At 40.7% G+C, this 57671-nt stretch carries 56 protein-coding genes and 3 pseudogenes (1 of these 59 running past the window's edge); 17 read left to right on the top strand and 42 right to left on the bottom strand.

The genetic code is table 11. The annotated features are described in order from the left end of the window. The 4 genes from KUG37_RS08755 to sbmA form a co-directional block, all read right to left on the bottom strand. Positions 1-756, bottom strand: partial view of a M13 family metallopeptidase gene (locus KUG37_RS08755; protein ID WP_216935610.1) — the 5' portion only. The gene continues 1296 nt to the left of window position 1, outside the view; only the first 756 of its 2052 coding nucleotides appear in the window; its start codon is at positions 754-756; the stop codon falls past the left edge of the window. A 192-nt stretch (positions 757-948) separates the two neighbouring features. Continuing rightward, positions 949-2955 carry a M13 family metallopeptidase gene (locus KUG37_RS08750; RefSeq protein ID WP_367947474.1) on the bottom strand — a complete coding sequence of 669 codons (2007 nt, stop codon included), beginning with the start codon at positions 2953-2955 and terminating at the stop codon, positions 949-951. Positions 2956-3413: 458 nt separating this feature from the next. After that, positions 3414-4379: a hypothetical protein gene (locus tag KUG37_RS08745; protein ID WP_216935607.1), complete on the bottom strand. Its 966-nt coding sequence runs from the start codon at positions 4377-4379 to the stop codon at positions 3414-3416. Positions 4380-5068: 689 nt separating this feature from the next. Further along, a complete protein-coding gene (gene sbmA, locus KUG37_RS08740) occupies positions 5069-6262 on the bottom strand; it encodes a peptide antibiotic transporter SbmA (RefSeq protein WP_216935605.1) in 1194 nt (397 codons plus the stop codon). 498 nt (positions 6263-6760) lie between these two features. Between sbmA and KUG37_RS08735 the strand changes: the two genes are divergently transcribed. The 3 genes from KUG37_RS08735 (at position 6761) to KUG37_RS08725 (ending at position 10268) form a co-directional block, all read left to right on the top strand. Continuing rightward, a complete protein-coding gene (locus KUG37_RS08735; RefSeq protein WP_064095723.1) occupies positions 6761-6955 on the top strand; it encodes a hypothetical protein in 195 nt (64 codons plus the stop codon). Positions 6956-7993: 1038 nt separating this feature from the next. Further along, positions 7994-8878 carry a trehalose-phosphatase gene (gene otsB / locus KUG37_RS08730; RefSeq protein WP_216935603.1) on the top strand — a complete coding sequence of 295 codons (885 nt, stop codon included), beginning with the start codon at positions 7994-7996 and terminating at the stop codon, positions 8876-8878. Continuing rightward, a complete protein-coding gene (locus tag KUG37_RS08725; protein ID WP_216935601.1) occupies positions 8835-10268 on the top strand; it encodes a trehalose-6-phosphate synthase in 1434 nt (477 codons plus the stop codon). The genes otsB and KUG37_RS08725 overlap by 44 nt, the downstream gene beginning before the upstream one ends. Before the next feature lie 26 nt (positions 10269-10294). On the opposite strand, the gene KUG37_RS08720 is transcribed toward KUG37_RS08725, so the two are convergent. The 7 genes from KUG37_RS08720 to katE form a co-directional block, all read right to left on the bottom strand. Further along, a complete protein-coding gene (locus KUG37_RS08720; RefSeq protein ID WP_216935598.1) occupies positions 10295-11542 on the bottom strand; it encodes an MFS transporter in 1248 nt (415 codons plus the stop codon). A gap of 197 nt (positions 11543-11739) precedes the next feature. Continuing rightward, positions 11740-12462 carry a glycosyltransferase family 2 protein gene (locus tag KUG37_RS08715; protein ID WP_216935596.1) on the bottom strand — a complete coding sequence of 241 codons (723 nt, stop codon included), beginning with the start codon at positions 12460-12462 and terminating at the stop codon, positions 11740-11742. Beyond that, complete coding sequence (locus tag KUG37_RS08710; RefSeq protein ID WP_216935594.1) at positions 12459-13073, bottom strand: class I SAM-dependent methyltransferase; 615 nt, start codon at positions 13071-13073, stop codon at positions 12459-12461. Before KUG37_RS08710 ends, KUG37_RS08715 begins: the two co-directional genes overlap by 4 nt. Then, positions 13063-13848 (bottom strand): PIG-L deacetylase family protein, encoded by a 786-nt coding sequence (locus KUG37_RS08705; protein WP_216935593.1) that lies wholly within the window; start codon positions 13846-13848, stop codon positions 13063-13065. Before KUG37_RS08705 ends, KUG37_RS08710 begins: the two co-directional genes overlap by 11 nt. Beyond that, positions 13836-14819 carry an acyl-CoA dehydrogenase family protein gene (locus KUG37_RS08700; protein WP_216935592.1) on the bottom strand — a complete coding sequence of 328 codons (984 nt, stop codon included), beginning with the start codon at positions 14817-14819 and terminating at the stop codon, positions 13836-13838. The genes KUG37_RS08705 and KUG37_RS08700 overlap by 13 nt, the downstream gene beginning before the upstream one ends. Before the next feature lie 51 nt (positions 14820-14870). Then, positions 14871-15056 (bottom strand): hypothetical protein, encoded by a 186-nt coding sequence (locus tag KUG37_RS08695; RefSeq protein WP_216935591.1) that lies wholly within the window; start codon positions 15054-15056, stop codon positions 14871-14873. A gap of 94 nt (positions 15057-15150) precedes the next feature. After that, positions 15151-17352 (bottom strand): catalase HPII, encoded by a 2202-nt coding sequence (gene katE, locus KUG37_RS08690; RefSeq protein WP_216935590.1) that lies wholly within the window; start codon positions 17350-17352, stop codon positions 15151-15153. Between the two features lie 684 nt (positions 17353-18036). Between katE and KUG37_RS08685 the strand changes: the two genes are divergently transcribed. Beyond that, a complete protein-coding gene (locus KUG37_RS08685; protein ID WP_216935589.1) occupies positions 18037-18546 on the top strand; it encodes a Dps family protein in 510 nt (169 codons plus the stop codon). Positions 18547-18779: 233 nt separating this feature from the next. Here the strand turns inward: KUG37_RS08685 and KUG37_RS08680 are convergent, their stop codons facing one another. The 7 genes from KUG37_RS08680 to KUG37_RS08650 form a co-directional block, all read right to left on the bottom strand. Further along, a complete protein-coding gene (locus KUG37_RS08680; protein WP_216935588.1) occupies positions 18780-19655 on the bottom strand; it encodes an MBL fold metallo-hydrolase in 876 nt (291 codons plus the stop codon). After that, positions 19652-20074, bottom strand: coding sequence for a YeeE/YedE family protein (locus KUG37_RS08675; RefSeq protein ID WP_216935586.1), 423 nt, complete (start codon positions 20072-20074; stop codon positions 19652-19654). The genes KUG37_RS08680 and KUG37_RS08675 overlap by 4 nt, the downstream gene beginning before the upstream one ends. A gap of 1 nt (position 20075) precedes the next feature. Further along, a complete protein-coding gene (locus KUG37_RS08670) occupies positions 20076-20492 on the bottom strand; it encodes a YeeE/YedE family protein (RefSeq protein ID WP_216935616.1) in 417 nt (138 codons plus the stop codon). A 106-nt stretch (positions 20493-20598) separates the two neighbouring features. Further along, positions 20599-20961 carry a YidH family protein gene (locus KUG37_RS08665; RefSeq protein WP_216935584.1) on the bottom strand — a complete coding sequence of 121 codons (363 nt, stop codon included), beginning with the start codon at positions 20959-20961 and terminating at the stop codon, positions 20599-20601. A gap of 21 nt (positions 20962-20982) precedes the next feature. Further along, positions 20983-21699, bottom strand: a complete 717-nt coding sequence (locus KUG37_RS08660; protein ID WP_216935582.1) for an ABC transporter ATP-binding protein — start codon at positions 21697-21699, stop codon at positions 20983-20985. Continuing rightward, positions 21692-22915 (bottom strand): ABC transporter permease, encoded by a 1224-nt coding sequence (locus tag KUG37_RS08655; RefSeq protein WP_216940373.1) that lies wholly within the window; start codon positions 22913-22915, stop codon positions 21692-21694. The genes KUG37_RS08660 and KUG37_RS08655 overlap by 8 nt, the downstream gene beginning before the upstream one ends. After that, positions 22912-24141 (bottom strand): efflux RND transporter periplasmic adaptor subunit, encoded by a 1230-nt coding sequence (locus KUG37_RS08650; protein WP_216940372.1) that lies wholly within the window; start codon positions 24139-24141, stop codon positions 22912-22914. The genes KUG37_RS08655 and KUG37_RS08650 overlap by 4 nt, the downstream gene beginning before the upstream one ends. Before the next feature lie 684 nt (positions 24142-24825). Here KUG37_RS08650 and KUG37_RS08645 point away from each other — a divergent pair. Further along, positions 24826-26574: pseudogene (locus KUG37_RS08645) on the top strand (tannase/feruloyl esterase family alpha/beta hydrolase). 120 nt (positions 26575-26694) lie between these two features. Here the strand turns inward: KUG37_RS08645 and KUG37_RS08640 are convergent. The 3 genes from KUG37_RS08640 to KUG37_RS08630 form a co-directional block, all read right to left on the bottom strand. Further along, positions 26695-27189, bottom strand: a complete 495-nt coding sequence (locus KUG37_RS08640; protein WP_216940371.1) for a flavin reductase — start codon at positions 27187-27189, stop codon at positions 26695-26697. A 99-nt stretch (positions 27190-27288) separates the two neighbouring features. After that, positions 27289-28332 (bottom strand): methionine synthase, encoded by a 1044-nt coding sequence (locus KUG37_RS08635; protein ID WP_216940369.1) that lies wholly within the window; start codon positions 28330-28332, stop codon positions 27289-27291. A 40-nt stretch (positions 28333-28372) separates the two neighbouring features. Next, positions 28373-29371: a putative oxygenase MesX gene (locus KUG37_RS08630; protein WP_216935573.1), complete on the bottom strand. Its 999-nt coding sequence runs from the start codon at positions 29369-29371 to the stop codon at positions 28373-28375. 260 nt (positions 29372-29631) lie between these two features. On the opposite strand from KUG37_RS08630, the gene KUG37_RS08625 reads away from it, so the two are divergent. Both KUG37_RS08625 and KUG37_RS08620 read left to right on the top strand, forming a co-directional pair. Then, a complete protein-coding gene (locus KUG37_RS08625) occupies positions 29632-30624 on the top strand; it encodes an FUSC family protein (RefSeq protein ID WP_216940367.1) in 993 nt (330 codons plus the stop codon). Positions 30625-30975: 351 nt separating this feature from the next. Further along, positions 30976-31767 carry a phytanoyl-CoA dioxygenase family protein gene (locus tag KUG37_RS08620; protein WP_216935569.1) on the top strand — a complete coding sequence of 264 codons (792 nt, stop codon included), beginning with the start codon at positions 30976-30978 and terminating at the stop codon, positions 31765-31767. Positions 31768-31897: 130 nt separating this feature from the next. Here KUG37_RS08620 and KUG37_RS08615 read toward each other — a convergent pair whose 3' ends face one another. Continuing rightward, positions 31898-33013: an S-(hydroxymethyl)glutathione dehydrogenase/class III alcohol dehydrogenase gene (locus KUG37_RS08615; protein ID WP_216935567.1), complete on the bottom strand. Its 1116-nt coding sequence runs from the start codon at positions 33011-33013 to the stop codon at positions 31898-31900. Between the two features lie 313 nt (positions 33014-33326). On the opposite strand from KUG37_RS08615, the gene KUG37_RS08610 reads away from it, so the two are divergent. From KUG37_RS08610 to KUG37_RS08600, 3 genes are all read left to right on the top strand, one after another. Further along, on the top strand, positions 33327-34601 hold the full coding sequence (locus tag KUG37_RS08610) for an NAD(P)/FAD-dependent oxidoreductase (protein ID WP_216935565.1): 1275 nt from the start codon (positions 33327-33329) through the stop codon (positions 34599-34601). A gap of 99 nt (positions 34602-34700) precedes the next feature. Beyond that, positions 34701-35708: a TauD/TfdA family dioxygenase gene (locus KUG37_RS08605; RefSeq protein ID WP_216935563.1), complete on the top strand. Its 1008-nt coding sequence runs from the start codon at positions 34701-34703 to the stop codon at positions 35706-35708. Between the two features lie 140 nt (positions 35709-35848). Further along, positions 35849-36235, top strand: coding sequence for a VOC family protein (locus tag KUG37_RS08600; RefSeq protein WP_216935562.1), 387 nt, complete (start codon positions 35849-35851; stop codon positions 36233-36235). A gap of 109 nt (positions 36236-36344) precedes the next feature. Here the strand turns inward: KUG37_RS08600 and arsH are convergent, their stop codons facing one another. From arsH to KUG37_RS08585, 3 genes are read right to left on the bottom strand one after another with little or no spacing between them, the layout of a single operon-like run. Beyond that, positions 36345-37049 (bottom strand): arsenical resistance protein ArsH, encoded by a 705-nt coding sequence (gene arsH / locus KUG37_RS08595; RefSeq protein ID WP_216935559.1) that lies wholly within the window; start codon positions 37047-37049, stop codon positions 36345-36347. 5 nt (positions 37050-37054) lie between these two features. Continuing rightward, a complete protein-coding gene (gene arsB / locus KUG37_RS08590) occupies positions 37055-38095 on the bottom strand; it encodes an ACR3 family arsenite efflux transporter (RefSeq protein WP_216935557.1) in 1041 nt (346 codons plus the stop codon). A gap of 4 nt (positions 38096-38099) precedes the next feature. Next, complete coding sequence (locus tag KUG37_RS08585) at positions 38100-38414, bottom strand: metalloregulator ArsR/SmtB family transcription factor (protein ID WP_216935555.1); 315 nt, start codon at positions 38412-38414, stop codon at positions 38100-38102. An 82-nt stretch (positions 38415-38496) separates the two neighbouring features. Between KUG37_RS08585 and arsC the strand changes: the two genes are divergently transcribed. The 4 genes from arsC to KUG37_RS08565 all read left to right on the top strand — a co-directional run bounded on the left by arsC (position 38497) and on the right by KUG37_RS08565 (position 40231). After that, the gene (arsC, locus tag KUG37_RS08580; protein WP_216935547.1) at positions 38497-38925 is read left to right on the top strand and encodes an arsenate reductase (glutaredoxin); all 429 of its coding nucleotides are present in this window, start codon (positions 38497-38499) and stop codon (positions 38923-38925) included. Positions 38926-39104: 179 nt separating this feature from the next. Further along, positions 39105-39386 (top strand): IS1 family transposase, encoded by a 282-nt coding sequence (locus KUG37_RS08575; protein ID WP_216935546.1) that lies wholly within the window; start codon positions 39105-39107, stop codon positions 39384-39386. A gap of 48 nt (positions 39387-39434) precedes the next feature. Then, complete coding sequence (locus KUG37_RS14890) at positions 39435-39842, top strand: IS1 family transposase (protein WP_216935613.1); 408 nt, start codon at positions 39435-39437, stop codon at positions 39840-39842. 110 nt (positions 39843-39952) lie between these two features. After that, entirely contained in the window at positions 39953-40231 is a 279-nt protein-coding gene (locus tag KUG37_RS08565; protein ID WP_216935545.1) for a hypothetical protein, read from the top strand. 114 nt (positions 40232-40345) lie between these two features. Here the strand turns inward: KUG37_RS08565 and KUG37_RS08560 are convergent, their stop codons facing one another. From KUG37_RS08560 to KUG37_RS08540, 5 genes are all read right to left on the bottom strand, one after another. Continuing rightward, positions 40346-40543 carry a hypothetical protein gene (locus tag KUG37_RS08560; RefSeq protein WP_216935544.1) on the bottom strand — a complete coding sequence of 66 codons (198 nt, stop codon included), beginning with the start codon at positions 40541-40543 and terminating at the stop codon, positions 40346-40348. Between the two features lie 69 nt (positions 40544-40612). After that, positions 40613-40840: a hypothetical protein gene (locus KUG37_RS08555; protein WP_216935543.1), complete on the bottom strand. Its 228-nt coding sequence runs from the start codon at positions 40838-40840 to the stop codon at positions 40613-40615. Positions 40841-40952: 112 nt separating this feature from the next. Then, complete coding sequence (locus KUG37_RS08550) at positions 40953-41168, bottom strand: cold-shock protein (protein WP_004649268.1); 216 nt, start codon at positions 41166-41168, stop codon at positions 40953-40955. Between the two features lie 736 nt (positions 41169-41904). Continuing rightward, entirely contained in the window at positions 41905-43077 is a 1173-nt protein-coding gene (locus tag KUG37_RS08545; RefSeq protein WP_216935542.1) for a hypothetical protein, read from the bottom strand. A 53-nt stretch (positions 43078-43130) separates the two neighbouring features. Then, entirely contained in the window at positions 43131-43979 is an 849-nt protein-coding gene (locus tag KUG37_RS08540; protein ID WP_216935540.1) for an ABC transporter substrate-binding protein, read from the bottom strand. A 163-nt stretch (positions 43980-44142) separates the two neighbouring features. Between KUG37_RS08540 and KUG37_RS08535 the strand changes: the two genes are divergently transcribed. Then, the gene (locus KUG37_RS08535) at positions 44143-44868 is read left to right on the top strand and encodes a class II aldolase and adducin N-terminal domain-containing protein (protein ID WP_216935538.1); all 726 of its coding nucleotides are present in this window, start codon (positions 44143-44145) and stop codon (positions 44866-44868) included. A 62-nt stretch (positions 44869-44930) separates the two neighbouring features. Here KUG37_RS08535 and KUG37_RS08530 read toward each other — a convergent pair whose 3' ends face one another. From KUG37_RS08530 to KUG37_RS08480, 11 genes are all read right to left on the bottom strand, one after another. Next, positions 44931-45800: a phytanoyl-CoA dioxygenase family protein gene (locus KUG37_RS08530; RefSeq protein ID WP_216935536.1), complete on the bottom strand. Its 870-nt coding sequence runs from the start codon at positions 45798-45800 to the stop codon at positions 44931-44933. 29 nt (positions 45801-45829) lie between these two features. Beyond that, positions 45830-46672: an ABC transporter substrate-binding protein gene (locus KUG37_RS08525; RefSeq protein WP_216935534.1), complete on the bottom strand. Its 843-nt coding sequence runs from the start codon at positions 46670-46672 to the stop codon at positions 45830-45832. 179 nt (positions 46673-46851) lie between these two features. After that, the gene (locus KUG37_RS08520; protein ID WP_216935531.1) at positions 46852-48363 is read right to left on the bottom strand and encodes an amino acid ABC transporter permease/ATP-binding protein; all 1512 of its coding nucleotides are present in this window, start codon (positions 48361-48363) and stop codon (positions 46852-46854) included. Positions 48364-48606: 243 nt separating this feature from the next. Beyond that, a complete protein-coding gene (gene argE, locus KUG37_RS08515) occupies positions 48607-49740 on the bottom strand; it encodes an acetylornithine deacetylase (RefSeq protein WP_216935529.1) in 1134 nt (377 codons plus the stop codon). Further along, positions 49737-50723, bottom strand: a complete 987-nt coding sequence (locus KUG37_RS08510) for a LysR family transcriptional regulator (RefSeq protein WP_216935527.1) — start codon at positions 50721-50723, stop codon at positions 49737-49739. The genes argE and KUG37_RS08510 overlap by 4 nt, the downstream gene beginning before the upstream one ends. A gap of 32 nt (positions 50724-50755) precedes the next feature. After that, a complete protein-coding gene (locus tag KUG37_RS08505) occupies positions 50756-51427 on the bottom strand; it encodes a DUF1028 domain-containing protein (protein WP_216935525.1) in 672 nt (223 codons plus the stop codon). Positions 51428-51449: 22 nt separating this feature from the next. After that, positions 51450-51863 carry a RidA family protein gene (locus KUG37_RS08500; RefSeq protein ID WP_152874085.1) on the bottom strand — a complete coding sequence of 138 codons (414 nt, stop codon included), beginning with the start codon at positions 51861-51863 and terminating at the stop codon, positions 51450-51452. 113 nt (positions 51864-51976) lie between these two features. Continuing rightward, positions 51977-52243 carry a hypothetical protein gene (locus tag KUG37_RS08495; protein WP_216935523.1) on the bottom strand — a complete coding sequence of 89 codons (267 nt, stop codon included), beginning with the start codon at positions 52241-52243 and terminating at the stop codon, positions 51977-51979. A gap of 445 nt (positions 52244-52688) precedes the next feature. Beyond that, positions 52689-53636, bottom strand: coding sequence for an aldo/keto reductase (locus KUG37_RS08490; RefSeq protein ID WP_216935521.1), 948 nt, complete (start codon positions 53634-53636; stop codon positions 52689-52691). Positions 53637-53757: 121 nt separating this feature from the next. Further along, positions 53758-54084, bottom strand: coding sequence for a chaperone modulator CbpM (locus KUG37_RS08485; RefSeq protein ID WP_216935518.1), 327 nt, complete (start codon positions 54082-54084; stop codon positions 53758-53760). Between the two features lie 11 nt (positions 54085-54095). Then, positions 54096-55013, bottom strand: a complete 918-nt coding sequence (locus KUG37_RS08480) for a DnaJ C-terminal domain-containing protein (protein WP_216935516.1) — start codon at positions 55011-55013, stop codon at positions 54096-54098. A 327-nt stretch (positions 55014-55340) separates the two neighbouring features. Between KUG37_RS08480 and KUG37_RS14735 the strand changes: the two are divergent. Next, positions 55341-55496: pseudogene (locus tag KUG37_RS14735) on the top strand (site-specific integrase); the annotation flags it as partial. Between the two features lie 167 nt (positions 55497-55663). Here the strand turns inward: KUG37_RS14735 and KUG37_RS08470 are convergent. Continuing rightward, positions 55664-56101 (bottom strand): annotated as a pseudogene (locus KUG37_RS08470) (Fic family protein); the annotation flags it as partial. Between the two features lie 421 nt (positions 56102-56522). On the opposite strand from KUG37_RS08470, the gene KUG37_RS08465 reads away from it, so the two are divergent. Then, a complete protein-coding gene (locus KUG37_RS08465; RefSeq protein WP_216935514.1) occupies positions 56523-57497 on the top strand; it encodes a metal-dependent hydrolase in 975 nt (324 codons plus the stop codon). Positions 57498-57671: the final 174 nt, after the last annotated feature.

Here is a 57671-nt window from a genome sequence, read left to right as displayed (position 1 = left end):
TTTTTCTATATCGCGATTTTGCACGCTGTCCCATTGCACTTTGGCAATGTCGGTTTCTAACTGCAAAATTGTCTGCGCATGTGTGCTTGCTTCAGCTTCTGTTTCACCAGAAAGCATAAGCAGTTTTTCGATATATTTCACATACGCTTCACGCGCTATTTTTAATTTTTCATCGTCTTTTAAATAGTAGTCACGATCAGGTAAGCCTAAACCGCTTTGTCCCACCATTACCGTCATTTGATCGGACTTTTTCAAGTCTTGCATCACACCAAAATCAAAAGGTGTGGTGACTTGATTTTTCGCAAATTCCGCGACCAACAACGTAAAGTCTTTTGAGGTTTTCATAGCTGCAATTTTGGCTAAATCTGCTTTAAGTGGCATTAAGCCTTTAGTATCTAAGGTCTTAGTGTCCATAAAGCTGGCATATAGGCTACCGACTTTTTGTTCATTGGTTCCATAAGCGGATTTTGTTTTGGCCAGGTCTTCGACAATGGCATGCAACTGCTGAGTCGAATTTTCACGCAACTGGGTAAATGCACCCCAGTTTGGCATGTCAGATGGAATATCTTCGTGTTCTAACCAGTGCCCGTTCACATGTTGATAGAAGTCCTGTTGTGGAGCGATTTTTTTATCAAAGTATTGCTGGTTTACACCTGAGCTTAATTGTTGCGCCACACCAGTTTGATCTGAAGCATAATTTGCAGTTGAAACCAATAATAAAGCACTGACCAGTGTTGTTTTTAGAAAAATTTTCAAAGCTGACTATCCTTGCGCTTCACTGCGCAGTTTAATTTAAATATGTATGTTGATTTTATGATCAGACCCTTAAGTCCTTATACGATAAGCAGCATATATGCCAATCTCTGAAAAAACGCTTGGCTCTACATAATACTCTTTTACAGAAAAACAGGGCTGTTTTTTAAGACTCACGGCCCCGCTTTTTAACCGCTACCAGATAGATACCCGTTTTTCTGGTGGCAAATACATTTTGTCCCCTTCTTTAATTTCGAAAGCATCATAGAAGCTCTGTTGATTACGGACGCTACCATTACTCCTCACAGATGCAGGGGCATGGCTTGCAAGATTCAGGCTATTTAACAGGTATTCAGGATTAGTTTTGCTCCGCCATGTCTGTGCCCAGCCCATATAAAAGCGTTGATCTCCGCTAAAACCGTCAATGACCGGGGCAGGCTGACCTTTAAGCGACAATCTGTAAGCCATATGTGCAATCCCCAGCCCCAAGTTATCTGCAATATTTTCACTTCTATTCAATTCAGAATTCACTTTATGTCCTGGCAATGCTTCATATTGCTTATATTGCTCTACCAAAGCCTTGGTTCGTTCATTAAATTTTTTACGGTCGTGCTCATTCCACTTATCCTCCCCCTTACCTTTTGCATCAAACTGACTACCTTTGTCGTCAAAACCATGACTAATTTCATGCGCGATCACCGCCCCGATGGCACCATAATTGACCGCAGGATCATGACCTGCATCATAATAAAATGGAGGTTGCCAGATTGCTGCAGGTAACACGATTTCATTGAGCTGGGCGTCATAGTAGGCATTTACCGATTGCGGCAACATGTGCCAGGTTTCCGGATCAATAGCTTGTCCTACCTTGTCCAGTTCACGTTGAAAATTTAACAGTCGGGTGCGCTGAATGTTGCCAATCAGGTCATCTTTACGAATTTCCAGAGCTGAATAATCGCGCCATGTTTTTGGATAGCCAACTTTGACATTAATACTATCCAGTTTATGCCGTACTTCTTTTTTAGTATCCGCTCCCATCCAGCTGGCCTCATCAAGTTTTAGATGAAAGGCTTTGCGGATATTCTCAACCATTTCCAACATGACTGGACGCTGAGCTTCACTGAAATGCTTTTCTACATAGATCTTGCCGAGAACGTTACCTAAAATACTGTTGGTGAGTTCTAAGGCAGATTCATTACGCGGGGGACGAATTTGCACACCCGAAAAGGTTTTGTCATAAAATTCAAAATGATGATTTTGAAAAACTTCTGTTAAATAGGGTGAATAACTATTAATTAAGTTAAATTTTAAATACGCTTGCCAGGTTTCAATCGGAATGACTTTCCATAACTCATCCAGTTGACGCAAATAATCGACCTGCGAGATAGCAACTTCCTTCCCCATGCCCTTTAAGCCCAGCTCTGAAAAATAACTCATCCAGTCAAAAGAAGGCATGAAGGTAATAACATTTTTAGGTGCAAAGACATAGGTTTTCACCTCATCATGGCGTAGCTCCGTGGCTGACCATCTGATTTTTGCCAACGCCCTTTCCAAAGCCAGAATGGTACGTGCATCTTCAATTGGCTTGGGCTGACTGGCATAATTTAAGGTATTTGCCACATAAAGCAGATAATTATTCCGGAGCTGCTGATGCCGTGGTTGCTCACTGATATAAAAATCACGGTCAGGCATGCCAAGTTCACCTTGTCCTACGAACATCATGACCTTTGAAGAGGCTTTCCGGTCTTGATGAAAATCGGTAGAGAATGGCAAGTCTAGATCGATTTTTTCGGCATAGGCAAAAAACTCTGCCAGATCTTTTTTAGTCTTGATATTTTCAATTCGCTGCAAGTCTTGTTGCAGTCCTGCCAGCCCAAGTTGTTCTAGCCGTTTGGTATCCATATAGCTGGTATAAAGATCTGCGGCTTTCTGCTCGTTGCTATCTTGCGGATATTGCTTTTTGCCCAGTTCATTAAAAATGGCAAATAATTGCTGATGTGATTTTGTACTCACTTCAGCCAATGCACCTGACAGTGCCTGATCTTCAGGAATCTTTGCAGTTTTAAGCCAGTTTCCATTCACGAACTGATAAAAATCCTGCTTTGGGTCTACCGTTCTATCAATAGAATTAAGGTCAATGGCTGACTTTAATGAAGTTGTACTTACTGCATAACTAATCAGGGGAGTTAGAAATGCACCCACAAGAATCAAATGACTTAAAATAAGTTTTCTCAAATTATAAATCTCATTATTGTATAGGTTTGAAATCAAGTAGTTTTTCCGCTAGCTCTATTTTCATATATTCAAAACTGAATAGGTTCAAGCAAAGGATGTACCAATAAATTTCATTATATTTGGTTGAATAATCTTAAATTTAATCAATTATGATGATAAGTAAATTCCAGATAATGACTATCACGTCATATACAGGCTTCGTTATACTTCTTGCCTATTTAAATTTATTGATATCCAGATAATAGTTATTATTTATTTTCTCTAAACTCATAAAAATAAAGCATCCTATCAATTTTAAACCTACTTTAACCCTCTTCACCAAAATGTAGGAACCTTCAAAATTAAATTATTTTTATGCGCATCTCTAAAAACATAGATGAATACTCTCGTTAAGGATCTAAAACTTTCATGAGAACTTCTTAAGGTTACTTTATCTGTCTTAACATATTCTTCGCACCACTATGATTATAGTGGGTGGCCAGATTCTGCAAGGTACGCTGGGCTTGAGCTTTAGCATTCGGGAAGCGGTTGGCATAGGCCGGAATACTGTTCAGACAGCGTGCGACCAGCATCCCTGATTCAGTATAGACACGCGTTCCCTCTGTGCCCTGCAATTTGCCATAGTTATAGGCACGCTGGGCATTGTTACAGGCATTGTTCAGATTCTTGCCGCTGTTAATGTCACGGCGTGCTGCAACATACAGCTTCATCTGCTGCTGTTGCGGTGTTTCTGCCACCACAGCTCGAACTGATGCCGCTGCTAGCTGTTTTTTCTCTGTTTCTTTTTTCTCCAGCTCTTTTTTTTCTAATTCCTTTCTTTCCAAGTCTTTCCTTTCCTGCTCTTTACGCGCTGACTCTTTAATCTCATTCGTTGTCTTCGCTACAGGAGTTTTGATAGATACAGCGGTCTTTTTTTGTGTAGCAACAGTGGCCTTATTTGTAGCCAGATAAAAGTTTGTCGCTTCAGTCGTACTCATGAGCCTGGTCAGCAGTCGAACGCTACGGTTCTGGCTAGTTTTATCAACCTGCCGTTCAGAAACCGGCTCAATCGAGACGATCCAGCTTTCAGCCAGGTCATCCATACGGCACTGATAGGCACCACTCCCCTGTACAACGCCTCGATTGGCACTCAGGCGTTTGCGCTGGGCAACATCTGCCACTGCATTAAAATTACTTCTATACAGTAGGGAAAATTTACCGCCCTGTTCATGACAATACTGCGTCAGTACCGAACGCGGATACATGGCCTGAGTGGTGTTATTTTTCTGTGCTTGTCCCCAAAGATAAATATAATCTTTTGCACTGCCATCACGTTGGTTCAAAGCCCGCTTGGCGATTAGTTCTTCCGGACTGGCAAAAGGATGTAAAACCTCTGATTTCAACCGATTCATACTATTACAACCAGCTAAACCTGCCGCCCCTATTATTAGAATTATTACTTTTAGCTTCACAGCAAACATCTCAACCCCAAATCCCTGTATAACATAGCGTAAATAGCACAAAACAACAAATACAAGATATTGATAACTATAATATTTAAACGGTAAAAAGGCACATATACCCTTCAACTTTGCTGATTATGCCAAGCTTCACCTGATAAAAATAGACACAAGTATCATTCTTAAACGAGATCAAAGTATAAAAAATATGATTAAGGACTGAGGAAAAAGAGAGAAAAAACACATAAAAAACCGAAGAAGGCGGTGAAACCTTCTTCGGCGGCTTATTCAGGGAACACTACAGAGCCTTATTATTATATGTAATAAAAATTACCTTTTATCCTCTGCAGCATTGCCTGAACAAGATCAGCTTAAGAATAATTTCCTCAACGTACATTGGTTATTTTTATACGTTAAACCACTGGAAATTAAACGCCATCTTGGCTGGCAATTAGGATTCTAGCCAAGAAAAAAATATCTGAATACCCCAATATTGGGAGGTTATGAAACTATTTACACAATTCATCTGAGCAAGGGCAAGATCGGTATTTTCCATTGGATTTTATGGACCAACTCACCATAAAAAAAGCCAAACTTATGTCTGTTTGGCTAATAAAGCATGGCAATAATATAAGAAAAAATTAATCGATATGTGATTCAAATGCTTTCAAACGTTTATAAATCGATATGAGCTCAATAATCGTGGGCCATGACAGAATCAGATACTGGAAAGATTCTCGTACTTTACCAAACACATTCAGGATTTGCATCATCAAACCCAGGGTAATTGCCCCTGCTGCAATACTTGGAAACAGAATAAATAATCCGTAGATATTATCTAATTGCAAATACCAGATCCGAACCATGTTGAAATAAGCATAGTGAAAATACAGCCGGAAATAATTCCAGCGTACCCGGCTAAACAGCTCTTGTAATGTCAGCGGATGCGCCCGATCAGCATAATCTTCGCCATATACCAGCTCTTTACGATACGCTGCCTCAACTTTCTGATTATTAAACTCCAGTCCGGGCAGCTTCATTCCTACCACCAATAAAATGACCGTGCCCAATAGCGCCCAACCGATCGAGGCCCACATTAAAGCATGCGGTATTTCCCCCACAATCGGCAAGACCTTCACATGACTAGACAGCTGATACAAGATCGGGAGGAATGCCATCAGTAACATCAGCGCTTCAATCAGCGACACGCTCAACTGTTCCGTGGTTTTGGCAAAGCGCATGGTATCTTCCTGGATACGTTGTGATGCACCTTCGATATGGCGTAATTTTTCCCAATGTGCCGTGTAATAGTCATTCATCGCAGTACGCCAGCGGAAAACATAATGGCTGACAAAAAACAGGTTAAATACCGCCAGAGTCACATAGACCATCGCAATATAAATAAAGGTCAATGCCCCCTGATACAGCAATGAAACATCACCACCGCCATTGGTAAGCATCTGCTGAATCTGATCATAAAACGGGCTATACCATTCGTTTAATACGACATTGCCCTGCACCCCGAACCAGATATTAAACAAAATAAATGCCGAGCCCCAGACCGACCAGCGCTGCCATGGGTGTTTGAATTTCCATTGCCAAAACAGGGCAAATATAGCGGTCGCAACGAAAAACCAGAGATAGAACCAGATAAATTGAGCCGACCAGAAACGACTGATGCCGATCGCAAGACTTTCCTCAGAATAGCCTTCAGGGAAACCCAGATAGACTCCCCATCCTGATCCGCCACTATGCCAAAGCACAAGATTAATGACAAACCACAAAATCAGGCTGCTAAAAAACCAGAGGGGTTTAGGGAAAAATGACTTGAACATGCTGACCTAGTTCTCCTTCAATATCCTGGTTATCCCAATGACGCCTAGTTTATTCTTATTTTAGACTTTTACTGTTATAAAGCAATAATTTGCAATTTAGGGTAAACATGACATTACGAGGCGGAGTCCTTATAAAAATTATTTTTATAATTGGGCTCTGCATCATGATTCTTCTTTCATTCTCGATTTTTATCTTTAGCTAGAGCAACATAAAAAGGCGAAGACCATGATATTTTTAAAATTATTCTATCTTGATAGACTTTTATCTCAGCTATTTTTCTGTTTTATATCAAAGAACATCATGCTTCTGAGCACTACAACAATAAGATAAAAATCAGTTGTGCAATATATCCTCTCGGTATCCTTCCCCGAATAGCGCACTTCTTCTTAGCTAAACAAATCATTGATCAAGTTCTCAGTTTTTGAAGAAACAGTTAAATTTTCAAAAATCATGTTATGATTTAATTATCGAAAAGTAATCTTATTTTGGGAAAAACTATGGAAAGTTCAGTAATTGAATTACTTAAACCCGTGACGCTGAGAAAGGAAAACTGCGATCCTATTATTTTTGAAGCAGGCACTGTTTTGAAAGTCGTAATGCAGACTCCCACCAGTCTTTTGGTCAGTAATGATGATGACTTTAACTTTACAATTCCTTTAAAAGACGAAAATGAAGTCTGGAGAGAAATCTAAGTATTTCCTTTCAGGTTGATAAACGGGTTGTATCTGGTTTTGGCTGTTTAATTTGAATGATACAACCCTCAACTGATTTCACGCTGATTACTTTTTTCATTATTTCTTCCAATCATTATTCTCTCTTTTGCTGATCAGTATTCTGTGAATGCTAAAGCAGCCCCTTCCTTTGAGCAGAAATTTATTTACTCGAAACCTCACTTAATTTTTGAAGCAATCTGAAATCACTGATGATCTGTTTTTTGCTCTTTTGTATCAGCTTTTTCATTGCAACAGCACAGTCCATCGAACTTCTCTCTTTAGTTCAACTTCATCTAGGACCCACACCTTGACCCAAAAACAATAATATTCAGATTATTTTTAACCTTTAATCACAGCATATAAGTTTGCTTTTCATCAAAATTCTATACCTCATGATAAAATTCAGAGATTGACATTAAAAAAATCAACCTATTCTACTAAATGAAGAAGCTCTTTAAATTGTATAAAACCCTAAAAAAATAATCACAAAATAATTTTATTATTCGAAATCCCCTATCATTCATTCTAGTATTATTTCTTCATTAAACGGCTTATCCAGTTTTAAAAATCATTAAATTTCATGAGTTTAAGCCAAATATTTATGCAAGAATTTTATTTTAAAAAACTAAAAATCAAACCCCTGAATACACTTAAACAAAATAATATATATCTAAAAAATAAATAATAACCTATATAAATTAATCAAAAAAATATCCATTCAAAAATAACAATTAAATAATAAATTTTATTATTCAAGGTTTTTAAAAACCCACTTCATTCAAATCATAAAACTAAAAAACCTCCATAAATTTATTTTTAAAATTTATTAACAATAATTGTTTTTTATTAAAATATTTCTAAATCTTACAAAGTAACTGTACTTGTTAAAAGTGTTTCTTTTCTGCACTTAAAACCGGTCTGTTAAATGAAATATGTTATAAATTTAACTAAATCAAAGACTGTTCAGATAGTTTTTAATTTTAAATCAATTTAATTTCATAGGCTTAACTAAGATTTATGTCGAATCAACCAGCAGATCAAGATTTAGAAGATTCACTTGCTACATCTTCTTATATATTGGCGCAAGTGATTTTAAATCAGCTCAAATCTAATATTTATTCTCATAAACTGGTTTTATTCCTTGATATTGATGGCACCATTTCTGAATTTCATCCAGATCCGGCAAAAAGTATAATTAAGACCGAGACCTTAAACACCTTAAAAGAATTACACCAATATATTCAGCTAGTATTAGTCACGGGTCGCTCTATAGTACAAGCCCAACAACTTATTCATCCATTTGACTGGAATATAGCCGGCTCTCATGGTCTGGAATTAAACTATCAATCGCATATAAGTCATTTAACTGATTTAAATTGTGAACAGTTTGAATTATTAAAAAATTATATTACAGAACATACTGTTCAGATTCCTCAAATTCGAATAGAAATTAAAGACTATTCAGTAGCCCTGCATTTTCGTGAATATCCCGATTTAGAACAGCAAGTGCATACATTTGCCTTGGATTGTCTCGCTCATTTTCAAGATTTTGAGCTTAAGGCTGGAAAGTTTGTATTTGAACTGGTGCCCAAAGGGGCAAATAAAGGTTCAGCCATCCAACAGATCATTCAGCAATATCACTTAAGTGAGCATTACCCCATTTTTATTGGAGATGACCTGACTGACGAAGCCGGTTTTCAGGTGATCAATACATTCAAGGGCTGCTCTATCAAAGTCGGCACAGGCAGCACCATGGCACAATATCGCCTCGAAAACGTGACCCAAGTGCAGGCTTTTCTAGCAGAATTTTTAAAAATATTGAAAGCACAACAACAATTATTATTATTGGAGAAATTACATGTCGAAACTCATAGTGTTATCAAATCGTGTAAATCTACCTAAGTCAGACAATACTCAGGCCGGTGGATTAGCGGTGGCATTGCAGGATGCTTTGCAGGATATAGGCGGTATCTGGGTGGGCTGGAATGGATCCAGAATCGATCAGGCCAAAGAGCAGAAGTTTCAAATCCTGAAGCATCAGAATGTTGAATATCACACGAGTCCATTAACTGAATCCCAATATCAAGGTTTTTATTGTGGTTTTGCCAATAATGCGTTGTGGCCGCTGATGCACGACCAACATCAACTTGTGGATTATCAGCCGCAAGATTTTAAAACCTATCAGGATGTCAATTTGCGTTTTGCCAAGCACCTGAAACAGGTGGCGTCTCCGCAAGATATCATCTGGATACATGATTACCATTTTTTAAGTGTGGCGCACTATTGCCGAAAATTGGGCATGCGTAACCGTCTTGGCTTTTTCCTGCATATTCCCTTTCCTGAACTGAGACTCTGGCAGACCTTGCCTGCCTATCGCGATCTTGCCCATCATTTGGCTAATTATGATGTGCTGGGTTTACAGACTTCTCGCGACCAGGAAAACTGTCTGCAGTTCCTTGAACAGACATTGAAAGTGCAGCATCGTCATAGCGAAATCCTGAATTATCAAACTAGAAAAATTCATGTGAAATGCTATCCAATTGGCGTGCATCCTGTGCAACTACAAAATCAGGCTTCAGATTCTCAATTGGAAAAGCTCCCCTTTGATCTGGATACAGTACAGCCTTATAAAACTGTTATTTCGGTTGACCGGATTGATTACAGTAAAGGTTTACTTGAAAAAATCGGATCTTTGCAAAGCTTGCTGGAAGATCAGCCGGAATTTAAAAATCAATTCCAGCAATTGCAAATTGCCTGTCCATGCCGACTGGATGTAAAAACCTATCAGAACCTATATGAGCAATTTAAATCTGCCGTGGAAGAAATCAATACCCAGCATGGCACCGCGGACTGGGTACCTTTCAATTGCAGCTATGACACCTTAGGGCATGAAGCCTTGATGCAACTGTATCGTAAGGCGGATATCTGCTGGGTAAATTCGATCCGGGATGGCATGAATCTGGTGGCCAAGGAATATATTGCCGCACAGGATCCCCTAGATCCAGGCGTCCTGATTCTGTCTAAATATGCGGGTGCTGCTGAACAAATGCGAGAAGCCTTACTGGTCGACCCTTATGAGCATGACAGTATGGCCAAAGCCTTGAAAAAAGCGCTGCGCATGTCTAAATCAGAACGTTTAGAGCGGTATCGTTATTTAAGTCAGGGCTTAAAAAACTTTGATATTATCCGCTGGCGTGATCAGTTTATTACTGACCTGAAAAATTCACAGAGCCTGCGGATCTATCGCCCTGTGGCCACCGGAGCTTCAACCCAGTTCAGTGTACAGGCCTAAATTTTTAACCTGAAAAAACACCAGCATTAAGCTGGTGTTTCGTTATGCATAGGCGCCACAAGATCTTCGCTTTGTTGCACTTCTCTTGGATCTGCAGTGAGGTGATTCAAAATCACAATACTCAATAGAGCAATCGCAATGACGCTAAATACCAGACTCAATCCGATAATTTCACTGCCGAAGCCCACCAATGCCGGTCCAATCAATGAACCTGTATAGGCAAATACCGACACATAAGACAAGGCCACATGGGAAGCCAAAGTTTTTTGACGTCCTGCACGAGAAAACATCAGCGGTACAATATTGGCGCTACCTAAACCTAAAATAGCATAACCTACCAACACTACTTGCCAGACTGGCGCAAACACCACTGTCAATAAACCGGTTGCAGCCAAGAGTGCACTTAACAGAATCGTATTTTTTTCACCCAACTGTTGAATAATCAAGTGTCCGCTAAAGCGTCCGAGTACCATCAAGGCAGCAAAGAAACTATATGCCAAACCGGTTTTCGCCGCCGACAGACTAAACTCGGTAGTAAGATAAATACCACTCCAGTCCATAGCAGCACCTTCTGAGAGAAAAGCAACAAAACAGATCAGACCAATGCCTAAAATTATCCAGGTTGGTGCTGCTTTTTTCACTGGCTGTTCTGATGATGACGTTTCCTCTGTCGCTGTTTTTGGCTCAGCACCCAAGCTAAAGGGAACAGCCAATAACGCAATAAGTAATATAATCCCAGAGACAATGAGCGCACCGGTTAAAGGCGCTAAACCGAATCCCATTAACATGGTCATCCCCAGCACACCTGCTAGACCACCTAAGCTACATACCCCATGAAAACCCGACATTAAACTTTTACCGAGTTTTTTCTCAATCTGTGCAGCCTGAATATTGACAGTTACGCCCAACGCACCCGCACTGGCGCCAAAGAAAAACAGGCTGATTGCCATGATTAAGTGGTTTGGGCTATAAGCCAGAGCAGGCAGAATGAACAAAAATGCACTGAGAATTACGGCCAAAACTGCACGACAACCTAAGGCATTGGCCAGTCGGCCTGCCAGTGGCATAGCCAGCATCGAACCGATCCCGGCACAGAGCAATAACAGGCCAAAATCAGCATGATTTAATAACAGGCGCTGCTGTGCATATGGAATTAAAGGTGCCCAAGCCGCAGTACTAAAGCCCAGGCTAAAGAAGCACAATGCAGTCGCTATTTTTTGCCATAGATATGGTGATGGAGACTGAAATCGAGAAAGCAGCGTTTGATTAAACATGATATTACCAAAAAAGAAGGCTCAGGCATCCATTACCGATCATCCATAGAAAAACCCCACAGACTTATAGCTAAAATATATAAGTAGGCGGGGCTGAATTTGTGTGAATTATAAACAGAATAAATTTAAATGGAATACTTTTTAGACACAAATTTTAAGATTTTTTACAAGTGTCTGATTGTATAAAATTTATATTTTTATGCTTTTATTTGCAAATGCTGATCGGTTTTTTTAGCGGCTTGCTCAAGCTCAAGGTTTTGCAAAAAATGTGCAAAACCTGTGGCAATTTTTGAGCTAAGCCGACTGCTGGTAGTAACTCTGAGCTGATTTGACCAGACAATTTGTGCGCCGGATTTTTCTAAGCGGCGGATGAGATCGACATCTTCATGACAGTCCAATTGCTGAAAACCATTGACCTGCACATAAGCCGAGGCTTTAAAACACAGGTTTGCACCATGAATATGACGGTGTCCCATCCTGTCCTGATAGTGTCCCAGGTAAGCCTGACGGGTTTTAGGACTTAAATGATCCCATTGATCCAGCTCGACCACGCCACAAATTGCATCGGTGGGTTGATGCTGTAACATCACCTGAAACCAGTCACACTGTACAAAAGAATCGGCATCAGTACAGCAAATCCAGTCACAATCCTGCCTGATCATCTGCTGTATACCCAAATGACGCGCCTTGCCGACATTACGAAAGTCGCAACTGATGGCTGGAATGCCCATTTGCTGAACTTTAATGGCGGTGGTATCGGTACAATGGTCCAAGACCACGAGAATATGGATCTCAGGAAGATTTTCGATTCTTTTTAAATATTGAAAAAGATAAAGTTGTGCTGATTTGAGGGCCAGCAGGCAACGTTCAATATAGGCTTCTTCATTACAGGCCGGAATCACCACACCGATTTTTTTCATTTCAAGCCCTCCTGCTCTGCCACGGATTGCGCTGAATTCAGCCACAGATCCACGAAAAAATCGGAGTCCTGCAAACTTAAACAATGTGCATAGTTTAAATGCGCTTTAAGGTATTGATGGATATCTTCACCATTTAAGCTAAATCCCGGGATCGGCGCGCGCCAATGACAACTTAAAATACATCCACCCGGTTCCAGCGCAGTATGCAACCATGCCAGTACCTGCTGCAGTGCTGTGGGGTTCAGGTAATACAAAATCTCACTGACCACAATGAGCTGAAATTTCTTTTCCGGCAAGTCATCTGGCACAACACGCTGCAGAACCTGTACATGCGGATAAGTTTCTAAACGCTGCCGAGCTAACTGAATAGCAGTGTCGTTGGCATCCAGACACATTAAAGTATCTGTCCGCTGCGCCAGCTCCTGACTGAAGATTCCATTACTGCAACCAATTTCAATAGCAGATTCAAAGCGCAAACGCGGTAACAACGCCAGACAAATCTGCCGTTTGCGCTGTTCATACCAGCGCTGTTCATATTGCCAGGGATCTCCCTGATTCAGCGCATACAAGGCATCGAAATATTCCTGATCATAGGCAGCTTTACTGTTCATACAGATATACCTCCCAGGGCTGTAAAATGCGTTGTAATGCCTGCTCTGGCAGAATAGGTGCTTGTTCTATCGTAGGATCAAGCTCGATCTGGCTCTTAAAACAGTGTGCAGCTTGAGCCTTATATTGTAATTCTTCATCAGTTAATTTGAGTTGATGGGCGACGGTCCAGGGAATTCGGGTATCACCTGGTGTTGCCCAGTGCCACGCCCAAATCAAGACCTGAATACAAGTCAAATGAAGTTCAGTTGCCAGACGCTGGGTGACCTGCCCGGTAATTTCATGATCTGGATGTCCATCATGAACAAATGTGGTAATTAACACATCATTGGGCTGCAGATAGGAGTACAGCTGCTGTTGCAACAAATCCCGCTGTTCTGCCACCTTGCCGTCCTGAATATCTAAAGCGATCCGCAGAATATTCTGTTTTAAAGGTAACGCTTCCAAAGCTAGTCGCGTTTCAGCAGGACGAATCTGGTTTAAGTCTTCCGGAGTATACAGACTGGAGCCTGGATGACTGGCCGTACCATTGGTGACGGCAAAAAGTACGATCTGATATCCAAGTTTGTCCAGACGCTGAATCAGACCGGCACACCCCAAAATTTCATCATCAGGATGAGGGGCAATAATGCAGACTCTGGCATCCGGTGGAATCACGTTGGGAATATCGAATTCCGGCATCTGTTGCAGCATCTGGCAGGAACGCCATTCTTCGAGTCGTGTACCTTCGCCATGGATGACACGGTCTCCGACAATCTCATGTCTTATAATGTCCATAGTTCTTCCTCCTGTGCGCTCAATTCGCCAATGCGCTCCAGATCCCATGCAGCATGACTCTGACGAATAAACACCGGTAGATCAGCTGCAAGTCGGGCAAAATGTGGCTGCTCACAATACGGCGCTGCACCGAGCGCCTTACCCACCTGAGTCAATACATTTAACGCGGTGGCTTCAACTTGGGCACGCAAGGCCTGAATCTGCAATTGATGAGGAAATTTAGGTTGCTGATCAATTAAATCTGCAACCTGATAGAACAAGGCCTGGGTCGCTAAAAGCTCTCGACTGATATCGCCAAGATACATCGCCTTAAATGGATGCGGTTTTAACAATACTGCCTGTTTTAAATATTCGGCCAATCGGACGGTAGCCCCATACCAGCACGCTGCCACACCTGCGGCGCCATGCCAAAATCCAGGGCGATCCAGATAGGCATTCGGAGCTGCGACTTTTTCCACCTTGACCTGATCCAGTTCAAGCCTGGCAGTCAAGGTGTGCTGCATGCCAACTGCCTGCCATGCATCCTGATGGTGCTGAATTCCTGCTTGTGGCAAATCCAGAATCAGCAACTGGGATTGTTGCTGCTCATCACGATAGGTCAGCAGGCCGTGTTGCACCCAGACCGAGGCAGAACACCAGGGCTTAATTCCTGTGAGTTTTCCAGCTTCCAATTTTAAAGGTCTTGGCCCGCCTTCTGCCGCCCAGACTGCCCATAAACCTTTTTTCACGACTGGAACGTTCAGTTCATGCAAAATAGCCAATGCATCCAGATGTGATTCAAACAGTTTACCCAGGCTCAAATTGCTAGCTGAAACCTGGCTGAGGATCTGCCAGCGTCTTAAGGTGGCACCAGATGCAGGATAAGGAATCTGCCCGGAAATCGACACCAGTTCCATTAATGTCTTATGAATTTTTTCTTCGGGCTCCAGCTTAGAGTTTTCAAATCTTTGTAATATTGAACCGAGGTTCATGCATGCTCTTCCTCATAATATGCGGCAATGTTGTTATGTTTTTAAAGTCAGTTAAGGGGAAAGCTTTCTCATTTGTTTTAAACGTGTGGTTAATCCTAATATCTTACGGCATGCGTTAATTTCTTCTTCACTAAAACACAATTGCTGCATCAGCGCAGCTACAGGCAAATGGTTATGCTCGATGAGATAGATGTCCTGCTCTCTACTCCATTTGGCTTGCTGTGCTTGTGCCAACAACTTTTTTGACCTCCGGTCTCACCACATCTTTATCCATTTTGAAACCAGGAGGATAGAAGCCAGAGCCTCTATCCTATAATAGAAGCGTATAGTTTTAAGCAGGAATTGATTCAGCAATCGCTTCACGTGCCCAGACACGATGGTTGATGATCAGCATCTTGAAGCTTTCTTGCACTGCGTTAAACTCCGCACTGGCTAAAGTCCCCTTATCACTGATCAAGCGTAGATCTTCAATCAGCTTGCTTTTATCGCCCAAGAACACAATTGGTTTTAAATGCTTGTAGGCTTCCAGCAGATAGTGAGTCGCCACACCGTCTTTGATGACCACATCGTAATTATCACCGTCAGCAATCACTACGGCATCATAAGCAATGGATGGCTCTGCTTTTTGCATACCATCAGAAGGAATCACGTCGCCTTGCTGACCAAGTACCGGACCCGGTGTTGGGGTCAGTACATCTACTACGGCACCTTCTGATTCTGCCCAAGCTTGAACGGCTTTGATACTGGCCTCATTGGCCTTGTCATGCACCAGTAATGCAATTTTCCGTGCCTTAATATCTTCAGGTTTAAATGCCTCAAAAGACAGGCGTGGTGAAATCTGCACATCTGGCAATTTTACCGCTTTTTTCTCTGCCGGAATTTCAATGCCCAGTTGATCAGCAACCTGCTGGGCCAAGTCCAAATCGATATTACAGAGCACTTCAAGGACTTCACGCTCACGAATATATTTACGTTCTACCTTGCTCAGTTCGAAGACATAGGCATCGACAATATGTTTCTGCTCATGCGGTGCCTGACTGCGATAGAAGAGACGGGCCTGAGTAAAATGATCACCGAAAGATTCACTGCGCTGACGGATCTTGTGACCATCAATACGTTCCTGATAGCTTTCAAAACCACCGCCTTGTGCGGCTGGCGGAGTTTCAGCCGGCCAGTTGTTATCTATCGAGTTTGGCTCATAACTGGCTTGCCCGGTATGCACAATACGCTGATGTAAACCATCACGCTGGTTATTGTGGAATGGACAAACCGGCTTGTTGATTGGAATCTGATGGAAGTTTGGACCACCTAAACGGCTGAGCTGGGTATCGGTATAGGAGAACAGTCGTGCCTGTAATAACGGGTCATTGGTAAAATCCAGCCCCGGAACAATATGTCCTGGACAGAAAGCCACCTGCTCGGTTTCACCAAAGAAATAATCAACATTACGGTTCAGTACCATTCTGCCAATCGGGGTCACGGGTACCAGTTCTTCCGGAATAATTTTGGTTGGATCCAGCAAATCGAAGTCATATTTCATTTCATCTTCTTCTGGAACGACCTGTACACCGAGCTCCCATTCTGGATAGTTACCAGAAGCAATTGCTTCATATAAATCACGACGGTGGAAATCAGGATCTTTACCCGCCAGTTTTTGTGCTTCATCCCAGACCAGTTGGGCTAGACCCTGTTTTGGTGTCCAGTGAAATTTCACAAAAACCGCTTTATTCTCGGCATTGATCAGGCGGAAGGTATGAACCCCGAAGCCTTGAATAGTTCTGAAATTACGTGGAATCCCCCGATCCGACATTGCCCACATCACTGCATGTGCAGACTCAGGTACTAAGGAGACAAAGTCCCAGAAAGTATCATGTGCAGTCGCCCCTGTTGGAATCTCGGTCTGTGGTTCTGGCTTGACTGCATGCACAAAATCAGGGAACTTGATTCCGTCCTGAATAAAGAATACAGGCGCATCATTCGCCACTAGGTCAAAGTTGCCTTCTTCAGTATAAAACTTGGTAGCAAAACCACGAATATCACGTACCGTATCGGCTGAACCACGTGGTCCCTGTACGGTAGAAAAACGTACAAAAACGGGCGTTTGCATAGTGGTCTTGGTCAGAAAGCTTGCCTTGGTCAGTTTTTCATTCCCCGGATAAGCCTCAAAATAGCCATGTGCACCGACACCGCGAGCATGCACAATACGTTCTGGAATTCGCTCATGGTCAAAATGGGTAATTTTTTCCCGAAGAATAAAATCTTCCATCAGGGTCGCACCGCGAACGCCTGCCTTGAGACTGTTCTGGTTATCGGAAATTTTAACCCCTTGATTGGTAGTGAGCGCCTGCTCGGTAGCATCACTGCGATATGCATCGAGCTGCTCACTTTTCTTATTGGTATTTTGTTTATCTAAACCGTCTTTACCTGTTGCGGGGCTATTGGCCTTAATTTTCATGATGTTTTCCTTGCTGAGCTTGAGTTTAGTGCAGATATTTTGGTCTATCTCAAAGTTGCTTGAACTTATGTGTCGCATGGCTTGACCAATCAACCTCATCCCGCAAGTCAATCTGTTACAGCCGATCCTGTATCAGCCTAACATTTCATCTAAATGTGCTGACTTGGAGCGTTTTTTGCTCTTTTGGGGATATTGTTATTGGTTTCACCTGTGTCCTAACATAACTGCATTTAGGAAATAGATTTATTATTGTTTGTAGTACCTTGTTTAATTAAGGCAGCATTGTGTTATTTTTTATAAATTGCGGGTTTATTTATAATTTGATTATCTTTCCACGCGGTTAAATAAAACGTTAAAACTACTGAGTGATATTTTGAAATAAAGATTCAATGTAGGGAGATGTGATCTTGCTCATAAATATGCTTATGGCTCAATGTGATGTTTTAGTTCCGAACTGATTAAGACTTTTTTAAACTTGTAATCTGCCTTAATAAAAAATTGAATTCTTAGTGATGCAGAAGATTAAAGATGGGCAGATTTAAATCATTACAATCCTGCGCCTCGCTTATACATAATGACTAAACTTCCTGCCTGCATATTCATCTAATATCTATAACTTATAACCATTTAAATCTCTTATCCTGTTCAGATCAACTTTAAAGCCATAGAGATGGTTTTTATCTCTTGGCTCAACACTTCACCTACATGCGACATATTTTTTTTTAATACATAGTATCGCGTTAAGTTTTAAGGAGTAAGAGCATGGCCTCTTCTAAAAAAGAATCTAAAGAATCTAAAGCAATGAAAATTGATATCGGGATTTCACATGATGATCGTGCCAAAATTGTCGACGGTTTATCCAGACTTTTAGCAGACAGTTATACCCTGTATTTGATGACCCATAATTTCCACTGGAATGTCACCGGTCCTCAGTTCAACAGCCTGCACACCATGTTTATGACCCAATACACCGAGCAGTGGAATGCACTGGACATTATTGCTGAGCGTATCCGGACTTTGGGTTTTGCAGCACCGGGCACTTATAAACAGTTTGTAAAACTCACCTCCATTAAAGAAGTTGAAGGTGTGCCTACAGCCGGAGAAATGCTTCGTTTACTGGTAGATGCGCATGAAACTGTGGCACGTACCGCCAGAAGCATTTTCTCGGTAGTTGAAGAAGCGAATGATCAGCCGACAGCTGACATGCTGACCCAGCGACTGGAAGTACACGAAAAAACTGCCTGGATGCTAAGAAGCAACCTGGAACAATAAATCCAGAGAATGCGATCCGAGATCAGGCTCATTCACAGGATGAAGCGGAAACTTGCCATAGTGCCAAGTTGTCCAGCTACATCCTGACGTTTGTATTAGAGAGTTTATTGGCCTTAAGTGATTAAGGCAGTCTAAAAGACCAGATAATGAGAATTAAACCATCAAAATGTTAAGGATGTAGGCAATCGCATACATCCTTTTTTCACGAATAGTTTTTTTAGTCTCAGGTAATCTTAGGCATGAAAATAATTCAGCGGCAGTTTTAGATACGAAATACCGTTCTCTTCCGCTTCAGGAAATTGACCCGCACGCATATTGATTTGAATTGCCGGTAAAATCAGTTTAGGCATACCCAGTTTGGCATCCCGCTGCTGGCGCATTTCAACAAAATCAGCTTTGGCCGTGCCATGGTGAATATGAATATTATGCAGTTTTTGGGTCTGGATATCAGTTTCACAGACAAAGTGGTCACGGCTTTCTGGTAAATAGTCATGACATAAAAATACCCGGGTGGCGTCCGGTAACTGATACAGCTTTTGAACCGAATCAAATAAAGTTGCGGCACTGCCTTTAGGGAAATCACAGCGTGCAGTGCCATAATCCGGCATAAACAGGGTATCCCCAACAAATACTGCATCCCCGATCACATAGCTAAGACAGGCTGGTGTATGCCCCGGTGTCGGAATGTTATAGGCCTGCAGTGAACCAATGCTGAATGCTTCATGGTCAGCAAACAGATAATCAAAAGGCTGAGCAAGATTGAACTGCTTGATGTCCAGATGATAAATCGCGCCAAAGGTCTCCTGAACCACAGAGATATGATGACTCATGGCAATTTTGCCACCCAACTGTGAATGCAGATATTGTGCTGCAGTCAAATGATCTGCATGCACATGGGTTTCCAGAATCCACTCGACTTCAAGTTCATGTTGTCTTATATAGGCGATGATTCGATCTGCATGCGTGGTCGAAGTGCTGGCCGAGGCGGCATCATAATCCAGTACACTATCAATCACCGCACATTTTCCAGTGGCCGGATCACTCACAACATAGCTAAAGGTATTGGTATCTTCATGAAAAAAATCCTGAACCACAGCGCTATTACTCATGATGATGCTCCTGCCCATTGACGATGTAGATAAACCCCTGCCAGCATGGCAAGAATAAAATAAATGGCCTGATAGTGACCCAAGCCGATCAAGGTCAGACTGGGTGCCGGACAGATACCGGCAATTCCCCAGCCGATACCAAATAAAAGGCTGCCCGTTACCAGTTTAGGATCAATTTTCTGATTGGTCGGCAACTGGATCGGTTCATGAAATACAGTTTTCGCGGCCGGATTGCGCCTGGCTTTCTGAAAAGGAATAAAGGCGACTGCAATCGCACCCAACATCACAAAAGCCAGACTCGGATCCCAGTCGCCAAAAATATCCAGAAAATCCAGAACCTTTTCAGGATTAGCCATACCAGAAATCATCAAGCCTACTGAGAACAAGCCACCCAATAAAAATGCCAATAGATTTTTCATTTTAGCGCCCCCCGATCAGATGGCGAATCACATAAACAGTCACAAAACCTGCCAGCATAAATACCGCAGTTGCCAGCATTGAACGTCTGGATAAACGGCTGATACCACAAATACCGTGCCCACTGGTACATCCCGAACCTAAACGGGTACCAAAACCGACCAGTAGACCGGCAATGACCATCATCCACGGACTGGCATTCAGTTCGATCTCAGGCTGTATCCACAACCCATAAATAAATGGCGTGATGAAAAGACCCAGTAAGAACCAGATGGCTGGTGTTTTAAAAAGAGTATCAGGATTAAGCACCTGCCCGATCAGACCACTGATCCCTGCGATCCGGCCATGGATATACAGATAGCCGACAACTGAAACTCCGAGGAGCAAGCCGCCGAGGAAAGCACTCAGGAAGTCATGCATCATAATTCAACCAAACAGTATATGTTTTAATATTATATAATATCTAAATTTAATCAAGCCCAGAATAGTGACTGAATATGTGCATTCATTTTTCAGCATCCATCTTTTAACTGACCCAGAATGAAATGATTAACAATATTCCGGTCAACACGGTAAATAAATTTAACAAGACAGGATGGCGGATCTGATAGTCCGGAATAAATTCCGACGGAGTCAAGGACTTGAGACCAGTCCGATATTGCAGGATCGAACCGATATTGATCAATATGCCAAATAGAATGACTGCAATTCCCAGCCAGTGATTATAAACAATTTTATTCTGGTATTTTTCCGGATCGACCAGTTGCACGATTAAGTTTGATTTTTCAATCACAAAGCCAAAAGCAATCAAGGCCAGTCCACTGCGATTCCAGGCCAACGCGGTTCTTTCCAGGGCAAATAAAACTCTTGGATCCTGTAAGTTGGACATGTTGGCTCCTTGCAGTCTGGGTTAATCTTGATGAGAATCGCTCGAATCACTTTCAATCCGGCCATCAACCAGATTGATGGTGCGGTCACAAGTGGCTGACAGGCGCGGATCATGCGTCACCACGAGTACGGCGCAGTCGCGTTCACGATGCACTTTACGGAACAGTTCAAACATGTCAGCCGCGGTTTGGGTATCCAGATTACCTGTGGGTTCATCAGCTAGTAATAAGGCCGGCTCAGTAATCAGGGCCCGCGCAATGGCGACCCGCTGCTGCTGTCCTCCGGAAAGTTCATTCGGTTTACGTTCAGCAAGTTTTTCCAGCCCCACTGCAGCCAGTAAATCACGTGCGCGTTGTAATGCCTGCCGGTTTGGTTTGCCATGCGCCATCATTAAAGGCATTAAAATATTATCCAGTGCACTAAAGGCCTGAATCAGATGATGAAACTGAAATACAAATCCAATGCTGCTCCCGCGCAGTGCAGTCAGGCTGGCATCATCCATCGCACTGGTGGGCTGTCCCAACAAATACAGCTCGCCACTCGTGGGTTTATCCAGCAATCCCAGAATATTCAGCAAGGTACTTTTACCCGAACCGGAAGGGCCAATGAGTGCAGCAAAGTCATTGCGATCAATGCGCAGGTCAATGCCATGCAAGACCTCAACTTCATTGGGCTGGCCAATATTATAAGACTTACGTAGCGCTTCCAGACGCAGGACTTCCTGATAGTGCTCAGACATGACGAATCGCCTCTACCGGATCAAGTGCCGCTGCCCGGCGTGATGGCACCGCTGCAGCCAGTATGCCTGTCAATGTCGCCAACAATAGCGCCAACATGACCAGATCGATCGAAATTGGAATATAGAATAACCCGGGACCAAAATTATTAAATACCCAAACCAGGCCATAACTGACCATGCTGCCCAGCACCGAACCGAGCAAGCCAAAAATTGCGCCCTGAAACAAGAAAACTCTCAAGATTTGTGATTGGGTCGCGCCCGTCGCCCGTAAAATACCAATCTCCCGGGTGCGCTGCACCACACTGACTGACATGACGCTGGCAATACCGAACGCAACCGAAATCGCAACAAAGACAATAATCATATTGGTCGACAGACTCTGGGCTGTAATGGCATTCATCAGTTGAGCATTGGTTTCAATCCAGCTTTCGGCCTTTAATGAAGTCAGGCGTCCGACTTGCGCGGCAACCTGATCTGCCTGAAAAATATCGGCAATCGTCAGGTCGATGACTGTTATGCCGCCCGGCAGAGCGAGCAAGGACTGCGCCTGCTTTAAATCCAGATAAACATAGCGAGCATCCAGTTCACGTACACCCAATTCAAATATGCCGGCAATATTGACCACAGCACTGTTCTGCTGACCGGTATCCAGTCGCAGCTTGCTACCGACCTGAACCCCCAGATCTTTGGCTAACTGACTACCAATCAGTACATCATCAGCACCAACCCGCAACTGCCCACTGGTCAAATATTCTTTTAAGGGAATAATCTGCTGATAACGTTCCAGATCCATCCCGACCAATGCCACCGACTCGATTGCATCACCGCGTTGTGCAAAGGCAGGCCCTGACACAACTGGAGAGACAGCAGTCAATACAGGCAACTGGTCCAGGGTTTCGGTAATCTGCTGCCAGTTGTTGATCGAACGCAGTCGCTGTGCCCGCTTATCTTCTTGCAACAATTGCACGGTACCCACAGGAGGCGACACTACCCGATTGACTTCATCCGGTGACAGCAGGCGGATATGTGCCTGGGTGCCAAGTGTACGTTCGATAATATTTGCTTGCAGCCCCTGAATCAAAGCAGTAATAAACACAATCACTGCCACGCCTACCGCGACACCGACAGTGATCATCAGCGACTGTGCACGACCCTCGCGCAAAAAACTGACCGCGATTTTCCATTCGATCCAGAGCCGCCCGAAAAAGTTTTTCAATCGAAATTCACCGGTAATTCATTTTTACTATCAGTATTATCATTAGCAGAATTCACCAAGGATATCTCTTGTGGCTTTACACGGACTCTTGCCCCATCTTTTAATGAAGAATCTGCATTCGCCAATACCTGATCACCTGCTTTCAAGCCGGAAAGTACTTCTGACATGGTCAGGCCACGCAAGCCTAAACTGACCTGCTGATGCTTTATTTTCCCATCACGAATCATAATCACCACCGCCTTGTCGCCCTTGATACTGCTTAAGGCATCATTGGGAATGACCAGTGCCCGCTCCCGTCTGGCAGTTTCGACATTGACCGAAACAGTCATATCCTGCCGAAGAAAATCAGGTACCGGATTAACAATTAATCTGACCTCTACTGTACCGCGCTGTGGATCAATACTCGGTGCAATAAAGTTGATACGTGCAGGAAAAGCCTGATCCGGATAAGCGTCTGCAATGACGGTAGCCGTTTGTTGCAAGGCCAGTTGCGGTAAATTCCGTTCGTCCAGTGGTACCCGAATTTCAGTATTCCCACTCACGGCCACTGTAAATAGTGTTTGTCCAGGTTGAACCAGATCACCGGGCTCTACGTCACGTGTCAACACCGTTCCTGCCACTGTAGAACGTATTTTCGCCTTGGCCAGTTGCGCCTGTGCCACCGCGAGCTGTTGGCGCAGCGTATCTTCTTCAACCTGCCCTGATGCCAAGGCTTGTGCTTTCAGGCGCGCCGTTTCAAAATTGTTACGTGCGACTCTTTCTGACTCTACGGCCTGTTCTATTTCTTCAGCCGACAGTATGCCCACGCCAGCAGCGCGTCTACGTGCTGCTTCACGGCTAGCCTGATCGAATTGCGCTTTGGCACTGGCCAATTCTGCCTCTGCCTGTGGACGCTTGACCTTGGCCAAATCGGTCAGTGCCAGCTCGGCTTGCCGAACCTGGGCCAGAAGCTCGTCTGATTTCAGTACCACCAACAGATCGCCTGGCTTAACTTTATCTCCTTCCTTGACCCGTTGCTCAAGAACCACCCCACTAATTTCGCTGCCTATCTGGGTCCGTGCCACAGTCGTTACACGTCCAGTCGCAACGACTGTTTGCACCAGCGGCATGGCACTTAAAGTGTAGCTGGGGACTACTGGACCCTGCCACCAGCGAAATAGAGCAAAAGCCAGTGCCAGTATCAGCAATACAATAATGATCAAAAACTTATAGCGGCCAGCATGCAATTGCACATCTCCGATTGAGGATTAAATAATTGTATATGAGTGAACAAAGTACAGGTCTTTATTTTTTTGTATTTATTTAAATTTATAACAGTTTTCTGAAAAGCTGCCCAGTACGCCGCTTTCATTTTCTTTCAGGGCTGATTTATTGAACAAAGCCGTTTATTCTCACCATCAAGTTTCCCACTCTCTTTGATACTACAAAGCATGTATCTTTGAATAGTTTATTTTTTTAATTTTTTTGAAAAGACTAATCTTGATTACCAACTTTAAAACCGTTTTCATCCCTCAAAAATTCTGAGCAAATCAGGAGCTTTAAATCTCCAAGTGATTTATCGGCTTTAACCACCTGTCTGTGCAAACTTGCACTCTACAGCGTCATTTATTGAGGTTCTTTTTATAACTGCATGGCATTTTATAAACGCTTTAAAATAATAGTTGAGGTACACATTTCACCCGTTTTATAAAATCAGGTAACAAAACTTTAAGTATTGAAAGTGAATATCACTTATACTCTTAAGAGTTATTAAACTGCATATAACCTTCATAACTCTCAAGTCTTGCACCTTAAAATCTATATCTAACTGATAGTTAAAATTTTTATTTAATTAAAACAAGCTATTAAATATCGATAAATTTTTATGAAGTCATTAAACCATTTAGCCTTTCTACAAAATGGAGCTTCAAATGAATGATTTAAATAACAATATATTATCCCGTTTAAGCCTGCTGATGATGATTTCATTATTGGCTGCTTGCAGTAGTGATAATGGCAATAACAACTATCAAGGCACTCCTCCTTCGAACCAGACACCACAGCTCTCACCCGCTGTAGGAGCTAAAATAAAGAAACAGTGCCAACAGCTCAGTTCCTTTACCTATGCAAATACCACTATTACTTCAGCCACTGCCGAAGCTGCGGGTGCTGAGACTATAGCCAACAAGCCAATTCGGGCACATTGTCTCGTTACAGGATATATGTTTCCACGAACCAGTCCTGTAGATGGACAAGACTATCGAATTAGGTTTGAGATGCGTCTTCCTCTGGACTGGAATGGACGCTTTCTTTTCCAAGGCAATGGAGGGTTTGGTGGCGAGATCATTCCAGCGCTAGGTTTTATCGGAAGTGGGGGGCCACTCACCAATGCCCTCTATGAAGGTTTTACAGTGATCTCTTCCGATATGGGACATACACTTGAACAAAACCCTACTTTTGGGTTAGATCCTCAGGCGCGAATTGATTATGGCTATGCTGCCATGACCAAGTTAACTCCGATGGCAAAGCAGCTCATCCAGTTTAGTTATGACAAACTGCCGGACCGGTCCTATGCTGCTGGACCTTCCCGTGGCGGTAACCTGGCACTAATTGCAGCTACGCGATTACCAAATGAATTTGATGGCATTTATGCCAATTCACCTCCATTCGACTTACCGGTGGCAATAGTTGCACAAATATATGATGCACTACAGTTGAGAAAAGTCGCCACCAATATTGATGAGTTAGAGACAGCTTTTACTCTACAAGAAAGAAAAGTTGTGGCAGATGCTGTTTTAAATAAATGTGACAAGCTTGATGGGATTGTAGATGGCATGGTACAGGATGTAGACCAATGCCAGTCACAATTTAATATTCAGGGAGATGTTCCGGTATGTCCGGGTGAAAGAGATGGAAGCTGCCTGTCAGCAGAACAAATTTAGGTTATTTCCAATGTCTTTAAAGCACCAGTAAATTCTAAAGGTGAAGAATTCTATACGGGTGAACCCTATGATCCGGGTATAATCGGTCAGAAATGGGCCGATGTAAAATTGTTTTCTACTAGATATCTAGAAGGTCTTGCTAGCGGCACAGGAATTATTTTTGAGGTTCCGCCTGATGAATCATCTCTGGAAAATCCGCTGGAATTTGCATTGAATTATAATTTCGATACTGACCTTATCAAGTTATTCAGGACAGATAATACCTATAAAGAAAGTGCGGTTGAATTTATGGGACCGCCTAACCCACTGAACCTGACTCCTCTTACTTCTAAAGGAGGTAAAATTATTGTAGTCCATGCTGTGGCGGATGGATCTACTGCCTCACCGTATGAGTCACAAAACTGGTATAAACAACTCTTGGAACGCAATTCAGCCACTATACAGAATTCCGTTCGGTTTTTCCGGGTTCCGGGCATGAACCATGTCTCTCAGGGTGTGGCTACTGATCAGTTTGATGGACTTACTGCACTCGTCAGATGGGTGGAATATGGTGAAAAACCTGACCGTATTATTGCCACTGCACGAGGTCCGGGTAATCCTAGTGGAGAAATTAATCCCGAGATTCCGTCAAATTGGGCGCCAAACAGAACCCGCCCACTCTGCCCATACCCATTAGTTGCACGTTATAGCGGCCGGGGAGATAGTGAAAAAGCTGAAAGCTTTAACTGTGCTCGATAGCTTCTAAAGCTAACTTAACCCATTATTAAACTGGAAGAAATACACTTTTATTTCTTCCAGTTTTAATTCGACATCTGGATTTAAACACGATAAGGCCTAGAACATTGTAGCAAGGGAAAATCAAGCAGTTTCTAATTGACCAACCTGATGATACCTACGGTTAAAGTAGACCAGACTTTCCTCTTGCTGACTTTGTTGAATTGCAACGACACGACATAAGAAAACGCTGTGTGTGCCGACGTTTTGAATTTCTTCAATCTGGCAATCAAAACTCACCAGCGCATCTTCTAAAATCGGAGCACCGGTTTCAAGAGTCGCCCACTCGCCTAGCTTAAATCGCTCTTCTGAGCTAAATTTACTAGATGCAAATGCATTTGAGATCTGCTCATGTTGTGTGCTGAGTACATTTACTGCTAGCACGTTATTTTTCATAAAATGCGCATGTGAACGAGAAGATTGATTCATGCAGACCAGCAATGTCGGCGGTGTATCAGTCACACTGCAAACGGCAGATGCGGTAAAGCCATGCATCCCTGCTGCACCTTGTGTCGTGATTACATTCACAGCTGTGGTTAACAAGGACATTGCATTTCTAAAGTCAGTTGCTTCAATCATCTCTTTCATCTCAATAGTATTTATGACATGGCTAGATTCACAGGTACAGGCGAATAATCTACTAATCATTCGCCCTACTCTGGTTCAGACTGCTTCGTGTTAAGCACCAAGTTCTTGACGAACAATCGCAGCACCTGCGCTGAGTGCTTCGAGTTTGCCTCGGGCAACTTGACGAGATAAAGGGGTCATACCACAGTTGGTTGAAGGATACAGCTTGTCTGCATCCACAAATTGCAATGCTTTACGCAATGTATTGGCTACTTCTTCAGGTGTTTCGATTTGATTGGTTGCCACATCAATTGCACCGACCATGACCTTTTTGCCACGAATCAGTTCAATCAGATCCATGGGTACGCGTGAGTTTTGGCACTCGAGTGACACGATATCAATTTTAGATTGTTGCAGTTTCGGGAAAGCTTGCTCGTATTGGCGCCATTCATTGCCTAAAGTCTTTTTCCAGTCGGTATTGGCTTTAATGCCATAACCGTAGCAAATGTGTACCGCAGTTTCACATTGCAGACCTTCAAGTGCACGCTCTAACGTCGCGACGCCCCAATCATTCACTTCATCAAAAAATACATTAAACGCTGGTTCATCAAACTGGATGATATCGACCCCTGCCGCCTCTAGTTCCAAAGCCTCTTGGTTGAGGATTTTGGCAAATTCCCATGCCAGTTTTTCACGGCTCTTGTAGTGACCATCGTATAGCGTATCAATCATGGTCATTGGACCAGGCAATGCCCATTTGATCGGCTGCGTGGTTTGGCTACGCAGGAATTTCGCCTCATCAACAAATACTGCTTTTTTGCGGGAAACTTCACCGACCACTGAAGGTACACTTGCATCATAACGGTTACGGATACGCATGGTTTCACGCTTTTCAAAATCCACCCCTTCAAGATGCTCGATGAATGTGGTCACAAAGTGCTGACGAGTCTGCTCACCATCGCTGACAATATCAATGCCAGCATGGACTTGTTCATGCAAAGACAGTTTTAAGGCATCACGTTTCGCTTCTAATAATTCTTCACCTTCAAGTTTCCAAGCTGACCAAAGCTTTTCAGGTTCTGCAAGCCAAGAGGGTTTCGGCAAGCTGCCTGCTGTAGATGTTGGGAGTAACTTTTGAGGTTGTAAAATTGCCATGTTTAATTTTCTTTCTCTAAATTCGTTGATATATGGTGTATCAGGCAGCATTGTCTTGCTGAGCGGTTTCTAGTTTAAAATTGGCAGCCCATTCATCTAGAATGTCTTTATACGGTTTGATGAAGTTTTCTTCAGTCCATTTACCTTGTTTAACTGCCAATTCACCACGCTCAACACGGTCATAGACAATACGGGTCAATGAGTAATCGCCATAGCTCAAGCTAGGCTGATACACCACGCCTGCAGGTGAATTGGTATTGTAGATTTCAGGACGGTAGATTTTCTGGAAGCTTTCCATGGTGCTGATCGCGCTGATCAGTTCGAAATCGGTATAATCACGCAGCAAGTCGCCCGCAAAATAGAATGCCAAGGGTGCATTGCCATTTTCAGGTTTGAAGTAACGAACGCTTAAACCCATTTTTTTGAAATATTCATCGGTACGTGAATAGTCATCATTGGTGTATTCCACACCTAATATCGGGTGAACATTCGCGGTACGATAATAGGTTTTAGTGGTTGAAACACTGAGACAAATTACTGGCTGTTTGTTGAATTCAGCTTTATATACCTCTGAGTTGACAAAATGCTGATATAACTTGCCATGTAAGTCGCCAAAGTCTTCAGGCTTTTCATTAGCCTTGCAACCTAGTGATGGCAATACCACACTGAAATCATAATCACGGACGTATGATGAGAAGCTGTTACCAATCATGCCTTCAATACGTTGATTCGTTTGATGGTCAATAATGGTACTTTTTAAGGTTTCTATAAACGGAAAAGTTTGACCATTGCCTTCGATATCAATTTCTGCCGAGATGATGTCGATTTCAAGTGAGTAACGATCGCCTTTAGGGTTGTCGACAGTCGCCAAGCTATTAAAACGGTTATTAATCATTGCGAGTGTACGGCGAAGATTTTCTTGACGGCTTTCGCCACGTGCCAAATTGGCAAAGTTTGTAGTTAAACGTGTATTGTTTGCTGGCTCGTAGTTCTCATCAAAACGAATACGTTTAATTGAACATTGAAATGCTGTACTCATGAAGATATGCCGCCCTAAATTTTTATAAAAAGCTAAATTTCTGTATGGCTTTATTTAAGCGCGAATCCAAACATGAGTAAAACGATATAAATTCAGCTAAAAGTGAGAAAAATTCATGTAATGCTTTGCGTTCAATCAACATAAAAAGATGGCTTGAATCTACGCACAAGCAATTACCTTCTTTATACATGAACAAAGATGGGATGAGAGCGATTAATGTAATATAAAATACTTAATAAAATTCTTTAGATGGAATTTTTATGCAGATAATTAATAAAAAAAACTTAAAACTAGAAATAAGTTTTCATGATAATGGTGTTTTTCTTTTGATTTCACTTATAAACAGTCGAATATGCTATTATTTTTTTAATTTTATTGGTTTGATTTTTGGTTTCATCACAGTTCTTTTTAGCAACATGGTATATGAAGCGAAAGAAGATAAAGCCAATATCATATATATGTGGTTTCTATTATCTTTAGTAATACTGAGTGGTGTGATCGGATTTTTATTAAAAATATCGATTGAATTCTATCTGTATATTTTTATATTAGCTTTCTTCTACTATATCATGTATGGGAAAGACCCTTATATAGATAGAACCTTTCCCTTTGTATTTATTTATTCTTTTATAGGAACAGTTTTTCAAAATACAAATATAAAAATAATATATGCATACTTAACAGGGATTACTATCGGTTTATTGCTACTTAATCTATTGCGCTATAAAAAATATGAAAACGATTCATTTAAAAATGGATTTTTTTCAAAAAGTACATATTTGACTAATGAGAGAATATTTACACGGTCAATTACATATAGTTTATTTGCTTTTTTAAGCCTCTATGTTCCCTATTATTTTTTACTCTATAAACCTTACTGGTCGGCTCTCACTTTTATAATTTTGTTAAGACCTAAAGAAATTGACGTCCTAAGAAAAACAATAGGCAGATTTATTGGCTGTTTGGTGGCAGTCATATTTATTATATTACTTTTCAAGTTCATCAGCTTCAGTCACAACTACCTTTATTTATTTATTTTTTTAACTTTAGTCTTTCTTTTGCCTAGTTTTCTTAAAATGCAAAATTCCATTAAAAGTTTTGGCACTACTCTATTTGTTATTTTATTAATCGAAATAACTTTTTATACCTATCATCCAAATTATTTTGTGCCGATTTCCAGAGTATATGAAACATTCATAGGTGGTTTTTTTGCCATTATTGCCAGTCTGATCTTGAAAAAATTAAGACAATAATTCGAGTTATAGAATTATGGATTAAAACTAAATTAAAATTATTTATTGAATAGCCACCAAGCTTTTAAATACATTTTGACCAGATAAAATGGCCGATTTATAAAGTACGATTACTGGGAGCATTATTCAGCTATTCAAGCGAGAGAGGCTTACCATAACTTGAACAAGATATAGAGCTGTTGCAATACTCATTCTACATTTTAATAAACCTATGTTTAATTTAAAAAAAACGAATCATTACTTCTTAAATTGCTTATTTCTTAATTCCCTCTCTGGTGCTTATATTTTCTTCCACATCAAAAAATACTTGATGACAACAGATTCTTCCCTACTGATGAAGGAGTAGCACGCATGCTGGAAGATGAACGAAAAATATTCGAACGAGATGGTGTTGTTGTTTTACGGGGCTTTTTTAAAGACTGGATTGACCTGCTTGAATCCGGTATAAACGCTAATGAAAAAAATCCTGGTCAATGGTTTCGTGACTATACTGCGGGGCAGATTCAAGGCCGATTCTGGGCAGATTATTGTAACTGGCAACGCATTGATGCATTCAATGAATTTGTCCAACAAAGTCCCGCAGCTGAGATAGTCAAAGCCTTAATGCAGTCTCAAAGTGTGCGCATGTTTCATGAACATGTACTGGTTAAAGGTGCAGGTTCATCCAAGGTCACGCCTTGGCATCATGATGCACCTTATTATCCGGTGGATGCTAAACAGACCTTAAGTTTATGGATTCCATTGGATCCAATTGCACGTGAATCTTCGATTGAATTTATCGCGGGTTCGCATAAGTGGGGCAAACACTTTAGACCCTTAAGCTTCACTGGTGAATATTATGATCATGGCGATACGCAAGAAGAGATTCTTCCCGATATTGACAATCACCGCGAAGATTACAACATTGTGGGCTGGGAACTACAACCAGGTGATGCGATTGCGTTTAATTACCTCACAATTCACGGAGCACCTGGTAATGCATCAACCCAACACTCAAGACGAGCCGTTTCATTTCGCTGGTTAGGTGATGAAGCAGTCTATGTGAATCGTGGGGGGAAGACTTCTCCTCAATATCCGCAATATATTGGCAAGCTTTCTACGGGTGATGCATTGCCTGAAGATGAGTTCCCTTTTGTAGCCTGAATTTTCACTCCACAATTGTTGTATTTCCTCTTTTGCACCAATGTTCGTCCATTCGAACATTGGTTTTTTATTCTAAAATAATAAAAAAAAGCCCCAAAATTAGGGCCCTTATCCTTATCTGATGAAAGACTTAATCTTCAAAATGAATCACGGTACGAATCGATTTTCCCTCATGCATCAAGTCAAAGGCTTCATTAATCTGGTCTAAACCCATAGTATGGGTCACAAAAGGTTCCAGTTGAATTTCTCCTTTCATGGCATCTTCGACCATACCCGGTAATTGAGTACGACCTTTAACCCCACCAAATGCAGTTCCCATCCATTTGCGACCTGTCACCAACTGAAATGGACGGGTTGAAATTTCCTGACCTGCCCCTGCTACACCAATAATAATCGACTGGCCCCAACCACGATGTGCAGACTCGAGCGCTGAACGCATCACATTGACGTTACCAATACATTCAAAAGAGTGATCAACTCCCCAACCTGTCATTTCAACAATCACTTCCTGTACAGGCTTATCATAATCTTTCGGATTAATAAAATCAGTTGCGCCAAATTCAGCTGCCAGCTTAAATTTTTCAGGATTGGTATCTACTACAATAATTTTTCCAGCTTTGGCTTGACGTGCACCTTGCACCACCGCCAAACCAATACCGCCTAGACCAAAGACTGCGACTGACTCCCCTTCTTGTACTTTAGCAGTATTATGTACCGCACCGATCCCTGTGGTAACACCACAACCCAGTAAACAAACATGTTCAGGATTCGCTTCAGGACTGACTTTAGCCAACGAAACTTCTGCGACTACCGTATATTCTGAAAATGTTGAACATCCCATATAGTGATAAATCGGCTGACCGTTATAAGAGAACCGTGTCGTACCATCAGGCATCAGGCCTTTGCCTTGTGTTGCACGAACGGCGACACACAGATTGGTCTTGCCTGATTTACAGAATAAACACTCACCACATTCAGCGGTATATAAAGGAATCACATGGTCACCCGGAACAACACTCGTTACCCCCTCTCCGACCTGAACCACAATTCCGGCTCCCTCATGGCCTAAGACTGCAGGAAAAATACCTTCAGGATCTGCACCAGATAAGGTAAAGGCATCGGTATGGCATACTCCGGTATGGGTAATTTTCACCAATATTTCACCGGCCTTGGGTAGTTCAACATCAAGTTCTACAATCTGTAAAGGTTGTCCTGGCGCAAAAGCGACTGCTGCACGTGATTTCATGTTTAATCCTGCTTATCCTTAATTTATTGGGTCTCTTTTCAAACTCAACCAGTTCACTTCAAGCTTAAAAATTCAAACGAACAATAAAAATTTCATTAAAAAACTTTCCTTACTTTTATATGAACTTCATGGATCTGAAGCAATTCGGTTTTTTTGATTCATACGTTCTGCTTATATGATTTTCGCTATTCAACAGACCTACTTATATTGAATCCATCAAAACAGATTTAATTTTTTGAAGTTTTAGGCTTTCAAGAAAAGAAACAATAAACAGCACGCTGTCACAGTGAGCTTTGGAAAGAGGATATATAAGATGAAATTAGATAATTTAAATATCGATACTGTGGTTGTTGGTGCAGGTCAAGCTGGCGTTGCAATGAGTGAGCATCTAACCAATTTAGGTGTTTCACATGTCGTCCTGGAAAAGAACCGTATCGCTGAAGCTTGGCGTACACGCCGCTGGGACTCTCTGGTTGCCAATGGCCCTTGCTGGCATGACCGTTTTCCAAATATGGAATTTGATGCCGATCCGGACGCTTTTGTTCATCATGATCAAGTTGCTGATTATTTTGAAAAATATGCCAAAAAATTCAATATGCCGATTCATACGGGTGTGACTGTTTATAAAGTTTATAAATCTGCACATCAATTAGGTTATATCGTAGAAACATCAGAAGGTACGATTCACGCACAGCATATTGTTTCAGCGACAGGTGCATTCCAGAAAGCAGTCATTCCACCTGTTGCCCTCAAAAATCCTTCTTTTCATCAAATTCACTCCGACGACTATAAAAATCCCGAGCAATTGCCTAAAGGTGCTGTACTGGTGATTGGTGCGGGTTCATCTGGTGTACAGATTGCGGATGAACTGAACCGTGCCGGCAAGAAAGTTTATTTATCAGTTGGCCGTCATGAGCGCCCGCCCCGCACTTACCGTAACCGCGATAATGTCTGGTGGTTAGGTGTACTGGGTGGCTGGGACTTTATGCGTACCGATACGGGGCCTTTAAAAGGTTTCGCAGTAAGTGGTGCACATGGCGGCGTCAATGTAGATTTTCGCGTATTGGCGAATCAAGGCATTACTCTGCTCGGAAGCACGGAGTCATTTGAAGGTCAAAAAATCAGGTTTAAAGACAACCTCAAACACAATCTGGATGAAGGCGATGCAGCACTCATGGCCTTCTATGACGAAGCAGATGCCTATATCAAAAATAATGGGTTGAGTTTGCCCCTGGAACCGCAGGCACGTAAAAAATTACCAAATCCAGAATGTGTCATTAATCCGATTCTAGATCTGGATATAGAAGCAGCCAATATTACCTCTGTGATCTGGGCATCTGGTTTTGGCTATGACTTTAGCTGGTTACAAGTGGATACTTTTGATGAGTTCGATAAACCCATCCATAAACAAGGCATTTCTCCACAGCGTGGTGTGTACTTCCTGGGCTTACCCTACTTGACTGGTCGTGGTTCAAGTTTCATCTGGGGAGTATGGCATGATGCCAAACACATTGCTGAACATATCGATATCCAGCGCAAGTATCAGGAATACCAAACTGACAAGAACCTGCTGAAACATTCAGCTTAAGGTCTGCTCTCATGTATGCATATATCAGTCGCTTCTGGCTCATATGTGCATTTTTGTTTGCAACTCACCTTTTTTTAAATTCGATGTTTTGGGGAATTTATGAATACTATTTTAAAATCTAAAATCACGAATAAATGTGCATGGGTAGGTAGTGAAATCGCTACTCAGACCGATTGGATCTATCAGCTCTCACCGCATATGTTGACTGTATTAGAGCAAGCGCTCGAAGTACTTGAAGCTAAAAATCTGAATGCACCCGAATTTGAAAAACAGGATGCACTGATTGAAGATGCCAAATTTTTAGCGCAGATCGAATATATTTCCAATGAACTTGAAAATGGTTACGGGTTTATTGTGATTCGTGGTTTAGATGCAAATCAATATAGCGAAGCGCAATTGGCCAATCTGTATTATTTATTGGGTTTACAGATGGGCAGTGTGGTGACTCAGAATGCCCGAGGTGATTTGCTCGGCTATGTTGAAAACGTCGGTGACAAAAACAAAAAAATGACCCGGGTTTATGAAACCAATGAGTATCTGCCCTACCATTCTGACTTAAGCGATGTGGTCGGCTTACTCTCAATCCGTAAAGCCAAACAAGGCGGACTGAGCAGTATTGTCAGTTCTTCAACGGTCTATAATCGAATATTGGAGCAGTATCCTGAATATTTGGGTTATTTCTATCATTCTGCATGGTATGACCATCTGGGTGAAGTTGAGCCATCCCTATCTCCGATCTTTAGCTATTATGATGGAAAACTCGCCTGTCGCTATCTACGACATTATATTGAACTGGGACATGAACGTCGTAATATTCCTCTTTCTCAAGTTCAAATTGAGGCACTGAATCTTTTCGATCAGATCAGTCATGACCCAAATTTACGTCTCGATATGATGCTGGAACCTGGCGATATTCAGTTTTGTAATAACTACTGTGTTATGCATTCGCGTTCATCCTTTGAAGATGATGAGGACTTAACACAACACCGTAAATTACTGCGTTTATGGTTAAAAATGCCAAATTCCCGTCGACTGGCAAAAGATTTCCCCGGTCGTAACGGAATTCCAAAAGGCTTAGGCCAAGTTGGACTGCTACCACTTTCCTAATTTTTCAGCACACCTCAATGTTAAATGGGTAATTTAATTTTTATTTTTAACGAGTCATATACAGTACAAAAGGGTCAAATAACTTAAATTTAGCGAACCAAATAACTGGTTATTTCCTTCACAGATTTTTGAGAACTAATATGGAAATCTCACATTTAGATCATTTAGTCTTAACTGTTGCGGATATAGAAAAAGCATGTAATTTTTATAATGAAGTTCTAAATTTTGAAGTTGTTTTTTTTGGAAAGGGTCGTAAAGCATTAAAGTTTGGCCAGCAAAAAATTAACTTACATCAAGCAGGAAATGAATTTGAGCCTAAAGCTAAGCATCCCACCAAAGGGTCTGCTGACTTATGCTTTATAGCAAAAACTCCATTAGAAATGGTTATTAAGCGTCTGAATGATCTTAATGTTGATATTGAAGAGGGACCAATTCAACGTACAGGGGCTACAGGAAATATCATGTCCGTATATATTCGCGATCTGGATGAAAATTTAATAGAAATATCTAACTCCATGACTACCTAGTTTTTATATAGACACTCTAGAATTAGATCATACATGTTATACGAAATGAAAAAGCCTAGACCTAGAATCCAGGCTTCGCATAACTCATATTATGTGGATTTTAGAAAGCCTAAATACTCTTTTGATTTACACGTTTTGAAAGCTCTTCCGCACTCTCTACACGTTCAGAGTAACGGTCAGTTAGATATGCGGATTGCCCTCTGGTTAAAAGCGTAAACTTATAAAGCTCTTCCATGACATCTACGATCCTGGTGTAGTAAGGAGAAGGCTTCATACGACCATTCTCTTCAAACTCTAGAAATGCTTTAGGGACTGAGGACTGATTTGGAATCGTGATCATACGCATCCAGCGACCCAGAATACGCAATTGATTCACTGCATTAAAAGATTGTGAACCTCCACAGACTTGCATTACAGCTAAGGTTTTCCCTTGAGTTGCACGTATTGCGCCTGCAGCTAACGGAATCCAGTCGATTTGAGCTTTTAAAATCGAACTCATAGCTCCATGGCGTTCAGGAGAACACCAAACCATGCCCTCTGACCATGCTAAAAGCTCATGCAGTTCTTTTACCTTTGGATGTTGCATATCACCATCTTCAGGAAGAGGTAAGCCTTTAGGATGGAAAATTTCAACTTCCGCACCGAAGTACTCCAGGATTCGGCCTGCCTCCTGAACGGCTAAACGGCTATATGATCTCTCACGATTTGAGCCGTACAGAAGTAGCATCCTGGGTGGATGATCCAGGTTTTTTGCTTGAACTTTTTCTAAAGTAGGCTTTTCTAGAAGACTTAAATCAATATTCGGTAAATTCATCAGATTTATACCTCTTTAAAAAACTTTTTTCTGAGCCACAACGAGACTGTGACTAAGGCAATCAATACAGGTACTTCGACAAGCGGCCCAATAACTGTCGTGAAGGCCACAGGTGAAGCTAATCCAAAAGTGGCAATTGCTACAGCAAGTGCTAATTCAAAATTGTTGCCTGCCGCAGTAAAGGAAATAGCAGTCGTTTTAGGGTAGTCATTGCCCATCCATTTACTCATAAAGAAGCTGATGAAGAACATTGCAACAAAATAGATTGTCAAAGGAATAGCGATTCTAAGCACATCTAGAGGAAGACTAACTACTTCGCCACCTTTAAGACTGAACATGGCTACAATCGTGAATAAAAGCGCAATAAGACTGATTGGGCTGATTTTTGGGATGAATCTAGTCTGATACCAATCTAAGCCTTTCTGTTTGACTAAAATCAGCCGCGTTAAAAAGCCAAGTAAAAACGGAATACCGAGATAAACAAGCACAGCATGGGTAATTGTCCAAAAGCTCACATTAATGATTTGTGCCTCTACCCCAAAGAATGGCGGTAAGAAGGTCAAGAACAACCAGGCATAAGTACTAAAGAACAAGATTTGAAAGATACTGTTAAACGCGACTAAGGCAGCGACATACTGATTGTCACCACATGCCAGGCCATTCCAGACCAAGACCATAGCAATACATCGAGCTAACCCTATTAGGATCAGTCCCGTCATATATTCAGGATAAGAGTGCAAAAAAATTATTGCCAAGCCAAACATTAAACAAGGTGCTATTAGCCAGTTTTGAACGAGAGATAATGCAAGGGTACGCTTGTCCTCGAATACCTTTGGTAAAGTTGCATAGTCTACTTTGGCAAGTGGTGGATACATCATCAGAATAAGCCCTATTGCGATAGGGATATTCACTGAATTAATGCTTAATTGATCTAGTACCACAGATGTCCGGGGGGAAAACACCCCAATACCTACGCCTAATGCCATGGCAATGAAAATCCATAGGGTTAGGTTTCGGTCTAAGAATGAGAGCTTTGATGGGGACATTGAATTACTCGCATTGCATAGAGATAGATAAGCTGCTCGCAGGTTTATTCAGTACGTCATCTTTTAAAACATTGAGAACAGAATTTACCCACTCTGGTAAATCAGGATTCAATCGGTAATACACCCATTGTCCTTTGCGCTCATCTAGCAAAATTGAAAGGTTGCGGAGTAAAGCCAGGTGGCGAGAAATCTTAGGTTGGCTAAGTTGTAATATCTCTGTGATTTCACAAACACATACATTCTGTCTTTCTAAAATGATTTTTAAAATATCCAGACGTGTCGGGTCAGATAGACACTTAAAGAAATCTGCTTGATCCATAATCTACACTCATATATATGCTATTGCGAATATACGTATATCCATATATAAATGCAATATTATTAAGCCCTGAGTAAATTCAATGTCATCAAAAATTAAGATCTATCACAACCCTGCTTGCGGAACATCCAGAAATACACTGGCCCTGATTCAAAATACAGGAGAAGAACCCGAAATTATTGAATATCTGAGTAACCCTCCAAGTAAGACTGAACTCATTAATTTGATTGAGAAATCAGGTATCTCTGTACGTGAAGCTATTCGCAAAAACGTGGAACCCTTTGACACTCACAAATTGGATCAGCAGCACTGGACAGATGAGCAGCTCATTCATTTTATGCTTGAGTATCCAATTTTAATTAATCGTCCATTTGTTGTGACTGAACTTGGTGTAAAACTATGTAGACCCTCTGAACTCGTTTTAGATATTTTGTCTGCTCCTCAATTAGGAGCTTTTAGCAAAGAGGATGGTGAAATGATCATTGATCAAAATGGCAAAAAAGTTAAATAAATCTGCTTCATTTTAAATAATGGCTGCTGTACGAAATGAAGAAGCCTAGACTTAGATCTAGGCTTTAAAATTTAAAAAAACATAAAAATTAAGGTTATATACTCAATTTGGTAGTGTCCAAAAACAACGTGTTTGAATCTAGAATAAATTTAAAAATGGCTGAGCAATAAATCCTAAACATGATCATAGAAACGATAAGCTACGTATATACCCGTTGCCAATCAGTAAATATCTATAAGAACGGGCATAATAAAAGTGGGAATGCGCAGTTCAGATGTAAAGATTGCGGTCGATCAAGTGTGCTCAAACCTAAAATCAAATACACAGAAGAGCAAAAAGAACTCATCATCAATACTTATCTTGAGCAAGGTAGTTTAAGAGGCATGCAGCGTCTATTTGGTGTTGCACCTGATACACTTATGGGATGGATAAAAAAAAGTAAAAACAAGGAAAATCAGTAATGAATTGCTAGATGCAGAACCTACAGATGTACTCGAATTGGATGAACTCTGGAGCTTTGTAAAACTCGTCGTCATACGGTTTGGACTTGGATTGCACTCTGTCGTCGTACGCGTCAGGTTATCGCTTATGTATGTGGTCAGCGTAATGATAAAACGTGCACAGATTTACGTTGTCGTATTCCTTCAGACTATTTTAATTTAGCAACATGTAGTGATTATTGGTCAAGTTATGCTGAGGTATTGGATCCTAAGACCCATCGCTCTGTGGGTAAACATAGAGGTTTAACCAACCATGTTGAGCAGTTCAATGCCACATTAAGAAATCGCTTAGGACGTTTTACACGGAAAACCTTAAGCTTTTCGAAAAAGAAAGAAAATCATGAAGCTATCTTGCCTATGTTTTTATTAAAGTACAATCTGGATATGAAAGATAAGTGGATAGCATGTCAGATTTGAGCATTACCAAAATTATTATATATAGTATTTAATTGTTTTATAAAAGAAAAATAACTAAGTAATTTCATATGTGTCATAATTAAATGCTACTAAATATATGAAAGGTTAAAATGTTCCAAACAGTCTCTTTGTTAACTATCGAACAAATTTATAACTTTTTAAAAGAATCTCCTAATTTTCAGAATAGTACTCAATTTGAAAGGTTGAAGATTTTTTTCTTTGAACTTCATGACCATAAGATCGGTGAATTTGAAGCGAAGCAACCATTAAAATTCACATTAAATTTCAATAAATCATGGCTAGTAGTAGATGCTATAGCTGCACCAAATTTTAATCATAAACAATTATTTTTGAAATGGTTATGTATACGATTTAATATCCCAGCTTAAATTAAAAGAACTGAAATTTGCGTAATACAAAATCAGTTCCTTTTAATTAAGCTAAGCAAGCCTTAACTTTTAGAGTACCCCAGAAAAAAAGTACTAGCTTAAAATTTGCATTATTTATGCAATTTTGAAAATTTTTCCACTTAAGGTGCTCTGAAAGAACATTTCAAAACTAGGTCGAATATCTTCACCCTCAACAGTAATATGTTTTATATTCGAATGAGAGCGAGTACTGGCAAACTGATGATCCACAGTTGCTTGAATAGCGTGTTTAACCCCAAACTGATCTTTTACGTTAATACTCTGTTTAAGCATGTATATACCCTTAATAAGATTATAGTAGAAAATATTTAAATAAATATTTTATTTTTATTATTTTTTTATCTAAACAACTCTATGATCTAGTTTAAATAACTGATTTAAAGAAGTATAAAATGTACGACCATCTAAATTTAAATCAACCTCCATACCAGATGAAAGAAGAACTCTTTTCCCCACTTCGATTGTTTTTAACCCCCGACGTGTATTTTGCATTTTATTAAGGGGAGTTAATGAAACAATAATTTCAGTACCATTTTTAGCTTTTGCAATTAAATAATCTATTTTTAACAACTTGAATCCTGTTTTTCTGAATTTTTTCCAATTTTGGAAATAACTTTAAAATTAAATTTTGAATTATAAAAAAAGCACTAATTAGTGCTTTTTTATTACTGCTTATTACTGCTTAGATAGCAACAATATTTACAGCATTCGGTCCTTTTTGACCTTGGGCTACGCTGAATTCAACCATTTGGCCTTCAAGTAAGGTTTTGAAACCTGAACTTGCGATTTCGCTAAAATGAGCAAAAACGTCTGGACCTGATTCTTGTTGAATGAAACCAAAACCTTTAGTTTCGTTAAACCACTTTACAGTACCTTTAACAACATTTGAGTTTGACATAATATATCCTACTAATTTTTAATAATTTTTAGTCATTTAATTGACTGGGTATAACTTTGAAAATAATAAAGAAGCGACTTAAAATCTGAAAAAACGAAGGATTATGACTAAAACTGCGATACTTAAAGAAGATTTACCGGAACAAGACTTTTTTCTAGTTAAGCTAACTATATACTAAAAACAGGAAAAATCAAGTTTTTTTATATGCATATTCATTAAACTTATAAATCAAGATGGAAATGAATCAATTATAGATTTATTTATTCAATAGAATCAGCTTTATATTGCAAATGTAACAATATAAGGTTAATCTGTTGGTCTAGTAGGATTGATAAGTAATAAATGCGTTTATATAGCTCTGTAATAACAATATTGATGTTTTTAATTTCGGGAATGATAATTTTTTCCCAAACGCAAATCATATATCAACCGCCAAATTTTACCGCTTTCCATATGGTCGAATAGTCATATTTAATAAGAAAAACCGCCCTACAGGCGGTTTTTTATTTTGAAGAAATAATAATTGTCTTTATTTAACATAAACCTCTTATGCGAACAGGCAACATATCGCTCCTCATCTTCCTCTATGTAAATCATCCTCGGCTTCTAAAGCGCGATAGACGATTTTCATATTGCTGAATTACCTGAGCAAACGAACTGACCATTTACTGAACTCCAAACAAAAAAATACCGTATCTTAGATACGGTATTTGTCTTTCGCCAACTAAGTCCAATCTTAGAACAGATATGACACTTGCAGATTCAACATCTGTTCGCTCTGATTCGCATTCCCTTGTGCGTAGGAATCTGACGGACCACCAATCAAGAAATCATTTTTTCCCATAATGTAATCGGCGACAAACAACAGATTATTATAGTAAACAGAGACGCCTAAGATATGACGACTTGAGTCTTTGAAACTATTCTCAGACTTCGCATATTGGCTATACATAAAGTGCGGTTGAATTTTCTTAAACTTACCGACATCTTTAAACGAATAAGCTAAATCAATGGTATAGAACATACCTTCATTCGCCACCATAAAGTTATCATCAAATGAACCCATTAATGATGCTTTCGATGTCACAGGATCAGCATTATCTACATCGTTTTTTCCGACAGTAGCAAGCAATTCAAGGTTGTTATAATTCAAATTCCCAAATAAAGCCCATGCCTGGCGGTCGCCTGTCGTGCCAAAGGTTTTATTATCGATATCTGACGACCAATAAGAAGCACCAACATTGCCTGAAATCCCTTCAGGCAAACCGCCAACCTCTTGTTCGACTCGAACAATAAACATATCCGTTTCATCAAGATGAGTGATTAGATCATTTTCAGGTTTAACAAAATTCGTAGTGTAGCGACTAGCATCTTCAGAATAAGGACCTGAATAGCTACCACCATCTCCTGGGAAATAACCTAATTCAAGTTTGGTACCAGTATCAAACTTACCTTGGTATTTAATCCCGAGGTTATGTACATCTTCCAGACCGATCTGGGTCATTACACCACCGTAGTAGTTACTTTCCCAAAAACGACCTAGCCCAAAAGGTACGGCTTGCAGACCCACCTGAATTAGATGGTGTTCATTGAAGTGATAGCCGGCATAGGCATCGACAAGGGTAGAAAAATCACAGAGCTTTTCGAATTGATAGCAACGATATTCTACATGGCCAAATAATTTAGGAGATTTATAATCGACATTAACGCGAGCAGCATCAAATGTAAGTTTGTGGTCATTCTCCGTCCAGCTTTTATCTTGGTATTTGGCTCGTAAGAAGCCCGATACACTTAATTCTCCGGTCGTGCTGTTTGCATCACCTATACTTAATTTCCCCGCGACAACTGGTGTACTCAAAACGGTCATCACAGCAAGCAAGCAACAATGATTTAAAATTTTTAATTTCATTTATTTCATCTCTTACATCATATTCATCGCGAAATGGGTTGATCCCAGCTCAGTTATTTCGGCATGTATTTTTTAATGTCTTCATCAGTGGGCGCTTGTAACTTGTATTTCGCTAATAACTGCTCGTATTCCCCAGAATTTTTGATGGCTTCTAAACCGCTTTGTACTTTGTTCAAGAGTTCCTGGTCGCCTTTAGGAATCGCAATCCCCCCTAAAATTGGGAAAAATGGCTCTGTTGAACTGATCACCAGTCGACCATTTAATTTTTCCACTGTTCTCTGTGCCACACTGGCATCGTCATAATGTGCATCGACTGCTTTGGCCAACAAGGCTTGCACGGACTCAGGCGAAGTCACAAATTCCCGCACTGTGATTGGCGCTTTACCTTTCGCCACACAACTTTCTTGCGACATTTGGCGTAACTGTTCCGGGAACATCGAACCATTTTGAGAAGCAATGGTTTTGCCACAGAGGTCATCACGTGTTTTAGGCTGATAGTCTGAATTAGCTAAAGCAATCAAGGCCTCTGTAGTCAGGTAGTAAGGCACCATATCGACTTTTTCGAGACGTTCTTTGGTGATGTACAAAGCAGACATCAGCAGATCAAATTTTTTCGCTTCCAAGCCACTGACTAGATTTGAGAACCGGCTATCGACAAAAATAGCTTGATCACCTGATTGTTCAAATATTTTATTGGCAATATCGATATCAAAACCAACCGGTTTGCCATTTTCAACAGACTCAAATGGCGGAAAAGTCATATCACTGCCAATTTTGTAGACCTTGGCTGAAGTCTCAGAATTGGCTTCTTGTTGGGAAGTTGATTTATCACTACACGCCGATAATCCACAGGCCAAACTCACGACAACAATGAGGGGTTTGACTTTCAAAAATAAATTCATTTTCACCTCCAAACATTCATTTTTTAATAACATTAGAGACGTTATACGTGAGTTTTTTTAAGAAAGTAATTTTGAATTTCTGTGTTAGCAATCCAGAAAAAACGATGCAACACATGCACTAAAAAATATTAGACTTTTATTATATTTCAATGAGATAAGCCAAATGAAAAGTGAATCACAAATACGCATAGATTTAGCGATTTCGCTTCGTTTAAGTGCAAAATTAGGCATGCATGAAGCTGTTGCAAATCACTTTAGTGCAGCCATATCTGATGATGGAAAATCCTTCCTGCTGAACCCCAAATGGGTACACTTTTCCAAGGTTAAAGCCAGTGACCTGATTCTGGTTCACGCAGATGATCCGGACAGTTTTGAAAAAGGAAAAATTGATTCAACTGCATGGGCAATCCACGGACAAATTCACCAGCTGAGACCTGATATCAAGGTCATCATGCATTTGCACCCGATCTATGCCACTGCCCTTTCATGCTTAAAAAATCCGACCTTGTTGCCAATTGAGCAAAATAGTGCGCGTTATTTTAATCGCATATCTTATGACTCAAATTACAGCGGTATGGCAGATCAATTGGCAGAAGGTCAACGTCTGGCAGGCTTGCTGAAAGATAATTCACGTTTACTCATGGGCAATCATGGTGTCCTGATTGCTTCACACGATATCGGGGTTGCTTTTGATGATATGTATACTTTTGAACGTGCAAGCCAAGTCCTGATGAATGCTTATTCTACCGGTCAAACCCTGAATATTTTGAATGATCAGGTAGCAGAAAAAACGGCACAGGATTGGGAAAAAATTGAAGACTTCAGTATCGCCCATTTTGAACAAATGAGATCGATTCTGATTGAGGAAGATCCACGTGTGATGGATTAAATAAAGATTTTTAAAACAATAAAAAAGAGCTTCAAAAGAAGCTCTTTTTGATTGTTTCTGGTTTATGCCATTTCTAAACCGGCCTGTTGCACAAAGAATGAAGCGCCTTTTGGTTTTTGTGGCAGTTTTAACTGATTGGCAGCCATGCGGACTTGACCACTTTCTATACCATAAACCAGCTGTCCTTGATGCACGCTTGGTAATGGATTATCTGATAGTGGTACCGCATCTTCAGCTGCGTAAACAGTAATAAATAAATAACGAGGCAATTCTGTATTATTCGCACCAGAAGCATGAAGTAAACGTGTATGCATAAAACACACTGAACCTGCAGGACCAATACAAGACACATATTTTTGACAATGTTTTGCTTCAACAGAGTCTTCAACTTTTCCTGTGAAACGGCCATCTTGCCAGTGATTAAATAGTTCCCCTTTATGACTTCCTGGAATGACTTGTAATGGGCCATTTTCTGCAGTCACTTCACCCACCATCAACAATGCCGTAATCATGTCGTCATTGGTGTGCGGTGTAAATGGAAAATCCTGATGCCATTTTACCGTTGTTGCTGTATGCGGTAACTTGGCATTGACTTTACTATGATGGAAACGTGTACCGCTGCCACCAATCAGTTGCCCTGCCATCTCTGCCATGCTTGAATGAATTGCTGTTTCATAATACGCATCTGAGATCTCGGTAGGAGAACTGACACGTCTTAAGGCTGGATGGTCTGTATGGTGATCTACCGGGTCCACGTCAAAACGTGACCGGCCATCAATGCTTTCCCCATAAGCTTCAGTATACTGACGACTTTCCTCTACCCAGGATTCCAGTTGTGCACGTAACCCCGATAATTCATCTGGGCTCATGACATTCTCAACTACTAAAAAACCGTCACGATGAAATTGTTCAATTTGATCTTGTCTTAACATGTTCTTTTACCTTTAACTATTTATGTCACTTACTTATTAATTACCGCTGCAATGTCTGCTTCTGTCGGTGCTTGTAAACCATAGGTATTCAGGATTTTCTCAAAATCGCCAGATGCTTTTAGCTTGTTTAAACCCTCTTCAATCATTTTATAGGTCGCTTTATCGCCTTTACGGATACCAATACCCCCTACAGTCGGGAAAAATTGTTCTGTTGAAGTGATCTTGACTTTATCTGGTAAGTTTTTAACTGCTGCTGTCATCACCGCTGCATCATCGTATTGAATATCCACTGCACGTGCCAACAAGGCTTGTGTCGTTTGTGGTGAGGTTTCAAACTCACGGATTGTGATGGCTTTCCTGCCTTGTGCTACACAATGATCCTTGGAGATCTCCTGCACCTGCGCAGCAAATGCCGTGCCTTTCATTGCACCGACTACACGGCCACATAAGTCCTCAGGCCCTTTTGGTGTTAAATCTGCATCCTTACGAACCAATAATGAAATATCCGTTTTGTAGTAAGGAATCATGTCAATTTGTTCAAGACGCTCTTTGGTGATATACATTGAAGAGAATAAAATATCGAATTTCTGACCTTTTAAGCCTGGGATAAGATTTGCCCATCGGGTATCCACCCATTCGGGTTTATAAGTGCCATCTACTTCTGCAATTTTTTCCATGATGGCAACGCTGACACCACTGGGGACACCATCTTGTAAATATTCGTAGGGAGGGAAAGTCAAATCAGAACCTACGCTCACCAATTTTTTTGGTTGTACGTCTGATTCTGCCACAGCTGCTTCTTCATTCTTTGCACATCCAGCCAACAATAAACCACTGACTAAAGCACTCGCTAAAATAGACTTATATTTCATTTATTACCCCAAACTTCAGTTTTCATTTATTCTCTATTTAAAATATAAAAGATTATTGCTCATAATCCGATTAGGATTTTTTTACGCAATGCTTTATAAAAATAAAATTTTATAAAGGTAGAGGATTTAAAATAAAAAGCAGTCAAATACTGACTGCTTTTTATCACTATTTTTAGAAATCATGCTGCTTTAGAAATAAATTTGTCTAATCGCTCATTTCCAGAGTGTTTTAATATATCCGGGCTATCATTTAAAACAATATGACCACCTTCCATAAACACAACACGATCTGAAACTTTGAAGGCAAAATGCATCTCATGCGTCACAATGATCATGGTCAGACCTTCACTCGCCAATTCTTCGATCACTTTTAGCACTTCATTCACAAGCTCTGGATCAAGCGCTGATGTTGGTTCATCAAACAGGATAATAGAAGGTTGCATTGCCAATGCACGCGCAATGGCGACTCGTTGTTGTTGACCACCGGATAACTGGTGTGGGTACTTGTTCGCATGTTGTTTCATACCGACTTTGTCCAGCATCGCCAATGCTGTGACTTTGCTGTCTAACACTGTTCCCATGTTGTGATACATCGGTGCCAACATGACATTTTCCAGGATAGTTTTATGGGGGAACAGATTAAAGCTCTGGAATACCATGCCTACATTAATAATCTGTTTTTTATAGGCCGGTGATTCATCGGTTAATTCCTGATCTTTTAAGAAAGGTTGACCAAGAAGATTTACTGTACCTTTATTTAATGCTTCCAGACCATTCAGGGTACGGATAAAGGTCGTCTTGCCTGAACCTGACGGCCCAATAATCGAGATCACTTCCCCCCACTTCACATTCAAATTAATGCCTTTTAAGACTTCCTGATTGCCATATGATTTATGAATATCAATGGCTTCTAAAGCATATTCACCCGGACGTTCTACATTAATGTCTTTACGTGCACGAACAGATGCGACAGGTAATTGATACAGCGGATCATTTTCATCTAACAGGCCAGGCTTGCGATTCATAATATCAATTTTGCGTTCAAACCAGTTAATTAACCAGCCAAATACCGTCACAATCAACACATAATAGAAGGCAACCGCAAGCATGGTTTCCATGACCAAGAAGTTTTGTGTATATAAACGTTGTCCGACAAGCAGAATCTCTGTTAAAGAAATGACTGACACCAAAGAGGTCAATTTCACGATCGACACATATTCATTGCCCAAAGCGGGCAGCGCTACCCGAAATGCTTGAGGGATCACAATCAGACGCTGAATACCTGAATATTTAATACCCAGTGCTTTGCCTGCTTCGACTTGTCCTTTATGAATTGAGGTTAAACCACCACGATGAATTTCTGCGATATAGGCTGCTTCACTTAGGGTCATCGCGATTAAACCGGCAAGAAATGGTGAAGCTAAAATCACACTAGAACTTGGGAAAATTTGTGGCAAGTTATAGATAAAAACCAATAGAACCAATAATGGAAGGCTTCGGAAGAACCAGATATAAAGATCACTTGACCATGCTAATGGTTTGAACCGAGACTGCTTACCCAGGGCCAAGACAAAGCCTAATACAATCCCAACTACCCAAACCAGAACACTGAGTTCAATCACGGTCCAAGTTGCCAACCAAAAATTTTTATTTGACAATAAATCTAATGTATATGACCAATTAAAATCCATTCATAACCCCTATGAGCATGATTATTTTCTATTACCTTTGTTATATCGGAATTTATATAAATAAGTAATTTTGAAAAAGTGATGCATTAGCAATGTTTTTTTTAAGCAATAAAAAAGAGACCTATAAACATAAAATAGGTCTCTTTAATTAAAATAAACAAAAACGAAATAATAATACAAACATGCAAACTCAATAATATTTATACACTAAAAAATGCGCATTACAATATTTAAAATAAATACCTAGCGCAGACTTATTAATAATTTCTCTAGGAAAATATCACACTGATTTAACTGCTCTAAAGCAACATATTCATTTGGCTTATGTGCGACTGCAATATCGCCAGGACCACACACTACTACAGGGCAATTTAGCGCCCCCTGGAACAAGCCACCTTCAGTACCAAATGAAATATTTCCAATCGATGCGTCTTCAGGCAACAATTTCTGAATAAACTGTACTGCTTCAATTGTAGATGAGGTCTTGAGTCCCGGATATTGATTCACTTCTTCAACATCAATATGTACCTGAAAATCTTTTTGAATATTTTCCAGAATCTGTTCCTGAATGTTGTGACTATGGTCTTGTGCTAAATGACGAATTTCATAATCTACAATGCATTGATTCGGCACAATGTTTAAAGCCGTGCCACCAGCAATTTTACCGACATGAACAGTCGTGTATGGAATATCGTAACCTGTATCCTGGGTACCATATTCACGTAAATGGGTCTGGATATTTTGCAGGGATTCAACCAACTTACTGGCCACATGAATTGCATTGACATATTTAGGCGCAAGCGCAGAATGCCCCTCTTCACCACAGCATTTTGCCCGAAAAACAGTTTTGCCTTTATGTGCCAAAGCCAGTTGCATCATGGTTGGTTCACCAATGACGCACATCAAGGGGGAAACGATCGTCGATGCCAACTGATCCAGAATGCCACGTACACCAATACAACCGATTTCTTCGTCATATGACATGCATAAGTGTAGCGGCCGCTTTAATTCATATTGGCTCGCTTTCAGCATCGTTACGATTGCACAGGCTAAAAAGCCTTTCATGTCAGCTGTACCACGCCCGTAGATATTGCCGGTTTTTTCGGTGGCTTCAAAGGCTGGACTATCCCACTGTTGACCTTCTACTGGTACCACATCCGAATGCCCCGAAAGCAAAATACCAGGCTGATCAATCGGACCAGTACTTGCAAACAAATTGGCTTTGTTCTTCTCAGCATTAAAGTTTAACTCAACACGAATTCCATTTTGTTCCAGAATCTTTTTAACATATAAGATCAAATCAAGATTGCTTTTATATGAAGTGGTATCTAATGCGATCAGTTTGGATAAAAGCGCCACACTACTTAAATTACTCATAAATTAACCTCTTCCGCCACACGCTTCATTTTTACGTGTGGGTCAAAGAAATGTGCATCGCCCATTCCTGGAATATATTGATTAGATAAAAAGGCACGACAACGGCTGATAAATGCCTGACAAACTGTATTCAGATTTGCATTTTTAGCAGTCGCCAGCCCGATTTTCATAGGACGGTGCTCACCTGCAATTCTTAAACGAACCAGACGTTTTCCATCTAAGGAATAATTGTTCTTAGGACGAACATTTAAAATGGTATAGCCTAGATTATTGGCCACCATTGAGCGTACAACGTCGACATGTCGTGAAGAATGCACAACTTTTGGACTCAGCTTATGATTGCGGAATAACGAAATGAAATAGTCATTACTATATGGCATATCGAGCAGTACCATTGGATGCTCTGCCAGCTCTTCTAAAGTAACTGCCACATTTTGGGCTAAGGGATGCGCTTCACTGACCAATACATGTGGAGGTAATACGGCCAATGGCTCAAAGTGAACAAGGTTATGATCGATATTTAAATCATAAGTTAGTACAACGTCGAGTTCATTTCGGATTAAGCTATTCAGCAAAACTTGCTGATCCTCTTCACATAAGTCCAAAGTGACGTTCTTATATAAATTGGTAAAGCCATGAATAATTTCGACATAGATCATGGGTGAAAATGCTGTGAAACAGCCCAATTTTAATGGGCCACGAATGGATCCGGAAAAGTCTGCGGCCAAGGCATATAAGCTGTTTGCCTGGCTTAAGATATATTTGCACTCATGCATGACCTTTTCGCCAATATTGGTCAAGATCAAACCTTTTGCATGTTGGCGGATGAATAATTGAACTTGTAACTCAGATTCAATATGGGCGATAGCGGCAGAAATAGACGGCGAAGATACGTGAATTTTTTCTGACGCAATAATGATGCTACCGCTTTCTGCAGTAGCAACAAAGTATTGCATTTGGCGTAATGAGATTCTGTTTAGCACTATTACATCCTTGATCAGCGCTTACTGAAGCATTATTCATCGCCAGGAACTCCATAGCTTGGAGAGCCAGAAGGATCTAGCGCACGAACAACATAATCTTCAACTTGCGGTTCATAGACTTTCCACAGTTGATACAGGTCTTCAATCGGAGTATCAGACCAGTCAACACGTAAATTAATCACAGGCCATTCAAGTTTATCTACAACTAAAAGACCTGCTGAACGAACTGGACCAGCTTCACCACCTGCGGCTAAACCTGCTTGCAAGGCCACCAAGAGTCGCTCTGCCAGGCTTCCTTCCGCTTGATGAAATGCATCTACCATAGCTTTTGGAACATCTTCATTTTCAAGGAGATTTCCTGCACCAACTGCATGCTCACCTACGCACTGTGAATGAATACCTAATGTATTCTTGCCACTAAATGCGGCAGGTTTTTCATCAGAGTTAATTACAGTTAGCTGTCTATACTCGATAAAGTCGGTATTTTTCACCAATTCCGCGATAGATTCTTCTGGTGCCAGATCATATTTGGTCATATCTAGCAAAATGCTTGCCAAGTACGGATCGGTAATGTTCTGAGATGTAGCAATACCCACACCCGCTCTGGCCTGGATGCACCGTGCTGCTACAGCTGGAGAGGAGGAGCTGATTGCCCCTCCAAATTGCCCTGTTTTATGACAACGGGCAATAATGGAAAATGTCATAAGCAGTTATCCTTTTATCAAGTTAGTCAGGAATCACTGCTGTTGCATCAATTTCGACCAGCCATTCAGGTCGTGCAAGTGCAGAAACGACAATACCAGTTGAAACCGGGAATACACCTTTCAGCCATTTGCCTACGACACGATAAACATCTTCGCGGTAACGTGGATCAATGATATAGATCGTGATTTTGCAAATGTCTTCCAGTTCACCACCTGCCTCTTCCAGTAACATTTTAATGTTATACATTGCTTGTTCAGCTTGTCCGGCAACATCGCCAATACATACACTTTCAGAAGTATCAAGGTTTTGACCAATCTGTCCGCGAAGGAAAACTGTGCTACCACGTGCTACAACGGCCTGGCATAAATCGTTATCTAAATTTTGTTCTGGATAAGTGACTTTCGTGTTGAATGTTCTAATACGTGTATGTTTCATTTGAGATGTTCCTCCATTTGGTACATCTGCAGTATGAATTAATCTATTTGGAAGGCAATTTCCCTTTTCCGTGGTACTAATTCAAAAATTCCTTACTAATTAATTTTTTGTTTTTATGATGTATTTAAAGATAAAGAAACCCGGGGTTGAAGATAGAGCGGCACGCCAAGCGTATTAAAGCATTCCAGCAGCCGATTGAAATCAGGATAGTCAATAAAATGGGATGAGGGTCGACCATTGAGCAGAGCACCCTTGAAACCTAATTCTTTGACCGTTCGCTCCAGCTCTTTTCCTGCATCATCCAGCTGAGCCCAAGGGAGCGGTTGCGAATGCCACAAAATGGTCGGGATGAGCGTTAACTGCTCGAGCCAGGCGGTCATTCGCGGCGCGGCTTAAATTTACCGCTTCAGCGGCAGGTGCCAAGTGAGGAAATCCGCCAACAGAAAGAACCTGCATTATAATCCTAGCTTGATCCATATCCGCCAGACGTCCGCTACCTAGGTCTGCACCTTTTAAATTTATTAGATCATTCTTCTCAATTTAAGGACGGCTTCGATCCGGATGATGACCATCTGTAACCGTCTTTGCCCAGTCGAGCAGAAATGGAGCCTGTGCAAGCACTACAGCCATGGATGCTTTAGCAAAATGCCTTATCGAGATAGTTGTTCTTCCAGACAAATTATTCTCATTTTTTTACTCCTAAGTGACACAGATACGACGCCAACTTGTTTCTGCTGACGTCTTACATACAGAGGGCCAACACAACCACCAACTGAATATGGTTAAAAGCCTATTAAGAGGGATCTCTTACTGGCATCAGGCCTGTTAAATCATCGGTTTTTCCCAGGCACCTCGCGTATCCACGCCTGTTGCTTTAGCAAGATCCTCCAGGGTGACCATTTCGTCAGCGCTAAGCTGAATCTCTGCTGCTCTGGCAGCATCTAGAACATGATCAACTTTGGTTACGCCTATAATTGGCAGGGTGCCTTTTGCAATTGCCCAGGCAATGGCAATCAGGGCAACGCTGGCATTTCTTTTATCTCCCATCAGCTTCATCGCAGTAGTTAGTTTTTCCAGCTGCGGTAAAACATTGTTATAGGTTTCAGCACGGTCACTACCCGCAGGCATAGGATGTTGCGAGTCATATCGACCACTGAGTGCACCCTGCTCCAGCACCATATAGGCAAAAAAGCTAATATTATTTTGATGGCAATAGTCGAGAATCCCTGCTTCTTCAGAAGAACGATAGAGCATACTGTAATGATTCTGAACTGCACTCACTGAGAAACCGGCCGTTTTTAGAATCTCGTTTGCGCGATTTATTTGTCTCAAGCTGTGATTTGAAACACCGACCTGCTTTACCTTACCGCTCTGTAAAAGAGGGATCAGACCTGGTGTCCATCTCTCTACATCGGCAGGATTATGAATCCAATAAATATCAATATCTTGCACACCAAGACGTTCGAGGCTTGCATTAAGCATCGCACTTACGGGCTCAGCTGACTGTTCATCTGCAATTTGTGGCGTAAACTTGGTTGATATAATGATATCTTCACGCGGATACTGGCGGATCAGCTTACCCAGCGCCGTTTCGGAACTACCCATCCCGTAGACGGGAGCCGTGTCCCACAAATTAAGCCCTTGCTGCATAGCATTGCTGAATATCTCTGCCATCTGGCTATCGGACAGGTGATTGCCGAATACGGTGTCTCCTCCCGCAAATCCTGTTCCCCAAGACCAGGTTCCCAATGCTACTTTTGGTAATTTCTTCATGCTCTACTCCTGAAAAAAGCCGGTGAAGTCATTATTAGTTAGCGTTTCAAAAAGTATGCTGAAGATATTTTAATCTTCGAGTTTTAAAACTTAGCTATAGAGTAATGACTAAATATTGAGTCTATCCCTGATATTTAGTTAAACGTCGAAGTTGCTCTAATTCTTCGATTAAATCCAACATCATGGCCACAGCAGTAAAACTTGCCTCAAAATCACGCTGTAAACGATACGCTTTTTGTGCGCGTGACACATCATCCACTAAAAAATATAAATCTGATGCATTTAAGCGATGTGGCAAAATATCGTATTCAATCAGTTGTAGAACCCATTCAGGACTTTGACCACAGACCTGAGCAAAACTATTTAAATCATAACGTTGTTGCTCATCTAAAACTTCTGCCTGTTGGATATCTTCTAAGACCACCTCATAATATTTAATTGTTGTCATAATTTTACTCCTTATGATGATCTCGGCTTAAAGTTTGAAAATGCGGCTGCAAATGCTTCATAAGCCTGTTTTTCTTGTTCAGTTTGCGCAGTTGGTTGCACAATATCGAGGATGAGGAATAAATTCCCTGCATCTTTAGCAGGGATCCCCTGACTTTTTAAACGTAATTGTTGACCTGTTTTGGCATTTTTAGGAATTTGAATATTGAGTTGTTTACCATTGGGTAAGCTTGCCGTAATCGATCGTCCAAGTGCTGCTTCCCATGGACTAATCTTCAGATGATGATAGACGTCCGCGTTTTCAACATAAGTTGAATCTGTAGCTTTATATTGGATTTCAATATACAGATCGCCATTTTCACCACCATGAATACCCGGTTGCCCTTGTCCTGTTAAACGAATTTTTTGCCCTGCTTTCATGCCTTTTGGAATTTTAATTTTTAAGACTTTACGCTGTACTTCTGCTTGCCCATATGCATTGATAGTTGGAATTTGTAAAGTGACATTTTGAGTTGCACCATGGAATGCAACATCCAAATCTACTTCTAAAGTTGCATGTTGATCATCACCTTTATAGGATGCACGACCTTGATAACGCTGTTCATTGAACCCCCCAAAACCCCCACCAAAGCGACCAAACAAGTCCTCAAACCCTGAAAAATCCTGTCCGCCCATATTTGAATAATATTGATGACCAGCCCCACCTTGGCTAGTCTGTGGATGGTCTAATTCAAAATCATATTCTGCTTTTTTTTCATCATTACTTAACACAGCGTAGGCAACGTTTAACTCTTGCATACGCTCTTCTGCATCAGCTTCTTTACTGACATCAGGATGATATTTTCTTGCAAGTTTACGATAAGCTTTTTTAATTTGCTCAACAGTTGCATCTCGAGATACACCTAATATTTCATAATAATTCTTTGTCATATATGCTCTATTTGTTGTTTATGTTTTAATCATTATTCAAATTTTTTATAAATAAAAAAACCTTTTAAGGATTTTTCTTGTTATAAATTATTTCTTTGTACAAAAAAAAATAACTCTTTAAAATCATAGCATAATGTAGGTTTTCTGATGACACCTAATGTAGCTGATTACTTAATTAATCAGAACACAAAAAAATTCTATAAAATAGTATCTTATATAGGTATATCTGTACTCATAATTTTAGAATTTAGCTATATGATTGAACAAGTGGAACCAGAACCCGAAATAGGGGCTTCTGGAGCCGCTTCTTTAACCCGTATGGCTGATGCAATGATGTTGTTGATGAATGGTGTGAATCCAATGTTTGTCGCTGATCAACGTGGACATAGTTTACAAATACTGATCAAGCGCTACACCAAATGGCTGCATGGAGATAAGAATAAGCTAGAAATTGCAAAATTGAGTGTGGCATGCACAGCATAAATTCATCGAAATCAAAAGTTCTGGTAAGAAAAATGTGGAAAATATGTGCAAATAAAAAATAAACTTATATAAGTGGCTTATTTATAAAAATAATTTTTGTGGTGGCGTCAATTAAGCTCGATTCTTAAAGCCTTAGTCTGGATGAGACGTTTAACTTGATCGCTAGTGCTAGATGCAACGATTGCATCTAAAATCATTTGCAGAATGAATTCAATAAATGGTGCTGAATCTGAACGGTCAGTGCTCGCTTGCAATGCATCGTAATAAGCTTTTGGGTTTTGATAAGTCAAGCTTTCTACAAGGATATTGAGAAAAATTGGATTCCACCGGATTAAGATTAAAGTTTGCCATAAACGCCCCATAAGCCCATTGCCATCAGCAAATGGGTGTACAAACTCATAATGAAATACTGAACTCTGAATTAATGGGTACTCATTGCCTTCAGCCAACCACTGCAATAACACTCCCCTTAAACGGTGGACTTGATTTGCAGGTGGAGCCATATGCACGACTCAATCCCCTGACATCAAACCAACACCGCCATGACGATACTGGCCAACCTCATCAATCAGTCCTGTCATCAATATTTGATGTGCTTTCAGCAAATGAAATTCATGCCTGTATGGCTGTACTGAATAGATTTACCGAATTAGGCAAACCTCATACCCCAGTTTCCCCTTAAATTTTAGCAATTTAGAGGAGGTCTAACTTTTAAATATTTGTGCAACAAAGCCGACAAGATATAGACATCTTAGCAGCAACTTTAGTGCGCACGTTAATGACTTTAGCTGGCAAAAAAGTTCATAGTGATATGGGCATTTTGGTTCTAGCCATATTTTATAAGTGCATTATGCTGTTAGGAACTCAGAAATAATTTTAAAAGTTTTTGGGACAGATACTGCATGCTCAGGCTTAAAGTTTTAAGGTTTGAATTCAGTGAAATTGCAGAAAAAATCTATAAAATTTTTTACTTTCAATTGATGAGCGGCTTTTAGATTCTTTTATTCTCTCTATAGGGATTAAACTATGGTTACGCAAATTATTCGAAATGTCTTTTCAAGAAGACTAAGTATGAAATATCAGGGAATTATTCAAAATTTTGTTGATAAACCTCCAATCCCAATTCGTCATTTTGATTTTAAATTTAATCCGTTAGAGCTGGATCAGAAGTTTTTCTTAAATAAAGAATTAGCCACCTCCTATTTTCATGCCCTCTCAATTTTCTTGACCTTTGGTGAAGATGTGGTGATTGAAACTGCACGCTATCATCGTGATTTTATTAATGATCCCATTTTAAAACAAAGGCTCACTTCATTAATTGGGCAAGAAGCCATTCACTCAAAAATTCATAATCAGTTTAATGATGAAGTTTTAAAAGAAAATGGTTATCCAGTGGAGTCATTACGGGTTATTGCTACAAAAGTTTTTGATTATGGCATCTACAAGCTTCCACAGTCCTTGCAGCTCTCCTTAATGGCGGGCATTGAACATTACACGGCTGTTCTTGCCGAATTTATGATGCAGCATGAGGAATATCTGCTTGGATCTCAGGATGAAAGACAGCGTGCTATGTGGATGTGGCATATGCTGGAAGAGTCGGAACATAAAGATATCGCTTATGATGTTTTTCTCGAATTATCAGGTAATTATTGGTTAAGAATTAGTGGCTTCCTACTAGCAAGCTTAGCGATTCTGGGTGGAGTTTCGCTTGGGGGTTATTTTATGCCATTTGTACGCAAGCCCAGCAATCTGATTAACCCGTACTATATAAAAGATATTGTAGAAAGCACGGCTCTGCTCTTCGGTAGCGAGCGTGGAGTATTTGGCAGTAGTTTCATGCACATTCTGGAATATTTGCGCCCGAGTTTCCATCCAAATGACCATGATACGACAGCATATATAACCTATTACAAAGAGCGCTTGTTACATTCTGAAACCGGACTATTAATGCCTTATTTCCTTAAAGATTTTGTACCTCCTGTACGTGAAACTTCTACATAAGCTGCTCTGATTCACTACGAAATTTGCTGGATAATAAAAATGAATCTATTTAACCCGAATCGCGGATAAGAAATTGACTTGAAAAATAAGAGGACTAGAGCCATCAGTTGAGTTACCACACCAAACTCACAACTCTAGTCCTGATGTTCAATAGTACCGAATTATTCTGCGTAA

This window comes from Acinetobacter sp. BY419, from assembly GCF_019038395.1.
Classification (GTDB): domain Bacteria; phylum Pseudomonadota; class Gammaproteobacteria; order Pseudomonadales; family Moraxellaceae; genus Acinetobacter.
The sequence above is the reverse complement of the archived record's forward strand: the minus strand, read 5'-3'. Positions and strand labels throughout refer to the sequence as shown.

Bases quoted from the DNA above. Each gene is read 5' to 3' on its own strand.
- KUG37_RS08745 (WP_216935607.1), bottom strand. From the start codon at position 4,379: ATGAATCGGTTGAAATCAGAGGTTTTACATCCTTTTGCCAGTCCGGAA.
- sbmA (WP_216935605.1), bottom strand. From the start codon at position 6,262: ATGTTCAAGTCATTTTTCCCTAAACCCCTCTGGTTTTTTAGCAGCCTG.
- KUG37_RS08735 (WP_064095723.1), top strand. From the start codon at position 6,761: ATGGAAAGTTCAGTAATTGAATTACTTAAACCCGTGACGCTGAGAAAG.
- otsB (WP_216935603.1), top strand. From the start codon at position 7,994: ATGTCGAATCAACCAGCAGATCAAGATTTAGAAGATTCACTTGCTACA.
- KUG37_RS08725 (WP_216935601.1), top strand. From the start codon at position 8,835: ATGTCGAAACTCATAGTGTTATCAAATCGTGTAAATCTACCTAAGTCA.
- KUG37_RS08720 (WP_216935598.1), bottom strand. From the start codon at position 11,542: ATGTTTAATCAAACGCTGCTTTCTCGATTTCAGTCTCCATCACCATAT.
- KUG37_RS08715 (WP_216935596.1), bottom strand. From the start codon at position 12,462: ATGAAAAAAATCGGTGTGGTGATTCCGGCCTGTAATGAAGAAGCCTAT.
- KUG37_RS08710 (WP_216935594.1), bottom strand. From the start codon at position 13,073: ATGAACAGTAAAGCTGCCTATGATCAGGAATATTTCGATGCCTTGTAT.
- KUG37_RS08705 (WP_216935593.1), bottom strand. From the start codon at position 13,848: ATGGACATTATAAGACATGAGATTGTCGGAGACCGTGTCATCCATGGC.
- KUG37_RS08700 (WP_216935592.1), bottom strand. From the start codon at position 14,819: ATGAACCTCGGTTCAATATTACAAAGATTTGAAAACTCTAAGCTGGAG.
- katE (WP_216935590.1), bottom strand. From the start codon at position 17,352: ATGCGACACATAAGTTCAAGCAACTTTGAGATAGACCAAAATATCTGC.
- KUG37_RS08685 (WP_216935589.1), top strand. From the start codon at position 18,037: ATGGCCTCTTCTAAAAAAGAATCTAAAGAATCTAAAGCAATGAAAATT.
- KUG37_RS08680 (WP_216935588.1), bottom strand. From the start codon at position 19,655: ATGAGTAATAGCGCTGTGGTTCAGGATTTTTTTCATGAAGATACCAAT.
- KUG37_RS08675 (WP_216935586.1), bottom strand. From the start codon at position 20,074: ATGAAAAATCTATTGGCATTTTTATTGGGTGGCTTGTTCTCAGTAGGC.
- KUG37_RS08670 (WP_216935616.1), bottom strand. From the start codon at position 20,492: ATGCATGACTTCCTGAGTGCTTTCCTCGGCGGCTTGCTCCTCGGAGTT.
- KUG37_RS08665 (WP_216935584.1), bottom strand. From the start codon at position 20,961: ATGTCCAACTTACAGGATCCAAGAGTTTTATTTGCCCTGGAAAGAACC.
- KUG37_RS08660 (WP_216935582.1), bottom strand. From the start codon at position 21,699: ATGTCTGAGCACTATCAGGAAGTCCTGCGTCTGGAAGCGCTACGTAAG.
- KUG37_RS08640 (WP_216940371.1), bottom strand. From the start codon at position 27,189: ATGATTGAAGCAACTGACTTTAGAAATGCAATGTCCTTGTTAACCACA.
- KUG37_RS08635 (WP_216940369.1), bottom strand. From the start codon at position 28,332: ATGGCAATTTTACAACCTCAAAAGTTACTCCCAACATCTACAGCAGGC.
- KUG37_RS08630 (WP_216935573.1), bottom strand. From the start codon at position 29,371: ATGAGTACAGCATTTCAATGTTCAATTAAACGTATTCGTTTTGATGAG.
- KUG37_RS08625 (WP_216940367.1), top strand. From the start codon at position 29,632: ATGCAGATAATTAATAAAAAAAACTTAAAACTAGAAATAAGTTTTCAT.
- KUG37_RS08620 (WP_216935569.1), top strand. From the start codon at position 30,976: ATGCTGGAAGATGAACGAAAAATATTCGAACGAGATGGTGTTGTTGTT.
- KUG37_RS08615 (WP_216935567.1), bottom strand. From the start codon at position 33,013: ATGAAATCACGTGCAGCAGTCGCTTTTGCGCCAGGACAACCTTTACAG.
- KUG37_RS08610 (WP_216935565.1), top strand. From the start codon at position 33,327: ATGAAATTAGATAATTTAAATATCGATACTGTGGTTGTTGGTGCAGGT.
- KUG37_RS08605 (WP_216935563.1), top strand. From the start codon at position 34,701: ATGAATACTATTTTAAAATCTAAAATCACGAATAAATGTGCATGGGTA.
- KUG37_RS08600 (WP_216935562.1), top strand. From the start codon at position 35,849: ATGGAAATCTCACATTTAGATCATTTAGTCTTAACTGTTGCGGATATA.
- arsH (WP_216935559.1), bottom strand. From the start codon at position 37,049: ATGAATTTACCGAATATTGATTTAAGTCTTCTAGAAAAGCCTACTTTA.
- arsB (WP_216935557.1), bottom strand. From the start codon at position 38,095: ATGTCCCCATCAAAGCTCTCATTCTTAGACCGAAACCTAACCCTATGG.
- KUG37_RS08585 (WP_216935555.1), bottom strand. From the start codon at position 38,414: ATGGATCAAGCAGATTTCTTTAAGTGTCTATCTGACCCGACACGTCTG.
- arsC (WP_216935547.1), top strand. From the start codon at position 38,497: ATGTCATCAAAAATTAAGATCTATCACAACCCTGCTTGCGGAACATCC.
- KUG37_RS08575 (WP_216935546.1), top strand. From the start codon at position 39,105: ATGATCATAGAAACGATAAGCTACGTATATACCCGTTGCCAATCAGTA.
- KUG37_RS08565 (WP_216935545.1), top strand. From the start codon at position 39,953: ATGTTCCAAACAGTCTCTTTGTTAACTATCGAACAAATTTATAACTTT.
- KUG37_RS08560 (WP_216935544.1), bottom strand. From the start codon at position 40,543: ATGCTTAAACAGAGTATTAACGTAAAAGATCAGTTTGGGGTTAAACAC.
- KUG37_RS08550 (WP_004649268.1), bottom strand. From the start codon at position 41,168: ATGTCAAACTCAAATGTTGTTAAAGGTACTGTAAAGTGGTTTAACGAA.
- KUG37_RS08545 (WP_216935542.1), bottom strand. From the start codon at position 43,077: ATGAAATTAAAAATTTTAAATCATTGTTGCTTGCTTGCTGTGATGACC.
- KUG37_RS08540 (WP_216935540.1), bottom strand. From the start codon at position 43,979: ATGAATTTATTTTTGAAAGTCAAACCCCTCATTGTTGTCGTGAGTTTG.
- KUG37_RS08535 (WP_216935538.1), top strand. From the start codon at position 44,143: ATGAAAAGTGAATCACAAATACGCATAGATTTAGCGATTTCGCTTCGT.
- KUG37_RS08530 (WP_216935536.1), bottom strand. From the start codon at position 45,800: ATGTTAAGACAAGATCAAATTGAACAATTTCATCGTGACGGTTTTTTA.
- KUG37_RS08525 (WP_216935534.1), bottom strand. From the start codon at position 46,672: ATGAAATATAAGTCTATTTTAGCGAGTGCTTTAGTCAGTGGTTTATTG.
- KUG37_RS08520 (WP_216935531.1), bottom strand. From the start codon at position 48,363: ATGGATTTTAATTGGTCATATACATTAGATTTATTGTCAAATAAAAAT.
- argE (WP_216935529.1), bottom strand. From the start codon at position 49,740: ATGAGTAATTTAAGTAGTGTGGCGCTTTTATCCAAACTGATCGCATTA.
- KUG37_RS08505 (WP_216935525.1), bottom strand. From the start codon at position 51,427: ATGACATTTTCCATTATTGCCCGTTGTCATAAAACAGGGCAATTTGGA.
- KUG37_RS08500 (WP_152874085.1), bottom strand. From the start codon at position 51,863: ATGAAACATACACGTATTAGAACATTCAACACGAAAGTCACTTATCCA.
- KUG37_RS08495 (WP_216935523.1), bottom strand. From the start codon at position 52,243: ATGACCGCCTGGCTCGAGCAGTTAACGCTCATCCCGACCATTTTGTGG.
- KUG37_RS08490 (WP_216935521.1), bottom strand. From the start codon at position 53,636: ATGAAGAAATTACCAAAAGTAGCATTGGGAACCTGGTCTTGGGGAACA.
- KUG37_RS08485 (WP_216935518.1), bottom strand. From the start codon at position 54,084: ATGACAACAATTAAATATTATGAGGTGGTCTTAGAAGATATCCAACAG.
- KUG37_RS08480 (WP_216935516.1), bottom strand. From the start codon at position 55,013: ATGACAAAGAATTATTATGAAATATTAGGTGTATCTCGAGATGCAACT.
- KUG37_RS08465 (WP_216935514.1), top strand. From the start codon at position 56,523: ATGGTTACGCAAATTATTCGAAATGTCTTTTCAAGAAGACTAAGTATG.